55 protein-coding genes and 1 riboswitch (2 of these 56 cut by a window edge) are annotated in these 56,224 nt (G+C 71.3%); of the genes, 34 read left to right on the top strand and 21 right to left on the bottom strand.

The genetic code is table 11. From position 1 onward, the window contains the following. On the bottom strand, window positions 1–94 hold the 5' end (the start) of the coding sequence (locus ABEA82_RS31585; protein ID WP_345665130.1) for a bifunctional DNA primase/polymerase. 572 nt of this gene lie to the left of the window's left edge; only the first 94 of its 666 coding nucleotides appear in the window; the start codon lies at window positions 92–94; its stop codon lies off the left edge, out of view. A 445-nt stretch (window positions 95–539) separates the two neighbouring features. Between ABEA82_RS31585 and nsdA the strand changes: the two genes are divergently transcribed. The 5 genes from nsdA (at window position 540) to ffh (ending at window position 8,170) form a co-directional block, all read left to right on the top strand. Next, entirely contained in the window at window positions 540–2,039 is a 1,500-nt protein-coding gene (nsdA, locus tag ABEA82_RS31590; RefSeq protein WP_345665131.1) for a transcriptional repressor NsdA, read from the top strand. A 347-nt stretch (window positions 2,040–2,386) separates the two neighbouring features. Next, window positions 2,387–3,730 (top strand): ammonium transporter, encoded by a 1,344-nt coding sequence (locus tag ABEA82_RS31595; RefSeq protein WP_345665133.1) that lies wholly within the window; start codon window positions 2,387–2,389, stop codon window positions 3,728–3,730. Beyond that, window positions 3,727–4,065 carry a P-II family nitrogen regulator gene (locus ABEA82_RS31600; protein WP_121406203.1) on the top strand — a complete coding sequence of 113 codons (339 nt, stop codon included), beginning with the start codon at window positions 3,727–3,729 and terminating at the stop codon, window positions 4,063–4,065. Before ABEA82_RS31595 ends, ABEA82_RS31600 begins: the two co-directional genes overlap by 4 nt. Before the next feature lie 23 nt (window positions 4,066–4,088). Continuing rightward, complete coding sequence (locus ABEA82_RS31605) at window positions 4,089–6,536, top strand: [protein-PII] uridylyltransferase (RefSeq protein ID WP_345665134.1); 2,448 nt, start codon at window positions 4,089–4,091, stop codon at window positions 6,534–6,536. Window positions 6,537–6,619: 83 nt separating this feature from the next. Beyond that, the gene (gene ffh, locus ABEA82_RS31610; protein ID WP_345665135.1) at window positions 6,620–8,170 is read left to right on the top strand and encodes a signal recognition particle protein; all 1,551 of its coding nucleotides are present in this window, start codon (window positions 6,620–6,622) and stop codon (window positions 8,168–8,170) included. 95 nt (window positions 8,171–8,265) lie between these two features. On the opposite strand, the gene ABEA82_RS31615 is transcribed toward ffh, so the two are convergent. Then, window positions 8,266–9,117: a class I SAM-dependent methyltransferase gene (locus tag ABEA82_RS31615; protein WP_345665136.1), complete on the bottom strand. Its 852-nt coding sequence runs from the start codon at window positions 9,115–9,117 to the stop codon at window positions 8,266–8,268. A gap of 199 nt (window positions 9,118–9,316) precedes the next feature. Here ABEA82_RS31615 and proS point away from each other — a divergent pair, with 199 nt between their 5' ends. From proS to ABEA82_RS31705, 18 genes are all read left to right on the top strand, one after another. Then, entirely contained in the window at window positions 9,317–10,732 is a 1,416-nt protein-coding gene (gene proS / locus ABEA82_RS31620; RefSeq protein ID WP_345665137.1) for a proline--tRNA ligase, read from the top strand. Window positions 10,733–10,982: 250 nt separating this feature from the next. Then, window positions 10,983–11,591 carry a hypothetical protein gene (locus tag ABEA82_RS31625; RefSeq protein WP_003993258.1) on the top strand — a complete coding sequence of 203 codons (609 nt, stop codon included), beginning with the start codon at window positions 10,983–10,985 and terminating at the stop codon, window positions 11,589–11,591. 280 nt (window positions 11,592–11,871) lie between these two features. Continuing rightward, window positions 11,872–12,291, top strand: coding sequence for a 30S ribosomal protein S16 (gene rpsP / locus ABEA82_RS31630; RefSeq protein WP_345665138.1), 420 nt, complete (start codon window positions 11,872–11,874; stop codon window positions 12,289–12,291). Window positions 12,292–12,293: 2 nt separating this feature from the next. Beyond that, window positions 12,294–12,533 (top strand): RNA-binding protein, encoded by a 240-nt coding sequence (locus tag ABEA82_RS31635; protein WP_003973401.1) that lies wholly within the window; start codon window positions 12,294–12,296, stop codon window positions 12,531–12,533. A gap of 81 nt (window positions 12,534–12,614) precedes the next feature. Further along, on the top strand, window positions 12,615–13,157 hold the full coding sequence (gene rimM, locus ABEA82_RS31640; protein WP_345665139.1) for a ribosome maturation factor RimM: 543 nt from the start codon (window positions 12,615–12,617) through the stop codon (window positions 13,155–13,157). After that, window positions 13,157–13,990 carry a tRNA (guanosine(37)-N1)-methyltransferase TrmD gene (trmD, locus tag ABEA82_RS31645; RefSeq protein ID WP_345665141.1) on the top strand — a complete coding sequence of 278 codons (834 nt, stop codon included), beginning with the start codon at window positions 13,157–13,159 and terminating at the stop codon, window positions 13,988–13,990. Before rimM ends, trmD begins: the two co-directional genes overlap by 1 nt. A 135-nt stretch (window positions 13,991–14,125) precedes the next feature. Then, the gene (gene rplS / locus ABEA82_RS31650; protein WP_030852073.1) at window positions 14,126–14,476 is read left to right on the top strand and encodes a 50S ribosomal protein L19; all 351 of its coding nucleotides are present in this window, start codon (window positions 14,126–14,128) and stop codon (window positions 14,474–14,476) included. 45 nt (window positions 14,477–14,521) lie between these two features. Further along, the gene (lepB, locus tag ABEA82_RS31655; RefSeq protein WP_345665142.1) at window positions 14,522–15,250 is read left to right on the top strand and encodes a signal peptidase I; all 729 of its coding nucleotides are present in this window, start codon (window positions 14,522–14,524) and stop codon (window positions 15,248–15,250) included. Continuing rightward, a complete protein-coding gene (lepB, locus tag ABEA82_RS31660) occupies window positions 15,243–16,334 on the top strand; it encodes a signal peptidase I (protein WP_345665143.1) in 1,092 nt (363 codons plus the stop codon). Before lepB (ABEA82_RS31655) ends, lepB (ABEA82_RS31660) begins: the two co-directional genes overlap by 8 nt. After that, window positions 16,222–17,184 carry a signal peptidase I gene (gene lepB, locus ABEA82_RS31665; RefSeq protein WP_345665144.1) on the top strand — a complete coding sequence of 321 codons (963 nt, stop codon included), beginning with the start codon at window positions 16,222–16,224 and terminating at the stop codon, window positions 17,182–17,184. The genes lepB (ABEA82_RS31660) and lepB (ABEA82_RS31665) overlap by 113 nt, the downstream gene beginning before the upstream one ends. A gap of 51 nt (window positions 17,185–17,235) precedes the next feature. Further along, window positions 17,236–18,015 (top strand): signal peptidase I, encoded by a 780-nt coding sequence (gene lepB / locus ABEA82_RS31670; protein WP_345665145.1) that lies wholly within the window; start codon window positions 17,236–17,238, stop codon window positions 18,013–18,015. Beyond that, a complete protein-coding gene (locus ABEA82_RS31675) occupies window positions 18,005–18,529 on the top strand; it encodes an NUDIX hydrolase (protein WP_345665146.1) in 525 nt (174 codons plus the stop codon). Before lepB (ABEA82_RS31670) ends, ABEA82_RS31675 begins: the two co-directional genes overlap by 11 nt. Before the next feature lie 56 nt (window positions 18,530–18,585). Beyond that, window positions 18,586–18,894, top strand: coding sequence for a DUF2469 domain-containing protein (locus ABEA82_RS31680; protein WP_003993268.1), 309 nt, complete (start codon window positions 18,586–18,588; stop codon window positions 18,892–18,894). A 113-nt stretch (window positions 18,895–19,007) separates the two neighbouring features. Next, a complete protein-coding gene (locus tag ABEA82_RS31685; protein ID WP_345665147.1) occupies window positions 19,008–19,409 on the top strand; it encodes a YraN family protein in 402 nt (133 codons plus the stop codon). Next, window positions 19,409–21,034 (top strand): YifB family Mg chelatase-like AAA ATPase, encoded by a 1,626-nt coding sequence (locus tag ABEA82_RS31690; protein ID WP_345665148.1) that lies wholly within the window; start codon window positions 19,409–19,411, stop codon window positions 21,032–21,034. The genes ABEA82_RS31685 and ABEA82_RS31690 overlap by 1 nt, the downstream gene beginning before the upstream one ends. Further along, window positions 21,031–22,191 carry a DNA-processing protein DprA gene (gene dprA / locus ABEA82_RS31695; RefSeq protein ID WP_345665149.1) on the top strand — a complete coding sequence of 387 codons (1,161 nt, stop codon included), beginning with the start codon at window positions 21,031–21,033 and terminating at the stop codon, window positions 22,189–22,191. Before ABEA82_RS31690 ends, dprA begins: the two co-directional genes overlap by 4 nt. 272 nt (window positions 22,192–22,463) lie before the next feature. After that, a complete protein-coding gene (gene whiG / locus ABEA82_RS31700) occupies window positions 22,464–23,306 on the top strand; it encodes an RNA polymerase sigma factor WhiG (RefSeq protein WP_345665150.1) in 843 nt (280 codons plus the stop codon). Between the two features lie 94 nt (window positions 23,307–23,400). Continuing rightward, a complete protein-coding gene (locus tag ABEA82_RS31705) occupies window positions 23,401–23,958 on the top strand; it encodes a TetR/AcrR family transcriptional regulator (RefSeq protein WP_345665252.1) in 558 nt (185 codons plus the stop codon). A 175-nt stretch (window positions 23,959–24,133) separates the two neighbouring features. On the opposite strand, the gene ABEA82_RS31710 is transcribed toward ABEA82_RS31705, so the two are convergent. Further along, on the bottom strand, window positions 24,134–24,712 hold the full coding sequence (locus ABEA82_RS31710; RefSeq protein ID WP_345665151.1) for a murein hydrolase activator EnvC family protein: 579 nt from the start codon (window positions 24,710–24,712) through the stop codon (window positions 24,134–24,136). A gap of 273 nt (window positions 24,713–24,985) precedes the next feature. Between ABEA82_RS31710 and rpsB the strand changes: the two genes are divergently transcribed. The 6 genes from rpsB (at window position 24,986) to ABEA82_RS31740 (ending at window position 30,280) form a co-directional block, all read left to right on the top strand. Then, on the top strand, window positions 24,986–25,918 hold the full coding sequence (gene rpsB, locus ABEA82_RS31715) for a 30S ribosomal protein S2 (RefSeq protein WP_345665152.1): 933 nt from the start codon (window positions 24,986–24,988) through the stop codon (window positions 25,916–25,918). 152 nt (window positions 25,919–26,070) lie between these two features. Then, window positions 26,071–26,907: a translation elongation factor Ts gene (gene tsf / locus ABEA82_RS31720; protein ID WP_345665153.1), complete on the top strand. Its 837-nt coding sequence runs from the start codon at window positions 26,071–26,073 to the stop codon at window positions 26,905–26,907. A 184-nt stretch (window positions 26,908–27,091) separates the two neighbouring features. Then, entirely contained in the window at window positions 27,092–27,850 is a 759-nt protein-coding gene (gene pyrH / locus ABEA82_RS31725; RefSeq protein WP_010044452.1) for a UMP kinase, read from the top strand. A gap of 165 nt (window positions 27,851–28,015) precedes the next feature. After that, window positions 28,016–28,573, top strand: a complete 558-nt coding sequence (frr, locus tag ABEA82_RS31730; protein WP_003993278.1) for a ribosome recycling factor — start codon at window positions 28,016–28,018, stop codon at window positions 28,571–28,573. Next, window positions 28,573–29,700 (top strand): phosphatidate cytidylyltransferase, encoded by a 1,128-nt coding sequence (locus ABEA82_RS31735; RefSeq protein ID WP_345665155.1) that lies wholly within the window; start codon window positions 28,573–28,575, stop codon window positions 29,698–29,700. Before frr ends, ABEA82_RS31735 begins: the two co-directional genes overlap by 1 nt. A 130-nt stretch (window positions 29,701–29,830) precedes the next feature. Continuing rightward, window positions 29,831–30,280 carry an SRPBCC family protein gene (locus tag ABEA82_RS31740; RefSeq protein WP_345665156.1) on the top strand — a complete coding sequence of 150 codons (450 nt, stop codon included), beginning with the start codon at window positions 29,831–29,833 and terminating at the stop codon, window positions 30,278–30,280. Between the two features lie 19 nt (window positions 30,281–30,299). Here ABEA82_RS31740 and ABEA82_RS31745 read toward each other — a convergent pair whose 3' ends face one another. Beyond that, window positions 30,300–30,653, bottom strand: a complete 354-nt coding sequence (locus ABEA82_RS31745; protein WP_345665157.1) for a DUF6233 domain-containing protein — start codon at window positions 30,651–30,653, stop codon at window positions 30,300–30,302. Between the two features lie 82 nt (window positions 30,654–30,735). Here ABEA82_RS31745 and rlmN point away from each other — a divergent pair, with 82 nt between their 5' ends. The 4 genes from rlmN (at window position 30,736) to ABEA82_RS31765 (ending at window position 35,810) form a co-directional block, all read left to right on the top strand. Then, entirely contained in the window at window positions 30,736–31,842 is a 1,107-nt protein-coding gene (gene rlmN, locus ABEA82_RS31750; protein ID WP_345665158.1) for a dual-specificity RNA methyltransferase RlmN, read from the top strand. Between the two features lie 39 nt (window positions 31,843–31,881). Further along, window positions 31,882–31,988: riboswitch (TPP riboswitch) on the top strand. A gap of 124 nt (window positions 31,989–32,112) precedes the next feature. Beyond that, entirely contained in the window at window positions 32,113–33,150 is a 1,038-nt protein-coding gene (locus ABEA82_RS31755) for a thiamine ABC transporter substrate-binding protein (protein WP_345665253.1), read from the top strand. Then, entirely contained in the window at window positions 33,126–34,790 is a 1,665-nt protein-coding gene (locus ABEA82_RS31760) for an ABC transporter permease (RefSeq protein ID WP_345665159.1), read from the top strand. Before ABEA82_RS31755 ends, ABEA82_RS31760 begins: the two co-directional genes overlap by 25 nt. Beyond that, entirely contained in the window at window positions 34,791–35,810 is a 1,020-nt protein-coding gene (locus tag ABEA82_RS31765; protein WP_345665160.1) for an ABC transporter ATP-binding protein, read from the top strand. A gap of 91 nt (window positions 35,811–35,901) precedes the next feature. Here ABEA82_RS31765 and ABEA82_RS31770 read toward each other — a convergent pair whose 3' ends face one another. From ABEA82_RS31770 to ABEA82_RS31800, 7 genes are all read right to left on the bottom strand, one after another. Further along, window positions 35,902–36,606 carry an LAETG motif-containing sortase-dependent surface protein gene (locus ABEA82_RS31770; protein WP_345665161.1) on the bottom strand — a complete coding sequence of 235 codons (705 nt, stop codon included), beginning with the start codon at window positions 36,604–36,606 and terminating at the stop codon, window positions 35,902–35,904. Window positions 36,607–36,749: 143 nt separating this feature from the next. Continuing rightward, on the bottom strand, window positions 36,750–37,874 hold the full coding sequence (locus ABEA82_RS31775; protein WP_345665162.1) for an LOG family protein: 1,125 nt from the start codon (window positions 37,872–37,874) through the stop codon (window positions 36,750–36,752). 23 nt (window positions 37,875–37,897) lie between these two features. Beyond that, complete coding sequence (locus ABEA82_RS31780; protein ID WP_345665163.1) at window positions 37,898–38,305, bottom strand: VOC family protein; 408 nt, start codon at window positions 38,303–38,305, stop codon at window positions 37,898–37,900. Window positions 38,306–38,403: 98 nt separating this feature from the next. Then, window positions 38,404–39,876: a hypothetical protein gene (locus ABEA82_RS31785; RefSeq protein ID WP_345665164.1), complete on the bottom strand. Its 1,473-nt coding sequence runs from the start codon at window positions 39,874–39,876 to the stop codon at window positions 38,404–38,406. Next, a complete protein-coding gene (locus ABEA82_RS31790) occupies window positions 39,858–40,607 on the bottom strand; it encodes an ABC transporter ATP-binding protein (protein WP_345665165.1) in 750 nt (249 codons plus the stop codon). The genes ABEA82_RS31785 and ABEA82_RS31790 overlap by 19 nt, the downstream gene beginning before the upstream one ends. A gap of 206 nt (window positions 40,608–40,813) precedes the next feature. Then, window positions 40,814–42,181 carry an aspartate aminotransferase family protein gene (locus ABEA82_RS31795; RefSeq protein WP_345665254.1) on the bottom strand — a complete coding sequence of 456 codons (1,368 nt, stop codon included), beginning with the start codon at window positions 42,179–42,181 and terminating at the stop codon, window positions 40,814–40,816. A gap of 13 nt (window positions 42,182–42,194) precedes the next feature. Continuing rightward, a complete protein-coding gene (locus tag ABEA82_RS31800; RefSeq protein WP_345665166.1) occupies window positions 42,195–42,710 on the bottom strand; it encodes an Lrp/AsnC family transcriptional regulator in 516 nt (171 codons plus the stop codon). Between the two features lie 164 nt (window positions 42,711–42,874). Here ABEA82_RS31800 and ABEA82_RS31805 point away from each other — a divergent pair, with 164 nt between their 5' ends. Beyond that, window positions 42,875–44,314, top strand: coding sequence for a gamma-aminobutyraldehyde dehydrogenase (locus ABEA82_RS31805; RefSeq protein WP_345665167.1), 1,440 nt, complete (start codon window positions 42,875–42,877; stop codon window positions 44,312–44,314). A gap of 112 nt (window positions 44,315–44,426) precedes the next feature. Here ABEA82_RS31805 and ABEA82_RS31810 read toward each other — a convergent pair whose 3' ends face one another. The 10 genes from ABEA82_RS31810 to ABEA82_RS31855 all read right to left on the bottom strand — a co-directional run. Next, window positions 44,427–45,875, bottom strand: coding sequence for an NADase-type glycan-binding domain-containing protein (locus ABEA82_RS31810; RefSeq protein ID WP_345665168.1), 1,449 nt, complete (start codon window positions 45,873–45,875; stop codon window positions 44,427–44,429). Further along, the gene (locus ABEA82_RS31815; RefSeq protein ID WP_345665169.1) at window positions 45,872–46,432 is read right to left on the bottom strand and encodes a phage tail protein; all 561 of its coding nucleotides are present in this window, start codon (window positions 46,430–46,432) and stop codon (window positions 45,872–45,874) included. Before ABEA82_RS31815 ends, ABEA82_RS31810 begins: the two co-directional genes overlap by 4 nt. Continuing rightward, window positions 46,429–48,393 (bottom strand): putative baseplate assembly protein, encoded by a 1,965-nt coding sequence (locus ABEA82_RS31820; protein WP_345665170.1) that lies wholly within the window; start codon window positions 48,391–48,393, stop codon window positions 46,429–46,431. The genes ABEA82_RS31815 and ABEA82_RS31820 overlap by 4 nt, the downstream gene beginning before the upstream one ends. Beyond that, the gene (locus ABEA82_RS31825) at window positions 48,393–48,833 is read right to left on the bottom strand and encodes a GPW/gp25 family protein (protein WP_345665171.1); all 441 of its coding nucleotides are present in this window, start codon (window positions 48,831–48,833) and stop codon (window positions 48,393–48,395) included. Before ABEA82_RS31825 ends, ABEA82_RS31820 begins: the two co-directional genes overlap by 1 nt. A gap of 55 nt (window positions 48,834–48,888) precedes the next feature. Continuing rightward, window positions 48,889–50,790: a VgrG-related protein gene (locus tag ABEA82_RS31830; RefSeq protein ID WP_345665172.1), complete on the bottom strand. Its 1,902-nt coding sequence runs from the start codon at window positions 50,788–50,790 to the stop codon at window positions 48,889–48,891. Next, entirely contained in the window at window positions 50,790–51,515 is a 726-nt protein-coding gene (locus tag ABEA82_RS31835; protein WP_345665173.1) for a CIS tube protein, read from the bottom strand. The genes ABEA82_RS31830 and ABEA82_RS31835 overlap by 1 nt, the downstream gene beginning before the upstream one ends. A gap of 51 nt (window positions 51,516–51,566) precedes the next feature. Next, complete coding sequence (locus ABEA82_RS31840; RefSeq protein WP_345665174.1) at window positions 51,567–51,989, bottom strand: phage tail protein; 423 nt, start codon at window positions 51,987–51,989, stop codon at window positions 51,567–51,569. Between the two features lie 19 nt (window positions 51,990–52,008). Further along, on the bottom strand, window positions 52,009–53,064 hold the full coding sequence (locus tag ABEA82_RS31845) for a hypothetical protein (protein WP_345665175.1): 1,056 nt from the start codon (window positions 53,062–53,064) through the stop codon (window positions 52,009–52,011). Between the two features lie 2,577 nt (window positions 53,065–55,641). Further along, window positions 55,642–55,800: a DUF6760 family protein gene (locus ABEA82_RS31850; RefSeq protein ID WP_345665176.1), complete on the bottom strand. Its 159-nt coding sequence runs from the start codon at window positions 55,798–55,800 to the stop codon at window positions 55,642–55,644. Next, window positions 55,797–56,224 carry the 3' portion of a hypothetical protein gene (locus ABEA82_RS31855; protein WP_345665177.1) on the bottom strand. The gene runs 97 nt beyond the window's last position, so 428 of the gene's 525 nt are visible here — the last part of the coding sequence; its start codon lies off the right edge, out of view; it ends in the stop codon at window positions 55,797–55,799. The genes ABEA82_RS31850 and ABEA82_RS31855 overlap by 4 nt, the downstream gene beginning before the upstream one ends.

A 56,224-nucleotide genomic window follows, 5' to 3' on the forward strand; every position in this document is an offset into this window, starting at 1 on the left:
CGGCCACGGCGGTGCCGTCCGACGTGCGGCCGCGACGGCGCGAGCCGGTCCGGATGTCGCGCATGCCCCGGCTGATGCCGATCGTGAAGCCCATGCCCCCTCCAACGGGTCCCACGCACCAGCGGTTACGCAGCGGACGCGATGCGTGACTCTCTGTTTCCGCCTTCCCAGCGGTGGTCGGTTCACTCAGCGCCCGGAAGTTCCCAGGGTGGTGCGCCCGGCGACACGCGCCCCGGAGTGCGTCGCTGCACCCGCTCCTGGTTGTCCTGTGTCAAGTGAATCGTGCGGAGGCGTACATGAGTTCATCCGAAGGGGTGGCGAATGGTGGCGTTTCCGTGTGAGCCGTGGCTGGACGGGTGATCGTAGGATTACTTTGTGTGCACGAGTCCTGGGGGCACATGCGCTCGTGGGTATGCCGGAGGCAAGTCGGTATTCCGTTCGAAGGGTGACAAGGGCCGGACGAGCGGCAGTGCGAACCGGCATGCTGATAGGGCTTGGCGCACTCGGCGACAAGTGGTCTCAGGGATGGGGGCGTTCCAGTGAGCGGCAACGGCGGAAGCGGAACGAACGCTGCACACGCGACGCACGCTGACAAGCGCCCCAACGAGCTGCTCACCTCCTGGTTCGTTCGCAGTGGCTGGTCCAAGGGCGAGCTCGCCCGCCAGGTGAACCGCCGGGCCCGCCAGCTGGGCGCCAACCACATCTCCACGGACACCTCGCGCGTGCGCCGCTGGCTCGACGGCGAGAACCCCCGTGAGCCGATCCCCAAGATCCTTTCCGAGCTGTTCTCGGAGCGCTTCGGCGTCGTCGTCTCCGTCGAGGACCTGGGGCTGCGCACCGCACGCCAGTCACCCTCCGCGACCGGCGTCGACCTGCCGTGGACGGGCCCGCAGACCGTGGCCCACCTCAGCGAGTTCTCGCGCAGCGACCTGATGCTGGCGCGGCGCGGCTTCCTCGGGAGCTCGCTCGCCCTGTCTGCGGGCCCGGCCCTCATCGAGCCCATGCAGCGCTGGCTCGTGCCCTCCCCGTCGGCCCCGCGGCCGGAGCCCGAGCCCGTGGCCGGCTCCTCCGGGCGCGCCCGCGGCCGGCTCTCCAAGCCGGAGCTGGACCTCCTGGAGTCCACGACGGTGATGTTCCGGCAGTGGGACGCCCAGTGCGGCGGCGGCCTGCGCCGCAAGGCGGTCGTCGGCCAGCTGCACGAGGTGACGGACCTGCTCCAGGAGCCCCAGCCCGAGGCCACCACCCGGCGGCTGTTCAAGGTCGCCGCCGAACTCGCCGAGCTGGCCGGCTGGATGTCGTACGACGTCGGGCTCCAGCCGACGGCCCAGAAGTACTTCGTCCTCGCGCTGCACGCCGCCAAGGAGGCCGGTGACCGGCCCCTCGGCTCCTACGTGCTCTCCAGCATGAGCCGCCAGATGATCCACCTCTGCCGGCCCGACGACGCGCTGGAGCTGATCCACCTCGCGCAGTACGGCAGCCGGGACTGCGCCAGCCCGCGCACCCAGTCGATGCTGTATGCGATGGAGGCCCGCGCCTACGCGAACATGGGCCAGCCCGGCAAGTGCAAGCGGGCGGTCCGGATGGCCGAGGACACCTTCGCCGACGCCGACGAGTGGGACGAGCCGGACCCCGACTGGATCCGCTTCTTCTCCGAGGCCGAGCTCTACGGCGAGAACTCGCACTCGTACCGCGACCTGGCCTACGTCGCCGGCCGCAGCCCCACCTACGCCTCCCTGGCCGAGCCCCTGATGAAGCGTGCCGTGAAGCTCTTCGCCGAGGACGACGAGCACCAGCGGTCCTACGCGCTGAACCTGATCGGCATGGCCACCGTGCACCTCCTCCAGCGCGAGCCCGAGCAGAGCGCGGGTTTCGCCACCGAGGCCATGCAGGTCGCCAAGAAGGTCCGTTCCGAGCGGGTCAACACTCGTATCCGAAAGACCGTCGACACCGCCGCACGCGACTTCGGCGACCTCGGCGAGGTCGTCGACCTCACCGAGCGGCTCGCCGCCGAGCTGCCCGAGACCGCAGAGGCGGTCTGACCCACTGCCCGAGACCCGCCCGCACCCCTGAACCCCGGCCGCGGCCGGCCCTCCCGAACTGCCCGACTCGGCTCCCCCATGCCAGGTCAACGGAAGGCCGACCGCGGCCGGCCTGTGCGTGCCGAAGGCCGGCGGGAGCGAAGGTTGCGCCACGATAACGATCGGCGCACCCGCAATCCGGCAGTTCATCGACGCGTAACACAGCGGGCGCCTTCGTCACGGCGGCGAAACAACGAGGGGCTTCGACCGAAACGGCGCTGCGCCAATCTCGTGGCGCATAAGGCCCACCCCTCAATCCGCTCGAGGCTTCGCCCGCACGGGGCCGTACCAACGACGAGGAGACGCCGATGGCACCAGCCATCACCCTTGCCGCAGAAGCACCCAAGCTGTCTGCCGCCAACACAGGGTTCATGCTCATCTGTTCCGCCCTGGTGATGCTCATGACCCCGGGCCTGGCCTTCTTCTACGGAGGCATGGTCCGCGTCAAGAGCACCCTGAACATGCTGATGATGAGCTTCATCAGCCTCGGGATCGTCACCATCCTGTGGGTGATGTTCGGCTTCTCCATGGCGTTCGGCACCGACTCCGGCAGCCTCATCGGCTGGAACTCGGACTGGGTCGGCCTCACCGGGGTCGACAAGGGCGAGCTGTGGGGTACGTACAACATCCCGCTCCTGGCCTTCATGGTCTTCCAGCTGATGTTCGCGATCATCACACCCGCCCTGATCAGCGGTGCCCTCGCTGACCGCGTGAAGTTCTCCGCCTGGGCGCTGTTCATCACGCTGTGGGCCACGATCGTCTACTTCCCCGTCGCCCACTGGGTCTGGGGTGAGGGCGGCTGGGCCTTCGACCTGGGCGTGATCGACTTCGCCGGTGGTACGGCGGTCCACATCAACGCGGGTGCCGCTGCGCTCGGCGTGATCCTCGTCATCGGCAAGCGGGTCGGCTTCAAGCGGGACCCGATGCGTCCGCACAGCCTCCCGCTGGTCATGCTCGGCGCCGGTCTGCTGTGGTTCGGCTGGTTCGGCTTCAACGCCGGATCGTGGCTCGGCAACGACGACGGCGTCGGCACCCTGATGTTCGTCAACACGCAGGTCGCCACCGCCGCCGCCATGCTGGCCTGGCTCGCCTACGAGAAGATCCGCCACGGCGCGTTCACCACGCTGGGCGCCGCCTCCGGCGCGGTCGCCGGTCTGGTCGCCATCACCCCGGCCGGTGGTTCGGTCACCCCGATGGGCGCGGTCGCCGTCGGCGCCATCGCCGGTGTCCTGTGCGCCATGGCCGTCGGCCTGAAGTACAAGTTCGGCTACGACGACTCGCTCGACGTCGTCGGCGTCCACCTCGTCGGCGGCATCGCCGGCTCCCTCCTCATCGGCTTCTTCGCCAGCGGCAAGGGCCAGTCCGAGGCCACGGGCGTGTTCTACGGAAACCACAGCTTCGACCAGCTGTGGAAGCAGCTCGCCGGTGTCGGCGGTGTGCTCGCCTACTCGCTGATCGTCTCCGCGATCCTCGCCTTCGCCCTCGACAAGACCATCGGCATGCGGGTCCCCGAGGACGACGAGGTCGCCGGCATCGACCAGGCCGAGCACGCCGAGACCGCATACGACTTCAGCGGCGCCGGTGGCGGTGCCGCCAAGACCGCCGCCACGGCCCCGGTCGCCGCCGTCGCGAGCAAGAAGGTGGACGCATGAAGCTCATCACCGCCGTCGTGAAGCCGCACCGCCTCGACGAGATCAAGGAGGCCCTCCAGGCCTTCGGCGTACACGGCCTGACGGTCACGGAGGCCAGCGGCTACGGTCGTCAGAGGGGCCACACCGAGGTCTACCGCGGTGCCGAGTACACCGTCGACCTGGTCCCCAAGATCCGCATCGAGGTCCTGGTCGAGGACGACGACGCCGAGCAGTTGATCGACGTCGTGGTCAAGGCCGCCCGCACCGGCAAGATCGGTGACGGCAAGGTCTGGTCCCTCCCGGTCGACACGGCCGTACGGGTCCGGACCGGCGAGCGCGGCCCCGACGCGCTCTGAACCGACAGAACAGGAGTCGCCGGGTGACGGGTACGGATGTGCAAGAGGCAGCAGAAGACTCGGGACCCAGCGGCTACGCGGCGGCCCGGCTGCGTCTCCTCACCGAGGAGACGCGGTCCGGGCCGCCGCGCCGTGCGGCCCTGGCGGAACTCACGGACGACTGGCTCACGGGCCTGTTCGCCTCGGGTGCGGAAGGACTGCGCGGCGCTTCCCTGGTCGCGGTCGGCGGCTACGGACGCGGTGAACTCTCCCCGCGCAGCGACCTCGACCTGCTCCTGCTCCACGACGACAGCGACCCCAAGGCCGTCGCCGCCCTCGCCGACCGGCTCTGGTACCCGGTCTGGGACCTGGGCCTGGCCCTCGACCACTCCGTCCGCACCCCCGCCGAGGCCCGCAAGACCGCCGGCGAGGACCTGAAGGTGCAGCTCGGTCTGCTGGACGCCCGGCACATCGCCGGCGACCTCGGCCTCACCGCCGGACTGCGCACGGCCGTCCTGGCCGACTGGCGCAACCAGGCTCCCAAACGCCTCCCCGAACTCCAGGAGCTGTGCGCCGAACGCGCCGAGCGCCAGGGCGAGTTGCAGTACCTGCTGGAACCGGACCTGAAGGAGGCCCGCGGCGGACTGCGCGACGCCACCGCACTGCGCGCCGTCGCCGCCTCCTGGCTCGCCGACGCCCCGCGCGAGGGCCTCGCCGACGCCCGGCGCCGGCTCCTCGACGTCCGGGACGCACTGCACCTGACCACCGGGCGTGCGACGGACCGGCTCGCCCTCCAGGAGCAGGACCAGGTGGCCGCCGAGCTCGGCCTGCTCGACGCGGACACGCTGCTGAGGCAGGTGTACGAGGCGGCGCGGCTGATCTCGTACGCCAGTGACGTCACCTGGCGTGAAGTGGGGCGCGTGCTGCGGTCGCGCGCCGTGCGGCCCCGGCTGCGCGCCATGCTCGGCGGCGGCAAGCCGACCGCCGAGCGCTCTCCGCTGGCCGAGGGCGTGGTGGAGCAGGACGGCGAGGTGGTGCTCGCCCGTGCCGCGCGCCCCGAGCGCGACCCCGTGTTGCCGCTGCGTGCGGCGGCCGCCGCCGCGCAGGCCGGACTCCCGCTCTCCCTGCACGCCGTACGGCGCCTGGCGGCCACCGTGCGCCCGCTGCCCACGCCCTGGCCCGCCGAGGCCCGCGAACAGCTCGTCACCCTGCTGGGCTCCGGCCGCCCGACCGTCGAGGTCTGGGAGGCGCTGGAGGCCGAGGGGCTGATCACCCGGCTGCTGCCCGACTGGGAGCGGGTGCGCTGCCGCCCGCAGCGCAACGCCGTACACCTGTGGACCGTCGACCGGCACCTCATCGAGACCGCCGTACGCGCCTCCGAGTTCACCCGCCGGGTCAGCCGCCCCGACCTGCTGCTGGTCGCCGCGCTGCTGCACGACATCGGCAAGGGCTGGCCCGGCGACCACTCCGTGGCGGGCGAGATCATCGCCAAGGACGTGGCCGGCCGCATCGGCTTCGACCGCCAGGACGTGGCGGTCGTCGCCACCCTCGTACGCCACCACCTGCTGCTCGTCGACACCGCCACCCGGCGTGACCTGGAGGACCCGGCCACCGTGCGCTCGGTCGCCGAGGCCGTCGGCTCCCAGAGCACCCTGGAACTGCTGCACGCCCTCACCGAGGCCGACGCCCTGGCCACCGGCCCGGCCGCCTGGTCGTCCTGGCGCGGCTCGCTCGTCGCCGACCTGGTCCAGCGGGTCTCGGCGGTGCTCGCCGGGGACGCCCCCGACGACCCCGAGGAGGCCGCGCCCACCGCCGAGCAGGAGCGGCTCGCCCTCGAAGCCGCCGCGACGGGCAGCCCGGTGCTCGCCCTGCGGGCCCAGACCGAGCAGCCCGCCGGGCAGGAGCCCTCCGGCGACCCCGAGCCGCTCGGCGTGGAGCTGCTCATCGCCGTTCCCGACCAGCCGGGTGTACTGCCCGCGGTGGCCGGCGTCCTCGCCATGCACCGGCTGACCGTACGGACGGCCGAGCTGCGGTCCCTCCACCTCCCGGACGGCGTCGACGGCTCCGTCCTGCTGCTGGACTGGCGGGTCGCCGCCGAGTACGGCTCCCTGCCGCAGGCCGCCCGACTGCGCGCGGACCTCGTGCGGGCCCTGGACGGCTCCCTGGACATCGCCGGCCGCCTCGCCGAGCGGGACGCGGCCTATCCGCGCCGCCGGGGCGTCATCGCCCCGCCACCCAGAGTGTCGGTACACCCCGCCGCCTCCCGGCTGGCCACCGTCATCGAGGTCCGCTCCCAGGACGCCCCGGGGCTGCTCTTCCGCATCGGCCGCGCGCTGGAGGACGCGAGCGTACGGGTGCGCAGCGCGCACGTCTCGACCCTCGGCGCCAACGCCGTGGACGCCTTCTACGTGACCGGCCCGGAGGGCGCGCCGCTGCCCGGGGACGAGGCCGAGTCGGTGGCGCGGAAGCTGGAGGAGACACTGCGAGGGTGAGGCCGACCCGGCGACTTGTCACGCCGGGATACCCTGGAGGGCGATTCCCCAGTCTGTCTCCGACCCCGAGGACCGCGAGCGCCGTGTTCGATACTCTTTCCGATCGCCTCTCAGCGACCTTCAAGAACCTGCGCGGCAAGGGACGGCTCTCCGAGGCGGACATCGACGCCACGGCGCGCGAGATCCGGATCGCGCTTCTCGAGGCCGACGTGGCGCTTCCGGTCGTTCGCACGTTCATCAAGAACGTCAAGGAACGTGCCCTCGGAGCCGAGGTCAGCAGGGCGCTGAACCCGGCCCAGCAGGTCCTGAAGATCGTCAACGAGGAACTGGTCACCATCCTCGGCGGCGAGACCCGGCGCCTGCGCTTCGCCAAGCAGCCGCCCACCGTGATCATGCTGGCGGGTCTGCAGGGTGCCGGTAAGACCACCCTCGCGGGCAAGCTCGGCCGCTGGCTGAAGGAGCAGGGCCACTCGCCACTGCTCGTCGCCTGTGACCTCCAGCGCCCCAACGCCGTGAACCAGCTCAGCGTCGTCGCCGAGCGCGCGGGCGTCGGCGTCTACGCGCCGGAGCCGGGCAACGGCGTCGGTGACCCGGTCAAGGTCGCGAAGGACTCCATCGAGCACGCGAGGACCAAGGTCCACGACATCGTGATCGTGGACACCGCGGGCCGCCTCGGTATCGACCAGGAGATGATGCAGCAGGCCGCGGACATCCGCGACGCCGTCTCCCCGGACGAGATCCTGTTCGTCGTCGACGCGATGATCGGTCAGGACGCCGTCAACACCGCCGAGGCCTTCCGTGACGGCGTCGGCTTCGACGGCGTGGTGCTCTCCAAGCTCGACGGTGACGCCCGCGGTGGTGCGGCCCTGTCGATCCGGCAGATCACCGGCAAGCCGATCATGTTCGCGTCGAACGGCGAGAAGCTCGACGACTTCGACGCCTTCCACCCGGACCGGATGGCCTCCCGCATCCTCGACATGGGTGACCTGCTCACCCTGATCGAGCAGGCGGAGAAGACCTTCGACCAGGCCGAAGCCCAGAAGATGGCGGAGAAGCTGGCCTCCAAGAAGGGCCAGGACTTCACCCTCGACGACTTCCTCGCCCAGATGGAGCAGGTCCGGAAGATGGGCTCCATCTCCAAGCTGCTCGGCATGCTCCCGGGCATGGGCCAGATGAAGGACCAGATCAACAACATCGACGAGCGGGACGTCGACCGCACGGCCGCCATCATCAAGTCGATGACCCCGGCCGAGCGCCAGGAGCCGACGATCATCAACGGCTCGCGCCGCGCCCGTATCGCCAAGGGCTCCGGCGTCGACGTCAGCGCGGTGAAGAACCTGGTCGAGCGGTTCTTCGAGGCCCGCAAGATGATGTCCCGCATGGCCCAGGGCGGCGGCATGCCCGGGATGCCGGGGATGCCGGGCATGGGCGGCGGCCCCGGCCGGACCAAGAAGAAGCAGAAGCAGGCCAAGGGCAAGCAGCGCTCCGGCAACCCGATGAAGCGCAAGCAGCAGGAGCAGGAGGAGGCCGCCCGCCGCGCGGCCGCCGCCGAGGGCGGAGGCGCCTTCGGGCTGCCGCAGCAGGGCGGCAAGGACTTCGAACTCCCCGACGAGTTCAAGAAGTTCATGGGCTGAGAGCCCGTCTCCGTACGACACCGAGGGCGCCCCTTCCGCGAAGGGGCGCTCTTTCGGTCGTTCTGTCAGGCGGTCGTTCTGTCAGGCGCCGGGTGTCACGGGGTCCGGGCGATCAGGTAGCGGAAGACGTTCGGCATCCACACGGTGCCGTCCTGGCGCTGGTGCGGGTGCAGGGCCTCGGCCAGCTCCTTGTCCACCTGCACCTGGTCCGTCGCCGCGATCGCCGCGTCGAACAGACCCGTCGACCTGAGCCCGCGCACCGCGCTGTCCGCGTCGGCGTACCCGAACGGGCACGCCACCCGGCCCGACCCGTCCGGCCTCAGCCCGGCCCGCTGGGCGACGTCCTCCAGGTCGTCGCGCAGGGCCGGCCGCCAGCTGCCCGAGTTGCGCAGCGGCTCCGCCAGCTTGGTGGCGACCCGCAGCACCGACGCCGTGGCGCACCGCTCCGGCGGGCCCCAGCCGACCAGCACCACGGCCGCTCCGCGCGCGGCCAGCGGCGTGGCCTCCGTGAGCAGCTCGCCCAGCCCCTCCGAGTCGCCCGCGAGGCACCCGATCGGCTCGAAGGCGGTGACCAGGGTGTACGCCGGGGTGCCCGGCTCCGCGCTGTCCCGGGGCGAGCCGTCCACCAGCCGGGTGTCCCCGCGCGGGCGCGTGCCCGCCTCGGGCAGCAGCCGCTCCCGTGCGAGCGTCATTCTTTCGGGGGAAGCGTCGACACCGGTGACCGCCGCTCCCCGGGCGGCGGCCATCAGCAGGGCGAGTCCGGAACCGCAGTCGAGGCCGAGGAGCCGCGTGGCGGAACCCACGTCCAGTCGCTCGTAGACGGCCTCGTAGAGCGGTACGAGCATCCGCTCCTGGATCTCGGACCAGTCACGCGCGCGTGCACGCAGGTCCACGCGGGGTGCGGCCGCCGCGCGGGGCAGGTGCTGCCGCACGAGCGTAGGTGTCATAAGTAAGCGCCCCAATCCGCCGAGAGTTGCCTCTTGCCCGATTACATGGCCCCCGTGACAGTGCGCTCGCACTACCCCCGTATGCCAGGAAACTCCCCCCTCGACCTGTCGTCCAGTGGAATGCGGCAGGGCTTGTGAGTTGTCATGTGCCTATGGCGAGATTTCACATTCCGGTAACGCGGACCCGTACCATCTCGCCATGGCCAAGGCACCCGTGCTCACCCCTCAGGCGGACGATTTCCCGCGCTGGTACCAGGACTTGATCACCAAGGCGGAGCTCGCCGACAACGGGCCGGTGCGCGGCACCATGGTCATCCGACCGTACGGCTACGGGCTGTGGGAGCGGATGCAGGCGGAGATGGACGCCCGCATCAAGGAGACGGGCACCCAGAACGCGTACTTCCCGCTGCTGATCCCCGAGTCCTACCTGACCAGGGAGGCGGACCACGTCGAGGGCTTCGCGCCCGAGCTCGCCGTGGTCACGCACGGCGGCGGCAAGGAACTCGAAGAGCCCGCCGTGGTCCGGCCCACCTCCGAAATGATCATCAACGCCTCTTTCGCGAAGTGGGTGCAGAGCTACCGCGACCTGCCGCTGCTCATCAACCAGTGGGCGAACGTCGTGCGCTGGGAACTGCGGCCGCGGCTCTTCCTGCGCACGTCCGAGTTCCTCTGGCAGGAGGGCCACACCGCGCACGCCACGTACGAGGAGGCGCGCGACTTCGCCTCGCACATTCACCGGCAGGTCTACGAGGACTTCATGCGGAACGTCCTCGCGATGGACGTCGTCCCCGGCCGCAAGACCGTCAGGGAGCGGTTCGCCGGGGCGATCAACACCCTCACCCTCGAAGGCATGATGGGCGACGGCAAGGCCCTCCAGATGGCCACCAGCCACGAACTGGGCCAGAACTTCGCCAAGGCCTTCAACACCCGGTACCTCTCGAAGGACGGCCGGCAGGAACTGGTCTGGCAGACCTCCTGGGGCTCCACCACCCGCATGATCGGCGCCCTGGTGATGATGCACGGCGACGACAGCGGTCTGCGGGTCCCGCCGCGACTGGCGCAGATCCAGGCCGTGGTCCTCGCGATCAAGGGTGACGAGGCGGTTCTGGCCAAGGTCCGCGAGCTCGGCGACCGGCTGAAGGCGGCCGGAGTCCGCGTCCACGTCGACGACCGCACCGACATCCCCTTCGGCCGTCGTGCCGTCGACTGGGAGCTCAAGGGCGTCCCCGTGCGCATCGAGGTCGGACCGCGCGACCTGGAGAACGGCACCGCGATGCTGGCGCGCCGCATCCCCGGGGGCAAGGAGCCGGTGTCCCTGGACGCCCTGGTCTCGCTGCTGCCCGAGGTCCTCGAAGAGGACCAGGCCCTGCTGCTGAGGCAGTCCCGCGAGCGCCGCACGTCACGGACGGCCGAGGTGTCGACGTTCGATGAGGCCGTCGAGGCCGCCACCTCCGGCGGCTGGGCGCGCGTCCCGTGGGCCGCGCTCGGCGAGGAGGGCGAGGCCAAACTGGCCGATCACGCGGTGACCGTACGGTGTCTGGTCGCCGAGGACGGGTCGGTGCCGGAGGCCGACGACGCACCCGGTAACGTCGCGGTCGTCGCACGCGCTTACTGAGTGGGGCGCGGGGCGGCCGAAACGCCTCTTGCGCACCCGCGGACCACTGGTACCCCGGCGCGCGTGGTTTGCATACGCGCCGGAGCGTACGCGGGGCTACGCACCGTCTTGTGGCGAGGTGCGAGGCTTCTCCACAGATCAGCGCACGCGCCCTCGTCGGGACGCATCAGAGGCAACTGACGGGTACGTGCAAATTATTTGGGATGGCCCGGAATCGGAACACTGGGGCACCCAGGCTCGTTGTCATTACGTGAGCACGACACAGACACCACCTGTTCTCGCCGCAGAGCTGGCACAGGCGTGGGCCGACATTCAGCGGTACCACCCCGAGCTGCCCGACCTTGCCGCGCCAGAGTCCCTGATCGGGGAGTCGTCGTCCGCGTGCGGTCACGAGCTCTCCTTCGAGCGACTGCTCCATGAGGCAGTCCATGGCGTCGCCGCCGCGCGCGGTGTCCGCGACACCTCCCGCGCCGGCCGCTACCACAACCGCAGATTCCTCGCGATCGCCGAGGAGATGGGCCTGGACCACCCCGAGGAACCGCACCCCAGCAGCGGTTTCTCCCTGGTCACGCTCACCCCCGAGGCGAAGCGCCGCTACCGCCCGACGATGGAACGCCTCCAGCGAGCCCTGAAGGCCCACACGGCGGCGACCTCCTCCGACACCTCCCGTACCTTCCGGGGCCCGGCGGCCCGCCACGGCTCCTCCGGCGGCGGTGTGCGCGTCAAGGCGGTCTGCGACTGCGGCCGCAACGTCCGCGTCGTACCGTCGGTCCTCGCCCAGGCCCCCATTGTCTGCGGGGGCTGCGGCAAGCCGTTCCGCATCCCGGACGTGGTGGGAGCGGGAGCGGTGGCGAGCTGACGTCCGTACCGGCATCTCGTGGCTGCCGGTCTGGACGGGAGTCCGCGCACCCGGCGTACCTCACCTCCACGTCGGGTGCCGCTCCGGCATGCCCGCAGGGCAGCTCGCACCCCGGCCAGGAGCGGCCCGCAGGGTATGGCACAATGGCTAGCTGTACTCGACAGCCGCACAGGACCCCTCTCTCCTCCGGCTGACGCGTCCATCGGGCACTCGGGTACCGCAACCCCACGCGGCATTCTCGCCGTGCCCAACCACGTCAAATCCAGGAGAACCCACTCCCGTGGCAGTCAAGATCAAGCTGAAGCGTCTGGGCAAGATCCGTTCGCCTCACTACCGCATCGTCGTCGCCGACTCCCGTACCCGCCGTGACGGCCGGGCCATCGAGGAGATCGGCAAGTACCACCCGACGTACAACCCGTCGGTGATCGAGGTCGACGCCGATCGCGTGGCGTACTGGCTCGGTGTCGGCGCCCAGCCGACCGAGCCCGTGCTCGCCATCCTCAAGAAGACCGGCGACTGGCAGAAGTTCAAGGGCGAGCCCGCCCCGGCTCCGCTGCTGACGCAGGCCGAGAAGGCCGCGCGCCCGTCGTTCGAGGCCCTGGCCGGCGAGGACGAGGGCAAGGGTGAGGCCATCACCCAGAAGAAGAAGGCTGAGAAGAAGGACGAGGCGGCCGCCGAGTCCGCGTCGACCGAGGCCTGAGCATGCTCGAGGAGGCTCTCGAGCACCTCGTGAAGGGCATCGTCGACAACCCTGACGATGTGCAGGTCGCCTCGCGCAACCTGCGCCGCGGTCGCGTGCTCGAGGTCCGGGTCCACCCGGACGACCTCGGCAAGGTGATCGGCCGCAACGGCCGCACCGCACGCGCCCTGCGGACCGTCGTGGGCGCCATCGGCGGGCGCGGCGTCCGTGTCGACCTCGTCGACGTGGACCACGTCCGCTGACGCTTCAATGCAACCGGCTCGGGCCGGGGAGGGCCACAGGGCCGTCCCCGGCCCGCAGTCGTATGACAGGAGATTGGACACGTGCAGCTGGTAGTCGCACGGATCGGCCGTGCCCATGGCATCAAGGGTGAGGTCACCGTCGAGGTACGCACCGACGAGCCGGAACTCAGGCTCGCGCCCGGCGCCGTACTCGCCACGGATCCCGCCGCCGCGGGACCACTCACCATCGAGACGGGCCGCGTGCACAGCGGCCGTCTCCTTCTGCGCTTCGAGGGCGTCAGCGACCGCACCGGCGCCGAGGCCCTGCGCAACACCCTCTTGATCGCCGAGATCGACCCGGACGAGCTGCCCGAGGGCGAGGACGAGTACTACGACCACCAGCTCATCGACCTCGACGTGGTCACCGCGGACGGCACCGAGGTCGGGCGCATCACGGAGATCTCGCACCTGCCCACCCAGGACCTGTTCATCGTGGAGCGCCCCGACGGCAGCGAGGTGCTGATCCCCTTCGTGGAGGAGATCGTCGCCGAGATCGACCTCGAGGAGCAGAAGGCCGTGATCACCCCGCCGCCGGGCCTGATCGACGACCGGGCCGAGATCGCGTCCAGCCGGGAAGAGTCGTAATGCGCCTCGACGTCGTCACGATCTTCCCCGAGTACCTGGAGCCGCTGAACGTCTCCCTGGTCGGCAAGGCACGCGCGCGGGGACGGCTGAACGTCCATGTGCACGACCTGCGTTCCTGGACCTACGACCGTCACAACACCGTCGACGACACGCCCTACGGCGGCGGTCCCGGCATGGTCATGAAGACCGGGCCCTGGGGAGACGCGCTCGACTCCGTCCTCGCCGACGGCTACGAGACGGGCTCCGGATCCCCCGCCCTGATCGTGCCCACGCCCAGCGGGCGCCCCTTCACCCAGGAACTCGCCGTCCACCTCTCCGAGCGCCCCTGGCTGATCTTCACGCCGGCCCGCTACGAGGGCATCGACCGGCGGGTCGTCGACGAGTACGCGACACGGATGCCGGTCTACGAGGTGTCCATCGGCGACTACGTCCTCGCCGGCGGCGAGGCGGCCGTCCTGGTCGTCACGGAGGCCGTGGCACGGCTGCTGCCGGGCGTCCTCGGCAACGCCGAGTCCCACCGGGACGACTCCTTCGCGCCCGGCGCCATGGCGAGCCTCCTGGAAGGCCCCGTCTACACCAAGCCGCCCGAGTGGCGCGACCGGGACATCCCCGAGGTGCTGCTCAGCGGCCACCACGGCAAGATCGCCCGCTGGCGCCGTGACGAGGCCCTGAAGCGCACGACGGCACACCGGCCCGACCTGATCGAGCGGTGCGACCCGAAGACCTTCGACAAGAAGGACCGCGAGATGCTCTCCATCCTGGGCTGGGCGCCGGACCCCGAGGGCGAGCGGTGCGGCCGATTTTGGCGCAGGACCGAGGGCCTGGCAGAATAGGTCGCTGTTGTGCGTCCGTCCGGCGCGCGCCCCTGCCACAGGGGGAGACGACGCCCGTCCCGACGCGCACAGCTCTGATCCGAGAAACCTAGTTTCCGTTGATGACCTGTGGCATCAGCGAAGAAAGCAGACGAAATGTCTCACCTGCTCGACACCGTCGACTCCGCGTCGCTGCGCAGCGACGTCCCCGCCTTCCGCCCGGGCGACACGGTCAACGTGCACGTCCGCGTCATCGAGGGCAACCGCTCCCGTGTGCAGCAGTTCAAGGGCGTCGTGATCCGTCGCCAGGGTTCGGGCGTGCGCGAGACCTTCACGGTCCGCAAGGTCTCCTTCTCCGTCGGCGTCGAGCGCACCTTCCCGGTGCACACCCCGATCGTGGAGAAGATCGAGCTCGTCACCAAGGGTGACGTCCGCCGCGCCAAGCTGTACTACCTCCGTGAGCTCCGCGGCAAGGCCGCGAAGATCAAGGAGAAGCGCGAGAACTGAGCGCTCTCCGGGGTTCGCGTCGGGGCCGGATAGCATCTGGCTCCGATGGACACCGAAGCACAGTCGACGGAGCGCGACCGCTCCTCCCGCCCTTCCGACTCCGAGGAGACCTCGGACCCAGGAGGGCCGGAGGAACGGTCGCGTTTCGCGTTGGTGGCACGTGCCGCCGAGTGGCTGCCCGGCGGCCGGATCACCCTGACCCTGCTGGCCTGCCTGCTGTTCCTGCTGTTGCTCAGTACGTTCGTGCTGCGGCCGTTCCAGATTCCCAGCGGATCCATGGAAAAGGCATTGAGGATCGGAGACCGGGTTCTCGTAAATAAGTTGGCATACCGTTTCGGTGCCGCGCCGCAGCGGGGAGACATCGTCGTGTTCGACGGGACCGGGTACTTCGGGCACGCGGACTACGTCAAGCGCGTTGTAGGCGTGGGGGGAGACCACGTGGTCTGCTGTGACAAGGACGGGAGGATCCAGGTGAACGGCCGGCCGGTCGACGAGTCGCGTTTCCTGTACCCCGGCGACAGCCCGTCCACGGTGCCCTTCGACGTCGTCGTGCCGAGCGGCACCCTCTTCGTCCTCGGCGACCATCGCAGCCGGTCCAGCGACTCCCGTGACCACCTCGGCTCCCCGGGCGGCGGCATGGTGCCGGTCGCCGGCGTGATCGGCCGGGCCGACTGGATCGTCTGGCCCGCCGGCCACGCCGTCCGCCTGCACCGCCCCGACGCCTACGCGCGCGTGCCCGCCTCCGCCGCCGGAAGGGCGGGCGCCCATGGGTAACCGAGGCAAACCGCGCGGCGTCGTCAGCAACGCCGCGGAGAACCTGCTGCCCACCGGCGCCCGGCGCGCCTCCGCCCCGTCCGGCGGCGGCCGTACGCGCGCCGAGCGGCGCAAGCTCCAGCGCAAGGTCAAGCGGCGCCGAAGGCGCGGCGCCGTCAAGGAGATACCTCTCCTCGTCGGCGTCGCCGTCCTCATAGCTCTCGTGCTGAAGACGTTCCTCGTCCAGGCCTTCGTCATCCCGTCCGGCTCCATGGAGCAGACGATCCAGATCGGCGACCGCGTACTGGTCGACAAGCTCACCCCGTGGTTCGGCTCCGAGCCACAGCGCGGGGACGTCGTCGTCTTCAAGGACCCCGGTGGCTGGCTCCAGGACGAGCAGACGACGACTCCGAAGGACGACCCCGTCGTCATCAAGCAGGTCAAGGAAGGGCTCACCTTCATCGGTCTGCTGCCGTCCGACAACGAGAAGGACCTCATCAAGCGGGTCGTCGGGGTCGGCGGTGACCGCGTCAAGTGCTGCGACGGACAAGGGCGCGTGACCGTCAACGGCATCCCGCTGAACGAGGACTACCTGTACCCCGGCAACGCCCCGTCCGACACGCCGTTCGAGATCACCGTCCCCCAGGGCCGGCTGTGGGTGATGGGCGACCACCGGAACAACTCCGCCGACTCCCGCGCCCACCAGGACCGCGACTACGGCGGCACGGTCTCCGAGGACGAGGTGGTGGGCCGCGCCATGGTCATCGCCTGGCCCTTCGGGCACTGGAACATGCTCGACGAACCACAGACCTACGCCTCCGTGTCGGACTGGACCGGGTCGACCGCTGCGCCCCCGCTGTCGCATAGGGTTGCTTCCGACGATTCGAACGGAACGATCCAGCTCCCGACCCCTGCGGAACTCCCGCTCGTTATGGGAGTGGTGGGCCTGCGCCGCGTATGGGGCAGGCGGCGGCACAGAGTGAGGAGTTGGCGTGGGGGATGTGGCGGTTGGCGCACGGTCCGGACACGACGGCGAGGAGCACAGCGGGAGCCCCGCGGAATCCGCCGTCCCGGCCGCGGACAGCGCCGTGACCTCCGGGAATGACTCCGGGGCAGCTGAGGGCGACAGGGTGACGGGCGAGCACACGACAGCCGAGGGACAGGGGCCGGGCGGCACGGCCCGCACAGCGAGGAAGCCGCGCTCCTTCTGGAAGGAGCTGCCCATCCTGATCGGCATCGCGCTGGTGCTCGCGCTGCTGATCAAGACCTTCCTGGTGCAGGCGTTCTCCATCCCCTCCGACTCGATGCAGAACACGCTCCAGCAGGGCGACCGCGTACTGGTCGACAAGCTCACCCCCTGGTTCGGCTCCGAGCCGGAGCGGGGAGAGGTCGTCGTCTTCCACGACCCCGACAACTGGCTGGCGGGCGAGCCGACGACGGAGCCGAACGCGCTCCAGACGTTCCTCAGCTGGATCGGCCTCATGCCGTCCGCGGAGGAGAAGGACCTCATCAAGCGCGTCATCGGCGTCGGTGGCGACACGATCGAGTGCAAGAACACCGGCCCGCTGACGGTCAACGGCAAGGCGCTGGACGAGAAGTCGTACGTCTACGCCGGCAACACGCCGTGCAGCGTCGACGACCAGGGCGGCCAATTCAAGGTAAAGGTTCCCGAGGGCTACATCTGGGTCATGGGAGACCACCGGCAGAACTCCCGGGACTCCCGCTACAACCAGTCGGACGCGCACCACGGCATGGTGCCGGTGAAGGACGTCGTCGGCCGTGCCGTCGTCATCGCCTGGCCGGTCAACCGCTGGGACAACCTGCCGGTGCCGGACACCTTCGACCAGAGCGGCCTGAACGCGCAGCCGGCCGCGGCCGGTCTGCCGACGGCGCCGCAGGGGCTCGCGCTCGCCGGTGTGGTGCCGGTGGTGTGGTGGCGCCGCAGGAAGCAGTGATTCCGACGGCGGGCTGACCCCGATCGGTACCCCCGGGTAGGGTGCGGACCCATGGGTGGCGAGAGCATGACGCACACGGCCCCGCGCAGCGGTGGCTCAGACACGGGCCCGGAGGGCAGCCGGACCGGACAGCGCTTGTCCGGACTGGCCGTCGCGCTGGGCCTCGTGCTGTTCCTCGGGGGATTCGCCTGGGGAGCCGTGGTCTACCGGCCCTACACCGTGCCCACCGGTTCGATGACGCCGACGATCGCCGCGGGCGACCGGATCCTCGCACAGCGCGTCGACGGCGCCGAGGTGCGCCGCGGGGACGTCGTCGTCTTCAAGGACGCCACCTGGGCCAACGCGCCGATGGTCAAGCGCGTGGTCGCCGTCGGCGGCGACACGGTCTCCTGCTGCCAGGACGGCAAGCTGAAGGTCAACGGCAAGGAGATCGACGAGCCCTACCTGACCAAGGGCGAGCCGGCCGAGATCACCGGTTTCCCGACCGTGACCGTTCCCGAGGGCCGGCTGTTCCTGCTCGGTGACGAGCGCGGCAGCTCCCTGGACTCCACCGCCCACCTGACCGACGCCGCGGGCGGCACGGTGGCGCGCTCCGCCGTCGACGCGCGTGTGGACGCCGTCGTCTACCCCATGAACGGCATGCTGCCGCGCCCCACCGGCTTCGAGGCGCTCGGCGCCCTGTCCTCGCCCGGACCGCTGCGGACGATCATCGCCCTGGTGATCGGCGGCGCCGTGCTCGTCCTCGGCGGGGGCGCCTACGGGCCCATCGCCAAGCGCACGGGCGCCGCCCGGGCCCGGCGGGAGAGCCCGGAGCCCGCAGGTGTCCGCTGAGGCCGTGGGGCCGGGCGAGGACACCCACGAGGGCGGGCTGCGCAAGGTCGCCCGGGTGGTGCTGCTCGACCCGCAGGACCGCATCCTGCTGCTGCACGGGCACGAGCCCGACGACCCGGCCGACGACTGGTGGTTCACCCCCGGTGGCGGCGTCGAGGGCGACGAGACCCGTGAAGAAGCCGCACTGAGGGAACTCGCCGAGGAGACGGGCATCACCGAGGTCGAGCTCGGCCCGGTGCTGTGGCGGCGGATGTGCTCGTTCCCGTTCGCGGGCCGCCGCTGGGACCAGGACGAGTGGTACTACCTGGCTCGAACGGACCGCACGGAGATCCAGGCCGTGGGGCTGACCGAGCTGGAACGGCGCAGTGTCGCCGGAGCACGCTGGTGGACGTGTCCGGAACTGACCCGGGCACATGAGACGGTGTATCCGACCAGACTCGCCGGGCTGCTGCGCACGCTGCTCGACGAAGGTCCCCCGGCCAGGCCCGTGATCCTTGACCCGGAAATCGTCTGAGGGCTCACGGTACTGGCGCACAATGGTGGGATCGCACGGCTGAAGGGGAACATGCCATGAGCGCCGAGGACCTCGAGAAGTACGAGACCGAGATGGAGCTGAAGCTCTACCGGGAGTACCGCGATGTCGTCGGTCTGTTCAAATACGTGATCGAGACCGAGCGGCGCTTCTACCTGACCAACGACTACGAGATGCAGGTGCACTCGGTCCAGGGTGAGGTGTTCTTTGAGGTGTCCATGGCGGATGCCTGGGTGTGGGACATGTACCGGCCGGCACGGTTCGTCAAGCAGGTCCGGGTCCTCACGTTCAAGGATGTGAACATCGAGGAGCTGAACAAGAGCGACCTCGAGCTGCCGAGCGGGTGACGGGGGCACGGGGTGACGGACGGGTGGGTGACCGGGTGACCCACCGGGTGGGTGACGGGGTTATCCACAATCGCTGAGCCGTCCACCAAGATCCACTTCGTGGCGGCGGGTGCGTGATCGTTGGCGCCGGAGGTGGTGCCGACATGAACGCACAGCGGGCGCGCAGCGCCATGGGCAAGTACGGCGAGAGCCTGGCCGCACGGCGGCTGGCAGAGGCCGGTCTTACGGTGCTGGAGCGCAACTGGCGCTCCGGCCGGGCCGGCGAGATCGACATCGTGGCCAGGGACGGGGACGTCCTGGTCGTCTGCGAGGTGAAGACCCGCAGGGCAGGCCCCTTCGAGCATCCCATGGCGGCCGTGACCCCGCGGAAGGCGGAGCGCCTGCGGGACCTCGCCGAGCGGTGGATCCAGACCCACGGGGGCGCACCGCCCGGCGGGGTCCGCATCGACGTCGTCGGGGTCCTGCTGCCGGCCCGCGGCGCGGCCGTGGTCGAGCACGTGCGGGGGGTGGCCTGATGGGATTCGCCCGTACGTGTTCGGTGGCGCTGGTGGGTGTCGAGGGCGTGGTCGTCGAGGTACAGGCCGACCTCGAACCGGGCGTCGCGGCGTTCACGCTGGTGGGACTGCCCGACAAGAGTCTCACGGAGAGCCGGGACCGGGTGCGCGCCGCGGTCGTCAACTCGGGCGCGGCCTGGCCCCAGAAGAAACTCACGGTCGGCCTGAGCCCGGCCTCGGTCCCGAAATCGGGCAGCGGCTTCGACCTGGCCGTCGCGGCGGCGGTCCTCGGCGCGGCGGAGCGCATCGACCCACGGGTCCTCGCCGACATCGTGATGATCGGCGAACTGGGGCTGGACGGACGGGTGCGGCCGGTGCGGGGCGTGCTGCCGGCGGTGCTGGCGGCGGCTGACGCCGGGTACGAGCAGGTGGTGGTGCCGGAGTGCGCCGCCGCCGAAGCGTCCCTCGTGCCCGGGGTCTCCGTGCTGGGCGTGCGCAGCCTGCGGCAGCTGATCGCCGTCCTGGCCGACGAACCCGTGCCCGACGAGGAACCGGACGGACCGGGCCGCCCGGATCCGCTCCTCGCCGGCCTGCGCGTCCCGGGCACGGGCGCGGCCACGGGCATGCACAGCGGGGGCGCGGCCCAGCACGACCAGGGCCACGACCTGGAGGACGTCGTCGGTCAGATCTCCGCGCGCACGGCGGTGGAGGTGGCCGCGGCCGGCGGACACCACCTGTTCCTGGAAGGGCCTCCCGGCGCCGGCAAGACGATGCTCGCGGAGCGACTGCCCGCCATCCTGCCCCGACTGGGCCGGCAGGAGTCCCTGGAGGTCACCGCGGTCCACTCCGTGGCGGGACTGCTGCCCCCGGGCAAGCCCCTGATCGACGTCGCCCCCTACTGCGCCCCGCACCACTCGGCCACGATGCAGGCGCTCGTCGGCGGCGGCCCGGGCGTCGCACGGCCCGGCGCGGTGTCGCTGTCCCATCGGGGCGTTCTGTTCCTGGACGAGACGCCCGAGTTCAGCGGCCGGGCCCTGGACGCCCTGCGCCAGCCGCTGGAGGCAGGGCACGTCGTGATCGCGCGCAGCGCGGGAGTCGTGCGCTTCCCGGCGAAGTTCCTCATGGTGCTCGCGGCCAACCCCTGCCCCTGCGGCCGCTTCTCCCAGCGGGACGATCTGTGCGAGTGCCCGCCCTCGGCGATCCGCCGCTACCAGGCCAGGCTCTCCGGCCCGCTGCTGGACCGGGTCGACCTGCGCGTCGAGGTGGACCGCGTCACCCGCACCGAGCTGACCACCCGCGGGGCACGGGGCGAGTCCACCGCGACGGTCGCCGACCGGGTGCGGGCGGCCCGGGAGCGGGCCGCGGAGCGCCTCGCCGGCACCCCGTGGCACACCAACAGCGAGGTACCCGGCCGTGAGCTGCGCAGCCGCTGGTACGCCGCGCCGGGCGCGATGGACGAGGCCGAGCGGAACCTGGAGCGGGGCGTCCTGACCGCCCGCGGCCTCGATCGCGTCCTGCGCGTGGCCTGGACCGTCGCCGATCTCGTCGGCCACGACCGGCCCGACGCGACGGACGTCGCGCTCGCGCTCCAGCTGCGCACCGGCGTGCCCAGGGGCGTCCCCATGGCCATCGGAGCGCTGACGTGAGCGTCACCGGCCCACCGGACGACGAACTGCTCGCCCGGGTCTTCCTCACCCGTGTCATCGAGCCAGGCGACGAGGTCGGTGGGCGGTGGGTGCGTGAGTTCGGGGTGCGGGAAGTGGCCCGGCGGCTGGTGGAGCGCGGGCTGCCTCTGCCCGGGGTGAGCGGCAAGCGGTGGGCCGGGCTGCTGGCCAGGGCCGGGGCGGCGCGGCCGCGTCAGGATCTCGCCGTCGCACAGGACGCCGGGGTGCGGTTCGTCTGCCCCGGCGGCGTGGAGTGGCCGGGACAGCTCGACGATCTCGGGGATGCCAGGCCGCTGGGCCTGTGGGTGCGGGGGCGGGCCGGCCTGCGGATGTGGGCGCTGCGGTCCGTCGCCGTCGTGGGGGCCCGGGCCTGTACCGAGTACGGGGCCCACATGGCGGCCACCCTCGCCACCGGCCTCGCCGAACAGGGCTGGGTCGTGGTGTCCGGCGGGGCCTACGGGGTCGACGGCGCCGCGCACCGCGGTGCCCTCGGCGCGGGCGGCGCCACCGTCGCGGTCCTCGCCTGCGGCGTCGACCGCCCCTACCCGCGCGGACACACCCAGCTGATCACCAGGATCGCCGACCAAGGACTTGTCGTGGGGGAGTTGCCCCCCGGCGACCACCCGACGCCGAGCAGGTTCATCCTGCGGAACCGGGTGATCGCCGCGCTCACCCGCGGCACCGTGGTCGTCGAGGCCGCCCACCGCAGCGGCTCCCTGGTCACGGCCCGGGCGGCCCAGCGCCTCGGCCGGCTCACGATGGGTGTGCCTGGCCCCGTCACCAGCGGCCTGTCCGCCGGCGTGCACGAACTGCTGCGCGGCGAGGCGACCCTGGTCACCGACGCCGCGGACGTCGTCGAACTGGTCGGAGACATCGGACAGCTGGCTCCCGACCGGCGTGGCCCCGTCCTGCCCCGCGACCTGCTGGAACAGGCCACCCGGCAGGTGCTCGCCGCGCTGCCGGCCCGGCGGGCGGCCCGGCCGGACGAGATCGCCCGCGGCGCTCAGACCACGCAGGACGACGCGGTCGCGAGGCTGTACGAACTACGGGCACTCGGTTACGTCGAACGACACGACGACGGCTGGAAGTTGACACGCCAGGCGATGATGTCGGTCCGCGGCGCCGCCGCACCATCGTGACCCGACCGGTTCGGCCGTCCGGGGGAACCCCGACACCCCTTGGAAATTCGCCCAGTTGGGGTTCTCCGGTGATCACACCGAACGGCCGCGGCAACCTGGCGGAAGGCCTTCCGGAACGTATCTGCGCGCACCTCGACCTCCGCTCTTCGCACACCGCGACACCACAGTCACGCTACGCTCACAAGGATCCCGACACGGACAGGCAACTCGACATCAGACAGACAGCCCACCCCAGCAGCACCACTCCGCAGCAGAACGGCACAAGGCGACGAATGCCCCAGCACACCTCCGGGTCCGACCGGGCGGCGATCCCCCCAGCCGCCCGTGACGGTGGCAGCGTGCGGCCGCCCGCTCCCTCGACGCTCGACGAGCTGTGGCGGTCGTACAAGGCGACGGGGGACGAGCGACTGCGGGAACAGCTGATCCTGCACTACTCGCCGCTCGTGAAGTACGTCGCCGGACGGGTCAGCGTGGGCCTGCCGTCCAACGTCGAGCAGGCAGACTTCGTCTCGTCCGGGGTGTTCGGGCTGATCGACGCGATCGAGAAGTTCGACATCGACCGGGAGATCAAGTTCGAGACGTACGCGATCACGCGGATCCGCGGCGCGATGATCGACGAGCTCAGGGCGCTGGACTGGATCCCGCGGTCCGTGCGGCAGAAGGCGCGGAACGTGGAGAGGGCGTACGCGACCCTGGAGGCGCGGCTGCGGCGGACACCGACGGAGGGCGAGGTCGCCGCCGAGATGGGCATCGCGGTGGAGGAGCTCCACGCGGTGTTCAGCCAGCTGTCGCTGGCCAACGTGGTGGCCCTCGAGGAGCTGCTGCACGCCGGGGGCGAGGGTGGCGACGGCCTGAGCTTCATGGACACGCTGGAGGACACCGCCGCCGACAACCCCGTGGAGGTCGCCGAGGACCGGGAGCTGCGAAGACTCCTGGCGCGGGCGATCAACACGCTGCCCGAGCGGGAGAAGACCGTGGTCACGCTGTACTACTACGAGGGCCTCACCCTCGCCGAGATCGGCAACGTGCTGGGCGTGACGGAGAGCCGGGTCAGTCAGATCCACACCAAGTCGGTGCTCCAGCTGAGAGCGAAACTGGCGAGCTTCGGTCGCTGACCTGGCCGGATGACCGCAGGTCGGCAGAAGCCACTCCCCTCGGGCGGGGCGCGTCCGTAAAGTGGTTGACGTGCCAAGGATTCGAGCGGCCTCCGTGGCCGAGCACCGGTCGATGCAGCGAGCCGCCCTGCTGGACGCGGCTCGTTCCTTGTTGTCCGAGGGTGGTACGGAGGCGCTGACCTTCCCGGCCCTCGCCGAGCGGACGGGCCTCGCGCGGTCCTCCGTCTACGAGTACTTCCGGTCCCGGGCGGCCGTGGTCGAGGAGCTGTGCGAGGTCGACTTTCCCGTCTGGGCGGCGGAGGTGTCGGCGGCGATGGAGCGGGCCGGGACGCCCGAGGCCAAGGTCGAGGCGTATGTGCGGCAGCAGCTGGAGCTGGTCGGGGACCGGCGGCACCGGGCCGTGGTCGCGATCTCCGCGAGTGAGCTGGACGCGGGGGCGCGGGAGAAGATCCGGGCGGCGCACGGGGGGCTTGTCGCGATGATCGTCGAGGCGCTGGGGGAGATGGGGCATGAGCAGCCCCGGCTCGCGGCGATGCTGGTGCAGGGGGTCGTGGACGCGGCCGTGCGGAGGGTCGAGCTGGGGGCGGCGGAGGAGCCGGCCGTTATCGCGGAGGCGGCGGTGGGGATGGTGCTGCGGGGTGTGCGGGGCTGAGACCTGTCTGTGCCCGGGGCCGGTGAGTGTGCAACCCGGCGTTGCTGGGTGCCTCCCCCGAGCTCTCGACTTCGCTCGAGCGGGGAGGCGCCCCCACCGCCCACCCTCCCCCAAGCCCTCGGCTTCGCTCGAGCAGGGGGGACCCCCATCGCCCCAGCGACACGACTGCCCGCAGCTAAGTGGTTCCGTGGACCGGCAGGAGTCGAGACGGGCCTCGGCTCAGGAGCCACGGGGGCAGGAGCGACAAGGGGTTCAGGTAGGTCTCGCCGCGGCGCAGTCCCCAGTGGACGCACGTAGCCGTGCAGTGCGAGCCCGTCGGGTCCACCGTGCCGATCACCTCGCCCGGGTCCACCTCGTCGCCCTGTTCCACCGACGCCGTCACCGGTTCGTAGGTCGTGCGCAGGGGCGGGTCTCCGGTCCCGGCCAGTTCCACCGAGACCACTCCCTTGCCGGCCACCCGGCCCGCGAAGGCGACCCTGCCAGCCGCCACGGCCCGGACCGGTGTTCCGGGCGCCGCCGCCAGGTCCACGCCCCGGTGGCCCCGGCCGTAGACCGTCGCCGGGGGTTCCCAGCCGCGCAGGACCGGGGGGCGTGAGCCGACGGGCCACGCGCGGCCGACCGCCGGCACGGCGACATCCCCGACGGGGGCGCCCGCCGCGAGCAGCCGCGGTGGTGGGGCCAGCAAGGCCCACGCCGTGAGGAGCAGCAGCAGGATCAGTCGTGTACATACGCGGACACATCGGTTCAGTCGCATGGGGAAAGCGTCCCGGAGCGGCGCCTGTCGGAGCCCCTGGCTGTGGACCATCCGCCGGTTGTGGACAACGGCGTCACCGGGTGCCCCGCGGGTCCCGTACAATTCTGGTGGCGATCCGGGTCACCGGGTCGACTTCGCACGCCCCGATACGTATCCCGGCAATGGGCCGTATCAGCGCCCCTCGGTCCCTCGTGGCACGGCGCGCAGTGGGCGTCAGGCGCGGAAGCCGTCCGGCATCCGCGGCACAACCGAGAAAATCAAGGAGATACGGCCATGGCCGTCGTCACGATGCGGGAGCTGCTGGAGAGCGGCGTCCACTTCGGTCACCAGACCCGTCGTTGGAACCCGAAGATGAAGCGCTTCATCTTCACGGAGCGCAACGGCATCTACATCATCGACCTGCTCCAGTCGCTGTCGTACATCGACCGCGCCTTCGAGTTCGTCAAGGAGACCGTCGCCCACGGCGGCACGGTCATGTTCGTCGGCACGAAGAAGCAGGCGCAGGAGGCCATCGCCGAGCAGGCCACCCGCGTCGGCATGCCCTACGTCAACCAGCGCTGGCTGGGCGGCATGCTCACCAACTTCTCGACCGTCTACAAGCGTCTGCAGCGCCTCAAGGAGCTCGAGCAGATCGACTTCGAGGACGTCGCCGCGTCCGGTCTCACCAAGAAGGAGCTTCTCGTGCTCTCGCGCGAGAAGGCCAAGCTGGAGAAGACCCTCGGTGGTATCCGCGAGATGCAGAAGGTGCCCAGCGCCGTCTGGATCGTGGACACCAAGAAGGAGCACATCGCCGTTGGTGAGGCCCGGAAGCTGAACATTCCGGTCGTCGCGATCCTCGACACCAACTGCGACCCCGACGAGGTCGACTACAAGATTCCGGGCAACGACGACGCGATCCGCTCCGTCACCCTGCTCACCCGTGTCATCGCCGACGCCGTCGCCGAGGGCCTCATCGCCCGCAGCGGTGTCGCCACCGAGGGCAAGGGCGAGAAGGCCGCGGGCGAGCCGCTGGCCGAGTGGGAGCGCGACCTGCTCGAGGGCGAGAAGAAGGCCGACGAGGCTGCCCCCGCCGCCGAGGCTGCCCCCGCCGCCGAGGCCGCTCCGGCCGCCGAGGCCGCCCCCGCCGTCGAGGCCGAGGCCGAGAAGCCGGCCGAGGACGAGAAGCCGGCCGAGGGCGAGAAGGCCGCCGAGGCCGAGCAGGCCTGACCCGTCAGTCCGAGGTGACGGCGGGAGCGCGCGACATGAAGTCCGCTCCCGCCGTTCACCCGTAGGTCAGCGGATGGACAGCGCCCCCCGGCTCCACGGGGCGCGTCCGCAGATCTTCGATCTTCCAGACTTCGAGAGAGATTCACAGACTCATGGCGAACTACACCGCCGCCGACGTCAAGAAGCTCCGTGAGCTCACGGGCGCCGGCATGATGGACTGCAAGAAGGCGCTGGACGAGGCCGAGGGCAACGTCGAGAAGGCCGTCGAGGCGCTCCGCATCAAGGGCCAGAAGGGCGTCGCCAAGCGCGAGGGCCGCTCCGCCGAGAACGGTGCTGTCGTCTCGGTCATCGCCGACGACAACTCCTCCGGTGTCATCGTCGAGCTGAAGTGCGAGACGGACTTCGTCGCCAAGGGTGACAAGTTCCAGGCCGTGGCCAACACCATCGCCGAGCACGTCGCCAAGACCGCCCCCGCCGACATCGAGGCCCTGCTCGCCTCCGAGATCGAGCCCGGCAAGACCGTCCAGGCCTTCGTCGACGAGGCCAACGCCAACCTCGGCGAGAAGATCGTCCTGGACCGCTTCGCGCAGTTCGCCGACGGCTACGTGACGGCGTACATGCACCGCACGATGCCCGACCTGCCCCCGCAGATCGGTGTCCTCGTCGAGCTGGACAAGCCGAACGCGGAGATCGCCAAGGGCGTCGCCCAGCACATCGCCGCCTTCGCGCCGAAGTACCTCTCCAAGGAGGACGTCCCGGCCGAGGTCGTCGAGTCCGAGCGCCGCGTCGCCGAGGAGACCACCCGCGCCGAGGGCAAGCCCGAGGCCGCCCTGCCGAAGATCGTCGAGGGTCGCCTCAACGGCTTCTTCAAGGACGCCACGCTGCTCGGCCAGCCCTACGCGCTCGACAACAAGAAGTCCGTCCAGAAGGTCCTGGACGAGGCCGGTGTCACCCTGAAGCGCTTCGCGCGCATCAAGGTCGGCATCTGAGTCCGTACCGCGATCGACGCCCGACCCCGATAGGGTCGGCAGCAGTCGTCCGTGTACGCCGTCACATGGGTGGCGGACGACAGCAGATCTGACGAGGAGGCCATTGCCGTATGGGATGCGAACCACGCCCCACCGGCAATGGCCTTCTTCGTATGTGCAACACGTGAAAGAGGCGGGATCCCCCATGACCACCAAGGCCCAGAAGAGCGACGACGGCAAAGTGCGCGGCCGGTTTCTGCTGAAGCTGTCCGGAGAGGCCTTCTCCGGCGGTGGGGGCCTGGGCGTCGACCCCGACGTGGTGCACAAGATCGCCCGTGAGATCGCGGCCGTCGTGCGCGACGGCGCGCAGATCGCGGTCGTCATCGGCGGCGGCAACTTCTTCCGCGGTGCCGAACTCCAGCAGCGTGGCATGGACCGGGCCCGCTCCGACTACATGGGCATGCTCGGCACCGTCATGAACTGCCTCGCCCTCCAGGACTTCCTGGAGAAGGTCGGCGTGGACTGCCGGGTGCAGACCGCCATCACCATGGGCCAGGTCGCCGAGCCGTACATCCCGCTGCGCGCCGTGCGGCACCTGGAGAAGGGCCGTGTGGTGATCTTCGGCGCCGGGATGGGCATGCCGTACTTCTCCACCGACACCACCGCCGCGCAGCGCGCCCTGGAGATCGACGCCGAGGCGCTGCTGATGGGCAAGAACGGCGTGGACGGGGTCTACGACTCCGACCCGAAGACCAACCCGGACGCGGTGAAGTTCGACCACCTCGGCTACGGCGAGGTCATCACCCGCGACCTGAAGGTCGCCGACGCCACCGCCGTGACCCTGTGCCGCGACAACAAGCTCCCGATCGTGGTCTTCGAGCTGCTGGCGGAGGGCAACATCGGGCGCGCCGTCAAGGGTGAGAAGATCGGCACGCTGGTGGGGGACCCCGGCAGCCGGGACTGAGACCCGAGAACAACCCCGTCCGGGGGACGGACGGGGACGGAGCCGGGCCGGGGGATGGACAATGTCCCGCCGGTCGGGAACCGTTCAGAAGAAGACGCGACGCAGCCGGCCGCCGCCCCACATGGAACCGCAGCCGGGCCTACTCAAGACACGCAGGAGCAAGTGGTGATCGAAGAGACCCTCCTCGAGGCCGAGGAGAAGATGGAGAAGGCCGTCGTGGTCGCCAAGGAGGACTTCGCCGCGATCCGCACCGGCCGTGCGCACCCGGCGATGTTCAACAAGATCGTGGCCGACTACTACGGCGCGCCGACCCCGATCAACCAGCTGGCCTCGTTCTCGGTGCCCGAGCCGCGCATGGCCGTGGTGACCCCGTTCGACAAGAGCGCGCTGCGCAACATCGAGCAGGCGATCCGCGACTCCGACCTGGGCGTCAACCCGAGCAACGACGGCAACATCATCCGAGTGGTGTTCCCCGAACTGACCGAGGAGCGCCGCCGCGAGTACATCAAGGTCGCCAAGGGCAAGGGCGAGGACGCGAAGATCTCGATCCGCTCCGTGCGCCGCAAGGCCAAGGAAGCCATCGACAAGCTGATCAAGGACGGCGAGGTCGGCGAGGACGAGGGCCGCCGTGCGGAGAAGGAGCTCGACGACACCACCGCGAAGTACGTCACGCAGGTGGACGAGCTCCTGAAGCACAAGGAAGCGGAGCTGCTCGAGGTCTGATGAACGACTCTTCCTGGGGGGCGCCGCCACAGGCCGGGTACTGGGGGCCCACCGACCAAGGGCATGGCCACGGGCATGTCCCCAGCCCTGGCCAGGCGTACGTCCGGGGAGCCGCTCAGGCGGGTCCCGCATACGATGCGCATGAAGCGCCTCAGACTCGCCCCATGCCCATCGTGCCCGACGTAGCCGAGTTCGGCGGTCACCAGGAGGACGACCGGGGCGTGGGTCGGCTGAGCGGCGCCCCGGTCCGACACGAGACGAATCCGGAGCCCATGCCCGACGCCGCACAGCCGGCCCCCAAGCCGCAGAAGAAGAGCGCGGGGCGCGACCTCAGCGCCGCGATAGGGGTCGGCGTCGGGCTCGGCGCGGTGATCGTCGCGTCGCTGTTCATCGTCAAGGCCGTGTTCGTCGGCGTCGTCGCGGTCGCCGTCGTGGTGGGTCTGTGGGAGCTGACCAAGCGGCTGGACGAGCGCAAGGGCATCCGGGCACCCCTCGTGCCGCTCGCGCTCGGTGGTGCCGCGATGGTCGTCGCGGGGTACGTCCGGGGGGCCGAGGGCGCCTGGGTCGCCATGGCGCTCACGGCCCTGGCCGTGCTCGTGTGGCGGATGACGGAACCGCCCGAGAACTACCTCAGAGACGTCACGGCGGGTGTCTTCGCGGCGTTCTACGTGCCGTTCCTGGCGACGTTCGTCGCGATGATGCTGACGGCGGAAGACGGGCCCGAGCGGGTGCTCACCTTCCTGCTGCTGACGGTCGTCAGCGACACCGGCGCCTACGCCGTCGGCTGGCGTTTCGGCAGGACGAAGCTCGCCCCGCGCATCAGCCCCGGCAAGACCCGCGAGGGCCTGATCGGCGCGGTCACCTTCGCCATGGTCGCGGGCGCGCTGTGCATGGAGTTCCTGATCGACGACGGCGCCTGGTGGCAGGGCCTGCTGCTCGGCCTCGCGGTCGCGGTCAGCGCCACGCTCGGCGACCTCGGCGAGTCCATGATCAAGAGGGACCTCGGCATCAAGGACATGGGCACCCTGCTGCCGGGGCACGGCGGCATCATGGACCGGCTGGACTCGTTGCTGCCGACGGCTCCGGTGGTGTGGCTGCTCCTCGTGCTCTTCGTCGGGTCGGGCTGAACCGGCCTGCTTCGTCAGCGAGCTCCCGTCCGGCAGGGCGGGAGCTCGTTGCCGTCTCGGCAAGACGGCCGGGGTACTCAAGTGGGACGATTCAGATGTAATTCAGATGTACCTCGCAAAGGGGGTCATCATGTCCATCATCCGAGAGACCATCGATGTCGACCGCCGTCCCGAGGACGTCTACGACTACGTCATGGACGCCCAGCACATGCCGGAGTGGCAGCTGAGCGCCGTCTCCGTCGAGCGCCTCGACGAAGGCCCCGTAGGCCTCGGGAACCGGGTCCGCGTGACCCGGCACGTAGGCCGCCGCGTCATGCCGATGACCATGGAGGTCACCGAGTACGATCCGCCGCGCAGCTGGGCCATGCGCGGTGTCGACGGCCCGGTCCGGGCCCGGGTGCACGGCGAGGTCGAGCCGTTCGACGAGGGCCGGCGCTCGCACGTGACGATCGACATCGACTTCGAGGGCCACGGCGTCGGCAAGGTGCTGGTGCCGCTCGTCGTACGCCCCCAGGTCCGCAAGGAACTGCCGCGCAACGAGCAGCTCCTCAAGGACCGGCTGGAGCACACGGGAGAGTAGGCGGCGGGCCCTCGGCGGCCTACTCCAGGAAGCCGAGCGCCGTGTCGGGGCGGCAGTGCGTGCACGCCGGCACCTGCCGGCGAAGGGCGTCGAGAGCCTGTGCCCGGGAGGCGTCCACGCACCTGCCGCTCTTCGTCACCTTCCAGCAGTCCCCGGTGTGCACCGCGACCAGGTTCCTCTTGTCCAGGCCCCGCTCGATCAGCCACTCGGGCGGGGCCGGCCGCATCTCCTCGCCCCTTAGGCGCTCCGCCTCCCGGCGCTGCTCATCGGTGATCCACCGGTCCAGCTGGGCCAGCGCGGCCCTCGCCTGCTGCACCACGACACGGCGCGCGAAGAGCAGCAGATCCAGACGGGACGGCGAGGAATCGTTCACGCATTCGATTTTAGTTTCGACGGAAGGGGCGAGCGCCACCGGCCCCGGTGCACCCGTATGGATCTGCGACACTGGGTGGGCCATGCCTAAGCCCGGAGAACTCACATTCGTCGCCCCCCGCGGAGCCAAGAAGCCGCCGCGGCATCTCGCCGATCTCACTCCTGCCGAGCGCAAGGAGGCCGTTGCCGCGGTCGGGGAGAAGCCGTTTCGTGCCAAGCAGCTCTCGCAGCACTACTTCGCGCGGTACGCGCACGATCCGGAGCAGTGGACCGACATCCCGGCCGGTGCCCGCGGAAAGTTGCGGGAGGCGCTGCTGCCCGAGCTGATGACGGTCGTGCGGCATCTGTCGACCGACCAGGGCACCACCCGCAAGACGCTGTGGCGGCTGTTCGACGGGACGCTCGTCGAGTCGGTGCTGATGCGGTACCCGGACCGGGTGACCATGTGCATCAGCTCGCAGGCCGGGTGCGGGATGAACTGCCCGTTCTGCGCGACCGGGCAGGCGGGGCTGGACCGGAATCTGTCCACCGCCGAGATCGTCCACCAGATCGTGGACGGCATGCGGGCGTTGCGGGACGGGGAGGTCCCCGGCGGGCCGGCGCGGCTCAGCAACATCGTGTTCATGGGCATGGGCGAGCCGCTCGCCAACTACAACCGGGTCATCGGGTCCATCCGGCGGCTCACCGACCCCGAGCCCGACGGAGTGGGGCTCTCGCAGCGCGGGATCACCGTCTCGACGGTGGGGCTCGTCCCGGCCATCCACCGGTTCGCCGACGAGGGCTTCAAGTGCCGCCTCGCCATCTCGCTGCACGCGCCCGACGACGAACTGCGCGACACCCTCGTCCCCGTGAACACGCGGTGGAAGGTGCGCGAGGTGCTGGACGCCGGTTTCGAGTACAGCGCCAAGTCCGGGCGGCGGCTGTCCATCGAGTACGCCTTGATCCGGGACATCAACGACCAGGCCTGGCGCGGTGACCGGCTCGGGCGGCTGCTCAAGGGCAAGCCCGTGCACGTGAACCTGATTCCGCTGAACCCGACGCCCGGGTCCAAGTGGACCGCCTCGCGGCCCGAGGACGAGAAGGCGTTCGTGGAGGCCATCGCCGCGCACGGTGTGCCGGTGACGATCCGGGACACCCGGGGTCAGGAGATCGACGGGGCGTGTGGTCAGCTCGCGGCCACCGAACGGTAGTCTGACCGGCGTAAGAACATCTGCATATTCGACATCTGCATATTCCGACAGGGGAGCGCCACAGCGCTGAGAGTGCGGCACACGGCCGCAGACCCTCCGAACCTGGCCCAGGTCATTCTGGGTAGGGAGATCGGTCACCACTCGAGCTGTTGCGCCCTGCCCGGGACCCCTTGAAGTCCCGGGCAGGGCCGCGTCTTCTCCTGGTCCTCCAGGAGGAATCAAGTGAGCAACAAGACAAAGCGGCTGACGGCGGTGGTCGTCGGACTCGGCATGGCCGGCACACTCGCCGCCTGCGGGTCCTCCGGCGGCGCCCAGGGATCCGGCGACTCCAAGACCGTGACCCTCGTCAGCCACGACTCGTGGGCCGTGTCCAAGGACGTCATCGCGGCCTTCGAGAAGCAGTCCGGCTACAAGGTGAACGTCCTGAAGGACGGCGACGCCGGGCAGGCGGTGAACAAGGCGATCCTGACCAAGGACAACCAGCAGGGCGACGTCTTCTTCGGCGTCGACAACACCCTGCTGTCCCGCGCCCTCGACAACGGGCTCTTCCAGCCGTACGAGGCGAAGGGCTCCGACCAGGTCAAGCCCGAGTACCGCGTCGACCAGGACCAGCACCGGGTCACGCCCGTCGACACCGGCGACATCTGCGTCAACTACGACAAGAAGTACTTCGCCGACCACAAGCTCGAGCCGCCGAAGAGCTTCGACGACCTGGTCAAGCCCCGGTACAAGAACCTGCTCGTGACCGAGAACGCCTCCGCCTCCTCGCCCGGCCTCGGCTTCATGCTCGGCACCGCCGCGAAGTACGGCGACGAGGGCTGGCAGGACTACTGGAAGAAGCTCAAGGCCAACGGCGTCAAGGTCGTCGACGGCTGGGAGCAGGCCTACAACGAGGAGTTCTCCGGCTCGGCCGGCGGGAAGAAGGCCAAGGGCGACCGGCCGCTCGTCGTGTCCTACGCCTCCTCGCCGCCCGCCGAGGTGCTCTTCGCGGACCCGAAGCCGAGCACCGCGCCGACCGGGGTCGCCGAGGGCACCTGCTTCCGGCAGGTCGAGTACGCCGGGCTGCTCAGCAATGCCGGGAACACCAAGGGCGGCAAGGCGTTCCTCGACTTCCTGCTCACCAAGAGGTTCCAGGAGGACATGCCGCTCAACATGTTCGTCCACCCGGTGCGCGAGGGCGCCCAGGTGCCGCCGGAGTTCGTGAAGTACGGGCCGCAGGCCAAGGATCCCGAGACCATGGACCCGGCGAAGATCGCCGACAACCGTGACCAGTGGGTCAAGTCATGGACCTCGCTCGTACTGAAGTAGCGCGCAGGACGCGCGGGAACGCGGCGCGGCTCGGGCTCCTCGCCGTGCCCGTCGCGTTCTTCGCGGTCTTCTTCGCCTACCCCGTCGCCGCGATCGTCGCGCGCGGTCTGAAGGTTGACGGGGCCTGGCAGCTCGGGCGGATCGGCGAGGTGCTCGCGCAGCCCGATGTCCGGCACGTCCTGTGGTTCACCACCTGGCAGGCGCTCGTCTCCACCGCGCTCACCCTGCTCGTGGCGCTTCCCGGCGCCTACGTCTTCGCGCGCCTGGACTTCCCGGGCAAGCAGGTCCTGCGGGCGGTCGTGACCGTGCCGTTCGTGCTGCCGACGGTCGTCGTCGGCACGGCGTTCCTGGCGCTGGTCGGGCGGGGCGGGCTGCTCGACGAGCTGTGGGGCGTGCGGCTGGACACCACCGTGTGGGCGATCCTGCTCGCGCACGTCTTCTTCAACTACGCGGTCGTCGTACGGACCGTCGGCGGGCTCTGGGCGCAGCTCGACCCGCGGCAGGAGGAGGCCGCACGGATGCTCGGCACGTCGCCGCTGACGGCCTGGCGACGGGTCACGCTCCCGGCGCTGGCTCCCGCCGTGGCCGCCGCCGCGCTCATGGTCTTCCTGTTCACCTTCACCTCCTTCGGTGTCGTGCAGATCCTCGGCGGGCCCACCTTCTCCACCCTGGAGGTGGAGATCTACCGGCAGACGTCGGAGATCTTCGACCTGTCCACGGCGGCCGTCCTGACGCTGATCCAGTTCGTCGCGGTGGGCGCGATCCTCGCCCTGCACGCCTGGACCGTACGGCGGCGGGAGACCGCGCTGCGGCTGGTGGACGCCTCCGTGACCGCGCGCCGGCCGCGCGGCGCCGGGCAGTGGGCGCTGCTGGGCGGGGTGCTGGTCACCGTCCTCGTGCTGCTTCTGCTGCCGCTCGCCGTGCTGGTGCAGCGGTCCCTGGGCGCGGCCGGGTTCGGCTACTACCGGGCGTTGATGAGGAACGACGGGGGAGTGTTCCTGGTCCCGCCCATCGAGGCGATCGGCAACTCCCTGTCCTACGCCGTCGCCGCCACCCTCATCGCCGTGGTGATCGGCGCTCTCGCCGCTGCCGCGCTCACGCGCCGGGACGCCGGGCGGTTCGTGCGCGGGTTCGACGCGCTGCTGATGCTGCCGCTAGGGGTGTCCGCGGTGACCGTCGGCTTCGGCTTCCTGATCGCGCTCGACGAGCCGCCGCTGGACCTGAGGTCGTCGTGGATCCTGGTGCCGCTCGCGCAGGCGCTGGTCGGGGTGCCGTTCGTCGTGCGGACCATGCTGCCCGTGCTGCGGGCGGTGGACGTGCGGTTGCGGGAGGCGGCCGCGGTGCTGGGGGCCTCGCCCTGGCGGGTGTGGCGGGAGGTGGACCTGCCGATGGTGCGGCGGGCGCTGCTGATCGCGGCCGGGTTCGCCTTCGCGGTCTCGCTCGGCGAGTTCGGGGCGACGGTGTTCATCGCGCGGCCGGACCGGCCGACGCTGCCGGTGGCCGTGGCGCGGCTGCTGGGCCGGCCCGGTGATCTGAACTACGGCCAGGCGATGGCCCTCTCGACGATTCTGATGGTGGTGTGCGCCGTGGCGCTGCTGGTGCTGGAGAAGCTGCGGACGGACCGGACCGGGGAGTTCTAGATGCTGCTGAGCCTTGAGGGCGCGACGGTCCGTTTCGGCGGGCGGGCCGTGCTGGACGCCGTCGACCTGGAGGTCGCCGAACACGAGATCGTGTGCGTGCTCGGGCCCAGCGGCAGCGGCAAGTCGACCCTGCTGCGGGCGGTGGCCGGGCTACAGCCGCTGGACTTCGGGCGCGTGGTGCTCGACGGACACGACCAGGCGGGCATCCCCGCGCACCGGCGTGGCGTCGGGCTGATGTTCCAGGACCATCAGCTGTTCCCGCAGCGGGACGTCGGCGGCAACGTCGCCTTCGGACTGCGGATGCACGGGGCGCAGAAGCGGCAACAGGCCGAGCGCGTGCAGGAGTTGCTGGAGCTGGTCGGGCTGCCGGGCGCGGACCGCCGGGCCGTCGCGGCGCTGTCCGGCGGGGAGCAGCAGCGGGTGGCGCTGGCCCGGGCCCTCGCGCCGAGCCCGAGACTGCTGATGCTGGACGAGCCGCTGGGCCAGCTCGACCGCTCGCTCAGGGAGCGGCTGGTCGTCGAACTGAAGGAGCTGTTCGGCCGGTTGGGCACGACCGTGCTCGCCGTCACGCACGACCAGGGGGAGGCCTTCGCGCTGGCCGACCGGGTCGTGGTGATGCGGGACGGGCGGATCGCCCAGTCCGGTACGCCCCTTGAGGTGTGGCAGCGGCCCGCCGACGCGTTCGTGGCCCGGTTCCTCGGCTTCGAGAACGTCGTCGAGGCGACGGTCGGGGCGGAGGCCGCGGACACGCCGTGGGGCAAGGTGCCGGTGCCGGAGGGTGCCCCGCAGGGCAGCCGGACCGTCCTCGTACGCCCCGCCGGCGTACGCCTGGTGCCCGCCGACGCGGGCCTGCGCTGCACGGTGACCGCCCGCACCTTCAAGGGCACCCACGTCTCCGTCCACCTCCAGCCGAAGGACGCGCCACGCCTGGAGGCGGCGTGCGCACTGCGGGCGGCCCCGGAGGTCGGGGACGAGGTCGGGGTGGAGTTCGACGCGGCCGAGACCGCGGTGCTGGGCTGAGCGTCCCGCGCGCCCGGGGACGTGCGGACAGACGGAACGTGGCCCGCCCCCTGCGACAGGGGACGGGCCACATCACGGTGTGCCGCGGGTGTCAGCTGTCGTTGTTCGCTCCGCGACGGCGCATGCCGAAGAACACCGCGCCGCCACCGACGACGACCAGGGCCGCCGCGACACCGGCGATGATGCCGGTGTTGGAGTTGGCGCCGGTCTCGGCGAGGTTGGAGTCCCCGGCCGGGCCGGGCGCGTTGCCCGCCGGCGTGGTGCTCTCGCTCTGCGACGGCTCCGGAGCCGGGGTGTCCGTCTCCTCGGCGGGCTTCGAGGGGGAGGCCGAGGGGGTCGGCGTCGCCGGGGGAGTCGAGGCCGGGGGAGTCGAAGCCGGGGGCTCCTCCTCCTTCTTGCAGGCCGTGGCCGGGGTGACGAGGTTCTCCTTGATGTCCTCGTCGACGTACGGAGCGGCCTTCACGTGGATGCGGTACTCCGCGCTCGGCTTCCAGTTCTCGGTGAAGGTGATGCTGGTGCCCTCGCTGGAGCCCTTGACCACCTGCTCGCCGACCTTCTTCACGTCGGCGCCGTTGTTCTCCAGGTACACGGTGACCGTCGCCGGGACACCGGCGGGGTCCACGTCGGTGACGGTGATGACGCCCTTGTCGCCATCGCACTTCGCCTCGGCCGAGAACTCGCTGATGTTGCAGGCGAGCGCGGTACCGGAGGCACCGAGCGCGAGCGCGGCCGAGGCGGAGACGACACCGAGGATGCGCACGGCACGTGCGCGGTGGGATACGGACAGAACTGCCACGTTTGTCCTTTACAGGATGTGAAAAGAGGGGGGTTGAAGCAGTGTTGACTGAGCATCAGCACTACCGGGAGGCTCACAGGTCTATAAGCGCCGCATAAGTAGTGTCAACGCATATGCAGCTTGCAAGCACTTGCTTTGCCTTCTTATTGCCCGCCGAGACGTTTCAACGCCTCCGGCGCCTCCTCGATCCGCTCCACCAGCGCGATCCGCGCCTCCATCGAGCGCTCCCTGGCCAGCGACCGGAGCAGCGGCCAGGCCGGCAGCCTCTCCGTCCAGTGCGTCCGGTCGACCAGCACCATCGGGGTCGGCTCACCGCGCGACTCGTAGTAGTTCGGCGTCGCGTTGTCGAAGATCTCCTGCACGGTTCCGGCGGCGCCCGGCAGGAACACCACGCCCGCGGTGGACCGGGCCAGCAGGCCGTCCTCGCGGGTGGCGTTGGCGAAGTACTTGGCGAGGTGCGAGGCGAAGGCGTTCGGCGGCTCGTGGCCGTAGAACCAGGTCGGGATGCCGACGGAGCGGCCGCCCTGCGGCCAGCGGGCGCGGATCTCGAAGGCGGCGGACGCCCACTGGGTGATCGACGGCGTGAAGTGCGGTGCTTTGGCGAGCAGTTCGAGGGACTCGGTGAGCATCTCGTCGCCGAACGGGGCGGCGTACGCGCCGAGGTTCGCCGCCTCCATCGCGCCCGGGCCGCCACCGGTCGCGACGGTGAAACCGGCGCGGGCCAGCTCCCTGCCGAGCCGTGCGGCCCCCGCGTACTCCTCGGTGCCGCGGGCCATGGCATGGCCGCCCATCACCCCCACGACCCGGGCGCCGGAGAGGAGTTCGTCGAGCGCGTCCGAGACGGAGTCGTCGTGCACCGCGCGCAGCATGGACGCGTAGATGTCCCCGTCCGCCTTGGTCCGCTGGAACCAGGCGTACGCGCGGGCGTCGGGCGTGGCCTCGTAGCCGTCGGCCAGAGACGTGAAGAGTTCGTCCGGCGAGTAGACCAGGCCGCGGTACGGGTCGAAGGGCAGGTCCGGGACCGGCGGGAAGACCAGGGCGCCGTCCGCGCGGATCTTCGCCGCGGCCTCCTCGCGCATCGCGCAGCCGAGGAAGACCGCGCCCGTCGTGTCCGTGCCGAGCAGTTCGCGCGTACGGTCCGTCAGATCGACGGCCTGCACGCGGTAGCCCGCGAGCGTCCCGCGCGCCGAGACGGTCGCGTCGAACTCCTCGAGCGTTTCTATCTCACGGTCGTCATGGTGGGCCGCATGGGCGGGCATCGTCTGCACCCGCCCATGCTAGGCACACGGGTTCAGCCCTGGACGGCGGCCGGGTCCATCCACACGACCTCGAAGGTGTGGCCGTCCGGGTCGTCGAAGGCACGGCCGTACATGAAACCGTGGTCCTGGGTCTCGCCGGTGACGGAGCCGCCCGCCGCGACCGCCTTCTCGACCAGCTCGTCGACCTTCTCCCGGCTCTCGGCGCTCAGCGCGATCAGCACCTCGCTGGTCCTCTTCGAGTCCGCGATCTCCTTCTTCGTGAACTGGGAGTACTTCTCGCCGGTGTGCACCATCACCACGATGGTCTCGCTGATCACGACGGAGGCGGTGGTGGCGTCGCTGAACTGCTCGTTGATCGTGTAGCCGAGCTCGGTGAAGAACTTCTTCGAGGCGTCGAGGTCGGTGACGCACAGGTTCACGAAGATCATCTGCTGGTACATGTGAGGTCTCTCCCAACGGGTCCGTGTCGTTACGCGGGTACAGACCGGGGCCCGGCGCGGAACTCATCGCCGTCCGGGGATTTTTCTCGAACGAGTTCTCAGTGCGCCAGGGGCAGCGCCGCCAGTTCGGCGACCGTCAGGGTGAGCGGACCGAACAGGGCGAGCAGCGCACCCGCGCGGAGGAGGGCGGCGCCGCGCAGCATCCTCGCGGGGGCGCCGAGCCGCACCAGCGCGGCGGTGGTCTCGGAGCGCGTCTGCCGGGCCTCGACGGCGGCCGTGAGGAGCGTCGCCACGGTGCACCCGGTCACGAGGACCACGCCGAGGGTGGTGAGCGGACCGAGCGACAGTCCGTCCGGGCCGTGCAGCAGCACCATGGCGTACGCGGCCGACAGCACCGCGCAGACCACGCCCAGGGGGCGGCCGACACGGGAGGCCTCCGCCATCAGGACCCGGCCGGCCAGCAGCCGGAGGGCGCCGGGGCGGGCCGACTGGAGCAGCCGCCCGCACAGATGGGTCAGGCCCGGACCGGCCAGGGCCAGGCCCACGGCGGCCAGCGCCCAGCCCATCAGGACGCCGGGGGCCGCACCGGAGAAGGTGAGGTCGGGGGGCGTGGGCGCGGTGCGGCTCGTGTAGGTCTCCACGGCGAGACCCGCGGTCAGGACGGCGATACCCCAGGGGAGACCGGAAGGCGCGGCGGTGGGGGCGTCGAGCAGGACCGCGTCCGACACGGCGGGGGCGGTGTCCGGTGCCACGGCGTCCAGGGCCTCCGGGTGCGGGCCGGACGGCTGAGCGGGCTCGTCGACCACGCTCACCGCGGTCCCGGCGCTGCGCACGGCCGCGGCCGTCGCCGGGACGGTCTCACCCGTCCGGGCCGGCGCAGGCGCGCCGTGCTGCCCGTCGGACCCGGCCGGCTCGCCGGGCTCGCCGGCGCCGCTGTCCGTCGGCCGGACGATCTGCCGTCCGAAGCGGCCGTACGTCCCGAACGTCTCGGGCGCGCTCGTGCGCCGGTACGCGCCGAAGCGGCCGTACGTCGGGCCCGTCGGCGCCGGGGCCGGCCCCGCCTCCGTCGGCCGCAGGGTCAGGGCGACCGCGATCGACGCGCCCAGGGGCACGACCGCGAGCAGGGTCAGGGTCCCGGGCAGCGGCAGCGGCCGGCCCGCGGCGAGGAAGTCGGCGGCGGCACCGTCGAAGGGCATGCCCGTCAGGTCGCCGCGCAGATGCAGGAAGAACAGCAGGGCCAGCATCGAGCCCAGCGTGCCGGACAGGGCCGTCGTCGTCGCCGAGACGGCCATCAGACGCACCGGTCCCAGGCCGATCGCGGACAGGCCGGGGCGGGGCTTGGTGCCGGGGTCGGTGCGGGCCACCGCGACCGCGAAGTACACCGTGGCGGCCAGCGGAGGGGCGCACCAGGCCAGGCGCAGCAGGCCGGTGCCCGGGGAGCCGGGGTGGCCCATGGCGTAGCCCAGGGCGCAGAGCAGCAGGAAGGCCGTGCCCGCCGAGGCGGCGGCGACCAGGAGGCGGCGCAGCTGGACGGCGGGGTGGGCGTCGCGGGTCAGACGGAGAGCGAGCACGCCGCCCGGCCTTTCGGCTCGGCGGTCTCGGGGACCGGAGGCAGGTGCACCGTCTGGACGCACCGCCCGTCGATCAGGGACAGCGTGCGGTCGGCGAGCGCCGCGGTCTCCGGGTCGTGGGTGGCCAGGACGACCGTGATGCCGTGGGAGCGGGCCGCCGTGGTGAGGGTGCGCAGCGCGTGGGCGCGATCGGCGCGGTGCAGGGGCGCCGTGGGCTCGTCGGCGAACAGCACCGACGGGGCGGGGGCGAGGGCGCGGGCGATGCAGACCCGCTGCCGCTCGGCCTGGACCAGCTGGTGCGGGCGCTTGCGGGCGCTCTCGCCGATGTCCAGCCGCTCCAGCCACTCCAGGGCCGCCTTCTTGGCGCGGCGCCGGCTGGTGCCGCGCAGCATCAGCGGCAGGGCGGTGTTCTCCCAGGCGTTGAGCTCCGGGACCAGCGTGGGGGCCGGGTCGATCCAGCCGAAGCGGTCGCGGCGCAGGCGCTCCCGGGTGAGGGGGCCCATGGTGTGCACGGGCACGCTGTTGAACCAGACCTCGCCGCGCCGGACGGGCAGCAGTCCGGACAGGCACCGCAGCAGGGTCGTCTTGCCGCTGCCGCGCGCGCCGCTGACGGCGAGGATCTCGGCCTCCCGGACGCCGAGCGAGACACCGCTGAGCGCGGGGGAGCCGTCCTCGTGCTGGAAGTGCAGCGCGCGTGCCCAGAGCACGTCGTTGTCCGGCGGGGCCTCCATGTGCGTACACCTCGGTTCAGATCCGTAGTTCCCGTGTCATCCCCCGTGCGGGGGAACGAAGGCAGGACCGATCAGTCACTTGGCACGCTAGGCAGAAGGCGGCGGGACGCCGGACAGCACGCGGCCCCGGGCCGCCGTTTCTCACTCGAACGGGCGGCACCGGGGCTGGTGTTGATCATCCAGGCAGACGATCGGAGCGGCGGCGGTCAGAGCTTGGTCCACGCCTCCGAGAGCGTGGCGCGCAGGATCTGCTCGATCTCGTCGAACGTCGACTGGTCGGAGATCAGCGGCGGGGCGAGCTGGACGACCGGGTCGCCGCGGTCGTCGGCACGGCAGTACAGACCGTTCTCGTACAGCTTCTTGGAGAGGAAGCCGTACAGGATCCGCTCGGTCTCGTCCGCGTCGAAGGACTCCTTGGTCGCCTTGTCCTTGACCAGCTCGATGCCGTAGAAGAAGCCGTTGCCGCGGACGTCGCCGACGATCGGCAGGTCGTGCAGCTTCTCCAGGGTGGAGCGGAACGCGCCCTCGTTGTCCAGGACGTGCTGGGTGAGGTTCTCGCGCTCGAACAGGTCGAGGTTGGCGAGGCCCACGGCCGCGGAGACCGGGTGGCCGCCGAAGGTGTAGCCGTGCAGGAAGGTGTTGTCGCCCTTGTAGAACGGCTCGGCGAGGCGGTCGGAGACGATGCACGCGCCGATCGGGGAGTAGCCCGAGGTCATGCCCTTGGCGCAGGTGATCATGTCCGGGACGTAGTCGAACTTGTCGCAGGCGAAGATCGTGCCGAGGCGGCCGAAGGCGCAGATGACCTCGTCGGAGACGAGCAGCACGTCGTGCCGGTCGCAGATCTCGCGGACCCGCTGGAAGTAGCCGGGCGGGGGCGGGAAGCAGCCGCCGGCGTTCTGCACCGGCTCCAGGAAGACCGCGGCGACGGTGTCCGGGCCCTCGAAGAGGATCTGCTGCTCGATCTGGTCGGCGGCCCAGCGGCCGAAGGCCTCGGGGTCGTCGCCGAAGAGCGGGGCGCGGTAGATGTTGGTGTTCGGGACCTTGTGCGCGCCCGGGACCAGGGGCTCGAAGGGGGCCTTCAGGCCCGGCAGGCCGGTGATCGACAGGGCGCCCTGCGGGGTGCCGTGGTAGGCGACCGCGCGGGAGATGACCTTGTGCTTGGTGGGCTTGCCGACCAGCTTGAAGTACTGCTTGGCGAGCTTCCAGGCGGTCTCGACGGCCTCGCCGCCGCCGGTGGTGAAGAAGACCTTGTTCAGATCGCCCGGGGCGTGGTGGGCGAGGCGCTCGGCCAGCTCGACGGCCTTGGGGTGGGCGTAGGACCACACCGGGAAGAACGCGAGCTCCTGCGCCTGCTTGAAGGCGGTCTCGGCGAGCTCCACCCGGCCGTGTCCGGCCTGCACCACGAAGAGGCCGGCGAGGCCGTCGAGGTAGCGCTTGCCCTGGTCGTCGTAGATGTACGTGCCCTCGCCCCGGACGATGGTGGGGACGGGGGCCTTCTCGTACGACGACATGCGCGTGAAGTGCATCCACAGGTGGTCGTACGCGGTCTGGGAGAGGTCCTTGCTCACGGCTATCGGGTCCTCACGGTTATCGGGTTCCCCACATGTAGGTCTGCTTCTTGAGCTTGAGGTAGACGAAGCTCTCGGTGGAGCGCACTCCGGGGACGGCCCGTATGCGTTTGTTGATGACGTCCAGGAGGTGGTCGTCGTCCTCGCAGACGATCTCCACCATCAGGTCGAAGGAGCCCGCGGTCATCACCACGTACTCGCACTCGGACATGGCCGACAGCGCGTCCGCGACCGCCTCCACGTCGCCCTCGACGTTGACGCCGACCATCGCCTGTCTGCGGAAGCCCACGGTGAGCGGGTCCGTGACGGCGACGATCTGCATCACGCCCTGGTCGAGCAGCTTCTGGACGCGCTGGCGCACGGCCGCCTCCGACAGGCCGACGGCCTTTCCGATGGCGGCGTACGGCCGGCGGCCGTCCTCCTGGAGCTGTTCGATGATGGCGAGGGAGACGGCGTCCAACTGGGGACCGCCGTTCCTGGACTCGCGGGAGTCCCTCTGGTCTGCGCTTCGACTGGCCACGGGGTCACTGTGCACGAGGTCTCGACACTTCCGCAAGGTGTGATCGATGAAATCCGTTGTTTGCATCCCTCGCAACTGCGGATTCCGCACGTACGAAGGGTGAGGGGGTGTTGAAAACGTGGTCCGGCCGACTAGGGTGGGTGTCTCAAGTACTGGACATCCGAACTGGAGGGCCGGCAGTGAGCACCGAGCTTCGTCGTCTGCGCAACTACATCGGCGGTGAGTTCCGGGACGCCGCCGACGGACGGACCACCGAGGTGGTCAATCCCGCGACGGGTGAGGCGTACGCGACCGCTCCGCTGTCCGGGCAGGCGGACGTGGACGCCGCGATGGCGGCGGCCGCCGAGGCCTTTCCCGGCTGGCGCGACACCACGCCCGCCGAGCGTCAGAAGGCCCTGCTGAAGATCGCGGACGCCTTCGAGGAGCGCGCCGAGGAGCTGATCGCGGCCGAGGTGGAGAACACGGGCAAGCCCATCGGGCTGACCCGCTCCGAGGAGATCCCGCCGATGGTCGACCAGATCCGCTTCTTCGCGGGTGCGGCGCGGATGCTGGAGGGCCGCTCGGCCGGTGAGTACATGGAGGGCCTGACCTCCATCGTCCGCCGTGAGCCGGTCGGCGTCTGCGCGCAGGTCGCGCCGTGGAACTACCCGATGATGATGGCCGTGTGGAAGTTCGCCCCGGCGCTCGCGGCGGGCAACACGGTCGTGCTGAAGCCGTCCGACACCACCCCGGCCTCGACGGTCCTCATCGCCGAGATCATCGGCTCGGTCGTCCCCAAGGGTGTCTTCAACGTCATCTGCGGCGACCGTGAGACCGGCCGCATGATGGTCGAGCACCCGGTCCCGGCGATGGCCTCCATCACGGGCTCCGTGCGGGCCGGCATCCAGGTCGCCGAGTCCGCCTCCAAGGACGTCAAGCGCGTCCACCTGGAGCTCGGTGGCAAGGCGCCGGTCGTGGTCTTCGAGGACACCGACATCGCCAAGGCCGTCGAGGACATCTCTGTCGCGGGCTACTTCAACGCCGGGCAGGACTGTACGGCCGCCACGCGCGTGCTCGTCCACGAGTCCATCCACGACGAGTTCGTCTCCGCGCTGGCCAAGGCCGCGTCCGAGACGAAGACGGGGCAGCCGGACGACGAGGACGTGCTGTTCGGGCCGCTCAACAACCCCAACCAGCTCGCGCAGGTCGAGGGCTTCATCGACAGCCTGCCCGCGCACGCGCGCGTGGAGACCGGCGGCAAGCGGGTCGGCGACAAGGGCTACTTCTACGCGCCGACCGTCGTCTCGGGTCTGAAGCAGGACGACGAGATCATCCAGAAGGAGGTCTTCGGCCCGGTCATCACCGTGCAGTCCTTCCGCGACGAGGACCAGGCGGTGGAGTGGGCCAACGGCGTCGAGTACGCCCTCGCGTCCTCCGTGTGGACCAAGGACCACGGCCGGGCCATGCGGATGTCCAAGAAGCTCGACTTCGGCTGTGTGTGGATCAACACGCACATCCCGCTGGTCGCGGAGATGCCGCACGGCGGCTTCAAGAAGTCCGGCTACGGCAAGGACCTCTCGGCGTACGGCTTCGACGACTACACGCGGATCAAGCACGTGATGACGTCGCTGGACGCGTAAGCGCGCGGACAGACTGCTCGCGGCCCCGGACGATCGGTTTCCGTCCGGGGCCGCGGTGTCGTTGCGGGGCTGTGGCGTTGTCCGGGGCTGCGGTGTCGTTCCGGGGGTGCGCTCAGCCGCTGTTCGCGCTCGACGGGCCGAAGAACTCGATCTCGGCGATGGACACCTGCTTCTTCGCGGAGGTGCCGTAGGCCGAGTCGATGGTGAAGCGGACGGCGGACACCTCGCCCACGCGGAAGGCACGACGCTGCGGGCCGGCGCCCTGGTCGAGGGTGAGCTTGCGCGTGGTCGTCTTGCCGTCGGCGCCCGTGATGGTGGCCGTGACACGGTGCGGGAGCGCCGACTTGCGCAGGTCCTCGGCGCGGATGGAGACGCCCGGCGTGATGATCAGGTCCAGCAGGCGGGCCGGCTGGTCGAAGCGGGCCTCTATCCACTGGCCCTGGCCCGACTCGGACACGCCCGGGCCCCACCAGGTGTCGTTGAGCTTGTCGAACGCCAGGTCCGGCTTGTGGCCGGGGTAGTGGCGGGAGGACGTGTAGCGGTCCGGGGAGACAGGGGCGCGCTTGGCGAAGTGGTCGCGGGTGGCCTGGACGCCCTCGGGGATGTTGAACGCCAGGACGATCAGCAGGGTCAGGACGATCGCGGCGGCCAGCCAGGACAGGACACGGTCGAAGGCGCGGCGCAGCGCCGGGCGGTCGCCCGCCCAGGGGGCCTCCTTGCTGCCGAAGGGCCCGAACCGCCGCCACCAGGGCAGCCGGCCCGGGGTGGGTGCGTCACCGGCCATCGGCATCGCACACCGGGCGCAGAAGTGCCGCTCGGGGCGGTTGCGGGTGGCGCACCAGGGGCAGGGGGCGCCGCCGTCGACGCCGTGTTCCTCGCCGGGGGCCCGGACGGTCTGCGGGCGCTGGGGGGTGGGGCGGCCGGGGAGGACGGGGGAGACGGCGGGGGGCGGGGCGGAGTCGGGTTCGGGCTCGCTGACCGGGACGATGAGGCGGCGGGCGCGGGTGTTGATGCCTTGGGTGGTGGACGGGTCCGGGTCCGGGCTCGGGTCCGGGTTCCGGTCCGGGTCCGGGTTCGGGGTGGCCGGCGGGACGGGTTCGGTGGGGGCGGTGTCGTCCGGGGCCGGGTGCGGGGAGGCGTGCGGGTGGCTCGTGTTGTCGGCGGGCCGGGTGGAGGCGGTGCCGGGTTCCGGCCGGTGGGCGGCCGGGGCTGGGGTGGCTTGCGTCGCACTGCCCGTGCTCAGTCGGTCCCGCGAGGTGTGAGGGAGGCCCGCGCCGCCGTCCGGGCGGGAGAACGCGTCCCGGCCGGGGGTGGCGGCCTGTTGGGCGGAGGCGGCCTCGCGCGGCGAGCCGTCGGGGGCTGCTGGGGCTCCGGTGGCTCCGGTGACCTCGGGGGCGCCGGATTCCCCGGAGGAACGGGACGTGGAACCGGCAGCACCGGAACTTCCGGCCGCGGCGGCGGACCTGTCCGTCCAGCCGAGTACCGCGCCGCACGCGTCGCAGAACGACTGGCCCGGTTGCGCGCGGGTGCCGCAGTCGGCGCAGTTCTGGGGGGTCGTCATGGTTGCGGGGTCCTTTCGGCGGTCGCGGTCACCTGGACCGTGTACGGCATGTGGGCGGGGCGGGCGGCGGACACCAGGGTGTCCAGGCGGTGGTGGTCCGCCGTGGTGGGCGCGGGAAGGCGCAGGTGGACGTGGAGGCGGGGGCGCGGATCCCCGGGGAACGGGCCCAGCGGGCGGGCGCTCCAGTTCGCGGCGCCGCTCTCCGTGATCTCCGGCGCCACCCCGAAGGCGAGCCGCACCGTCTCGGACAGCCCGCGCCGGGTGCCGCGGATGCGGTGCAGATACGCGGCGGCGGCAACGGCGGCCCGCAGCAGCGGCTCCGGTTCGCCGCCCTCGGTCTCCGCGCCGACCCAGTTCCCCAGCCACTGGGTGAAGTCGAGCGGCGCGAGGGAGGGCCGGAAGTAGGTGTCGAGGCAGTCCAGGACGCTCAGGATCGGCGCGACCACGTCGTCGAGCCCGGCGACGAACCGCTGGGCCAGGTCGTCGTCGGCGAACACCGCCGGCAGCATCGCCCCGATCGGCGCGGAGGATCCGAGGCCGTCGATCGAGCCCCTCATGAGGAACCGTCTCCGATCACCCGGACGCGGTGGTCGAAGGAGAAGACCAGCGACGGCGCCGACAGGTCGATGCGGTCCGTCGGTTCGCCGCGTTTGCCGGTGAGGGGGTCGGCGGGGTGCAGCACCACCTCGTCGACCAGTTCGACACCCGGCACGCGCTGGAGGACCGCGAACACCTCCCCGGCCTGGACGGGCCGCCCGAACGGCCAGCCCTTCCCGTTCGCGCCGCCGGTCAGCGGGTCGAGATGCCGGTACAGCGCGTCGTGGGCCTGCCTCCGCACCCGGTCGGTGTCCACACCCCGGAAGGCGTGCACCGTGGCCACCACCGTGATGCCCTGGTAGTACGGCGGCCCCACGGCCAACCGGGTCCCGATCAGGCGCCGTTCGTCCAGATGCCGGGTGATGCGCTCCAACAGGGCGTCACCGGGCACCAGTTGCTCGAAACGGAGGCGGCCGCCGGGGTCGGGTACGGCCTGCGGCACGACCAGCACCCGTACGGCGTAGGCTCCGTGCTCGCCCTCCTTGCCCTCCAGGCAGGTGATGCGCGCGGTCTCGGGGGCGGCGCGGCGGGCCAGTTCCTCGTAGTCGCGCAGGGTCACCGCCCGCTCCTGGGCGCGCAGGGTGATCGGGGCCCGGACCTTCGCCTCCTCGACCGTCTCCCCGTCCACCCCGCCGCGCGCGGCCTCGCGGTTGACGACCTCGGAGACGTAGGGGATGGAGGTGCGCAGGATCTGCACCGCACCGCGCGCCACGTTGCCCGCACGGCCGCCGCCGGTGCGGTAGCGGCGGGCCCGGACCGGGGCGCCTTTGGGGGCGACCATCCCGTACTGCCGCAGGGAGCCGTCGGGTTCGCGCACGGCCGGGCCGAACGCGATCTCGCCCGTCGTCGCGTCGAGGGTGATGTGCCGGTCGTACGGCCCGGACGAGGCGAAGTTCGGGACGACCCGCCAGTCCGTCCAGCCGTCGTGCTCGGCGGTCTGCAGCAGCACCGGCGGGTCGTCGCCGACCACGGGCGCGTGCGCCAGCCGCAGCCGCTGACCCGGCAGCCCGGTGGACTCGCCGAGCGCCTCGTCGTACACCGTCTCGGCGTGCACGGTGGCCGTGGTGCCGCCGATCGTGAACGCCTCCACGGACCGCACGGTGGGCGAGGTGGTGTAGAACGGCTGGTCGGGCAGGGGGTCGGTGACCCGGCAGCGCAGCCATCCGGCCTCCTGGCCGGCGTTGCGGGACAGCACGTGACCGCCGGGGACGTGCAGCACGACCTCGCCGGGGCGGTTGAGGCCGCCGGTGGCGTCCCGGTCGACCTCGCAGGGCTGCCAGCCGTCCGCGGTCCACGCCTCCCACACCAGCGGCGGCTGCCGCGGGTCCACACCGACACCGTCGACCCGGCTGTCCAGGTCCAGGGCGAGCGCGCAGTGCGGCACCGCCGCGGTCAGACCGAGCAGCATGCAGTCACCCGGGCCCGGCGACTCGGCGAAGCACAGCACGTCCTTGTCCCCGGCGGCGAGGTCGTGCGTCCGGTCGACGGCCGGCTCGCCCCGGTGCTGCACCAGCAGATGGCGCAACGCGCTGGGCACCACCGTGAGTTCGCCCTCCGTCGCGAAGACGACGGCCTCCTCGCTCTCCGTGCGCAGCGTGGCGACCTCCGTGCCGACCGGAACCCGCACCGGCTCCTCCTGCGGTGCCGACAGCCAGAACGTCACGTCCGTGCGGGCCGCGGACGGCGGGAACAGGGTGATCCCGACGAGGTCCAGGAACGCCAGGTGGTTCTTCTCCGGCACCCGGTTGAGCCGGTAGACGATCTGGTCGGCCATGTGGGCGACCGTCTCGACGAGGGTGACGCCCGGGTCGGAGACGTTGTGGTCGGTCCACTCCGGGGCGCGCTGCTGGATGTAGCGCTTGGCGTCGTCGACGAACTGCTGGAAGCGGCGGTCGTCGAGGTTGGGTGAGGGCAGGGCCATCAGCGGTCGCTTTCGGGGGCGGCGCCCGCGCCGGGGGCGTCGGGCTCCTCGTGGGACGGAATGACGTAGAAGGGGAAGACCAGGCTGCGGGGGTTGTTGGTGCCGCGGATCGAGTAGCGGACGTCGATGTAGAGCACGCTCTGGTCGGTGCCGGCGCTGACCTCGACCTCGTCGACCTCGATGCGCGGCTCCCAGCGGTCGAGGCTGACGTACACCTCGTGCTGGATCCGGCCCGCGGTCTGCTCGTTGACCGGCGCGAACACCAGATCGTGGATCGCGCAGCCGAATTCCGGCCGCATCGGCCGCTCGCCCGGCGCGGTCGACAGGACCAGCCGGATCGCCTCCTCGATCTCCCGCTCCCCGCTGACCAGCGCGATCCCGCCGGTCGGCCCGATACGCAGCGGGAACGACCAGCCGGAGCCGACGAACTGCTCGGCCATCAGTGGGCCACCTGCCTTCTCCTCATCCTGACGATCTTGAACAGCTCGACGGTCGTCACGGCAGCGGATAGGGCTTGCTGTTGACCAGCACCGCGCCCTGCAGCGCGATGGTGATCGCCCGGATGCCGACATTCGCGACGGTGTTGACCTGGACCGTGCCGCCCGCGGTGAACGTCGCGGCGCCGAGCGCCTTGAGATTGAGCGCGCCCATCGCGTCCACGGTGACCGCTCCGCCGAGCGACTTGAGGTTGACCAGCCCACGGCCCTGGATGTTGACCAACCCGCCGCTCTTGATGTTCACGGACCGCCTCGCGCTCAGCGTGAGATCGGTACCGGCCTCGACCGACACCGACCGGCTGCCCTTGATCTTCACCGACCCCTTGCTGTCCACCACGATCTCGGTATTGGTCCGGTCCAGGTTGATGGTCAGCTGCTTGTCACCGGAGGCCAGCCGGACACCCTGCTTGCGCAGGCCGGTCTTCTGGCTGAGCAGGTCCATCCGGTTGCCGTCCCGGTCGGAGACGGTGTGCCGGCTCGCCTTCTTGCGGACGGTGTCGTGCAGCGGCACGTCACCGACCGTGGTCGGCTTGTCCCGCCCGTTGTAGAGACCGCCGATCACGAACGGATGGTCCAGGGCGCCCCGGTCGAACGCCACCAGCACCTCGTCGTTGACGTCCATCGGGAACACCCCGCCGCCGCCGAGACCGCCCATCTGCACGGTCCGCGTCCAGTCGCTGACGTACTTGTCGTCCAGCCAGGGGAACTGCAACCGCACCCGCCCCTGCTTGAGCGGGTCGTTCACGTCGGTGACCAGCGCGTTCGCCACGCTCGGCATGCGGGGTGCGCTCTGCGACCCGCCCGAGGCCAGCCCGTACAGCGAACGCCACTGCCGGCCGCTGACCGTCACCCACGCCTCGTAGTGCTTGCCGTCGCCGAAGTCGTGCCGCACCGAGGTGACCGTGTACTTGCCCTCGAAGGGCACTCCGACGTCGGCCAGCGCCACCGGAACTCCCGGCCGCAGCTTGGGGTTTCCCCGTGCGACGACCTCCAGCTCGGCGAACGAGCCGGTGACGTCGTCGGCGAGCGCGTCGGCGGCGAACCGCACCTCGTTCTGCTTGTCGTAGGGCGTGCCCGTCTCCACGAGCGTCGCGGCCTGGAACTTCCCGGCCGCCGCGCCCGGCGAGGTGCCGATGCTGATGCCCGGGTTGCCGGTCGCCGCCGCGGTGGCGGTCAGCTTCTTCTTCGTCGTCACGTCCCAGCCGCGCGACTCCACCATGGCCACCTGGTCGGCTGCGGTGACGGCGGCCCGCAGGCGCAGGATGTCGTGCCCGCCTTGCAGGACGAACGGGCTCTTGTCGCCGTCGGTCTCCGGGGAGGGCGCCCCGGAGGCCGACTTGGGCTTCACGAACTGGAACTTGCCGTCCGCGTCCACCGACATGACCATCTCGTTCTCGTCGGCGAGCCGGGCGAGGAAGTCCCAGTCGGTGACGTTGGACTGGCTGATGAACTCGTACACCGTCTTCGTCGAATCGATCCGCCCGATCGGCACTCCGTCCTTGCCGGCGAGCTTGCGGGCGATGTCGGAGGCGCTCTGGTTGCGGTAGGCCGCCACCCGGCGCTGGCGCAGCAGCCGGTGCCCGACGTCGTAACCGCGGACGACGGTGTAACTGCCGGTGCCGTCGTAGTCGGCCTCCAGGCCGGTGACCTCGCCGGTCAGCAGCGGGTTCCCGGCGCCCTCGCCGTCCGCCACCGGCGCGAACACCACCTTCGTGCCGAAGGTGATGTTCAGCTTGCCCAGCAGCAGCCGGTACGGGTCGCGGAAGGTGAGCCGGAACGCGGCCGGGACACCGACCCCCTGGTCGACGTAGCTCTCCACCAGGTCCGGGGCGAACTCGGGCGGCAGCGGGGCGCCGCCGATCTTCACGTCGACGACGCTGGAGAACGCGGACTGCACCATCAGTAACGCACCTCCTCGGCGGCCGGCAGCACCAGTTCGACGCCGTTCGGCAGCCGCGCCGGGTCGTCGATGCCGTTGGCCTCGGCGATGGCACGCCAGGCGGCCGCGTTGCCGTACTCCCGCCAGGCCAGCGACTGCAGGGAGTCGCCCGCCACGACCCGGTGCACCCGCCGCGCGGTGAGCGCGCCGGAGGTCGGGTTCTGCCTCTTCGTCTTGCTGGCGATCTCGTGCAGTTGCAGCCGGCAGGTGGCGCGGATCGGCACGCCCGTCGTCGAGAACAGCGTGTAGTCCGCCTCCACGGAGCTGACGTACGCCGTGAACCGGGCCGTCGAGAACGAACCCCACTGGAAGACGACCCAGGGCGGCGACGGCTGCTTGGCGGCGAGGCTCTTCGCCGTCACCTCGCAGCAGGCGAGCAGCGAGTCGACCTTCTTCAGGACGGTGTTGCTGTTCGGCTCGTCGGAGGAGTCGAGGAAGATCTCGACACTCATCTCCCGGGGCTCGGCGCCCATGAACTCCGGGAGCGGGCCGACGCGTTCCATCTGCGCGGGAGTCGCCTTCCACTGGGCCCGGCGGCTCAGCGACAGCTGCGCCGGGTTGAAGTCGAAGTCGAACGTCTTGATGATGCCGCCGGGCGTTCTGCTCTTGCCCTTCGGCGGTTCGTGGATGGCGAGTGCGGCGCGAATGAGGCTCTTGCCGGCGCCCCGCCTGCTGCCCTTGGCCATGATGTCCCGGTTCCTCCGTCAGTCCGTCAGTCCGTCGTTCTGCCAGACCGTTCAGTCCGTGAACCCGTGGTGGGTGATCTCCAGCACCTCGGTCGCCACGGCCGGGTTCGCCGGGTCGAGGGTGGGGCCGGTCCAGCTGACGGGCAGCACCTCGATGAGCCCCCACCGCGCGACTTCCGACCCGTCCGCGCGCAGCGCCGTGATCTGGGCGGTGGGCCGCTTGATCCCGGTCTGCAAGGACGAGATCCACTTGGCGACCTTCGTGGTGTCCGGGGTGAGCGGGCGGGTCAGCCGGATCGTCGAGAACGACACGCGGGTCGGCAGCTGCCAGACGAAGCCGTTGTTGCCGCCCTCCTGGCGCTGCTCGATCTCCACCTGCGAGGACAGCCCTTCGCATCCGTTGAAGTAGCCGAGGCTCTCGCCGTCGATGCTGAGGGTGAACCAGATGGTGGATCCCGGATCCTGGCGGGACATCGGGGGCCTTTCTTCGGGGTCAGTGGCGGGGGTCGCGGAGTCTGCCGATGCGTTCGCGGTCCTGGCGCAGTTCGGTGCGGATGAGGCGGGTGATGCGGCCTATGAGGCGGTGGACGAGTTCGTCGAGCTGGAAGTCGGTGAGTTCGCGGGGGTCGAACGCGCCGGTGGGGACTGCCTGGTAGGCGGGTGGGGGTGGGTCGGTCGGGTGCGTGGGTGGCGAGTACGCCGGTGGCGGGGGCGGGGGTGAGGAAGCCGTGAGGGAGTAGGGAGGTGGCGGCGGTGGGGCGGTGGGTGCGGGTGGCTGTGTGGGGGGCGCGGTGTGGCGGGTGAGGGTGGAGGCGACCGTTGCGGCGGCGGCCGCGGCGAGGGCGCCGGTGGCCGAGGTGGCCGGCTTCGCCGGGGCCTTGGTCGAGGTCTTCGACTTGCGGCCGAAGCGTTGGACGCTGGGCGTCGAGGAGGGTGAGGTCGGCTCGTGGGGCCGGGGTGGAGTGAGGGGTGCGACCGGGAGGGGAGCCTCGGGGACTGCGGCGGCTGCGGCCCCGATCGGCTTGGTGAGCGGGGCGCCGACGGGGGAGCGGCGGGTGGTGGTCGGGGCGGGCGGAGTGGTGCGGGGTGTGCCAGGGCTGGTTTGCCTGGGCGCGGTGGGGAGCGGGGCGCCGAGGCCCGAGCGGGGCGGGCGGGGCGGGCGGGGGGTGGTGCCGGGTGCCGGTGCGGAGGCGGTGGGTGTCGTGGTGGCGACGGTGGCCGCGGGGTGCTGAGGGCGTGCGGCGTCGGACGGATGCCGTTGGACGGTGGGGCTCGGCGCGTCTGGGGACGCGGTTGCCCGTCGTGGGGTGCCGGGGGTGCCGGGCGTGGTCGGCGGGTGGCTCGTCCGGCTGCCGTTGCCGGGGGGTGCGGGTGTGGGCTCGCCGGAGGGCGGCTGTGGGGTGCCGGGCAGGCTGGTCTGCTCAGGGGCAGGGGCAGGGGCAGGGGCAGGGGCAGGGGCAGGGGCAGGGGCGTGGGCGGCCGGGCTTGCGGCAGTGGACGGTACCGCGCGACGGCCCGGTGGGCGCTGGTGGGTGGACGGCCGCTGCACGGGACGGGCGCCGGACTCCGTGTTGGTGCTCCGGGGTTCAGGCGTGGGCCTGCGACTGGGAATGGGACCAGGCCGGGAGGCCGTGGTGGCGGTGGCGGTGCGCCCGTGGTGGGTCTGCGGCGCAGTGGCGTTGTGGGCAGGAGGGAGAGGTGCCCGTTGTACCTGGGTGCCCTCGTTGTTCCGCTGTGGCTTTTGGGGCTTGGGGGTGCCGACCGGGGGTGTACCGGGCTCGGCTGCCGTGGGTTCGGGGGCTTCGGCCGTAGGAACTTGCGCCGGGGTGCCGCTCGTCGTCGTGGGTGATCCGCCCGCTGTGTCGGCGGTGGTCTGCGCGGGGCGTATCGGTATGGTCGGGGCCTGCCTGGGCAGGGCGTGCCGCTGTACGGCCCGAGCTCCCGTCCCGGTCCGTGCCTTCGTCAGGGAGCCCGGCTCGGAGGGAACGGCGGCCGGTCGGGCTGGCCGACCCGGAGTATCTCCAGGGGCGGTTGAGCGCGCGGGCGTTCGGGCAGGGGCTGTGGGCGCGGCCGGGGGCGGCGGCGCGCTCGCGAAGGAGGCCGGTCGCGTCGGTTCACCCTGAGAAACCGGAGGGACAACGGAGCGCACGGATTGACTCACCGGAGCCGCGGGGGCAGCTGAGCGCAGCGGCTCACCGGCCGGGGCGGCTGGGGCTGCGGGGCGTGCGGTGTTCTCCACGGGAGTTGCTGGGGCTGCGGGGCGCGGGGTGTTCACCGCGTGAGTTGCTGGGGCTGTGGGGCGGAGGGGTTTCTCCGCGGGAGTTGCTGGGCCTGCGGGGTGCGGGGGCTTGTGCACGGGAAGTGCTGGGACTGCCGGGTGCACGGACTCGTTCGCGGGAACAGCTGGGACAGCCGAGCGCCCTGCCCCACCCGCCGGGGCCGCCTGGCTGGAGCCGCTCGCACCGCCCGTGCCCGTTTGCCGGCCCGGACGCGCGGGCGCGGATGACGGCGTGCCGACGGGAGCCGGCACGGTCCCCGCACCTGCCGCCGAGCCGTTCGTCCGGCTCTCCGAGGTAACGGGGCTCACGCCGACGCCCGCGTCGGGCGACACCCGTGACGACAGGCCGCCCGGCGACGCCGCCCGGCCACCGCTCCTGGGCATGCGCTGCACGACGGGCCCGTTCCCTGTGTCTTGGTGACCGCCGGTCGGTGGATGCCTGGTTGGGGCCTTGGCCGGGCCGGGGTTTCCGGAGGTACCGGTCGCCCCCGGAGGCGTGTTGGGGGTACTGGTCGCCCCCGGTGGCAAGGTGGGGGACGGCGGTGGCGAGGCGGCTGTCTGCCCTTCCTTGGTCAGGGGCTGTACGACGGGTCCGGTTCCCGTGCCTTGGTGACCACCGGTCGTCGGATGCTTGGGCTGTACGACGGGCCCGCTCCCCGCGCCTCGTTGACCAGTGGCCGCCGAATGTTTGGCAGGAGCCTTTGCAGCGCCGGGGTTTCCGGGGGTACCGGTCGTCGCCCCCGGAGGCACGGCGGGCGACACCCGTGACGACGCGCCGCCCGGCGACACCGCCCGGCTCCCGCCGCCACTCGGCACCCGCTGCACGACGGGTCCCTTCCCGGCGGCCTGCTGAGCACCTGCCGGCGAACGCCCGGCCGCAGCCCTTCCGGCACCAGAAGCCCCGGGCGCGCCGGTCACTCGCGACGACCTGCCCGGAGATACCACCGGGCCACCGCTCCTGGGCACCCGCTGCACGACGGCTCCGCTCCCGGTGACCTGCTGACCACCCGCTGCCGAAGGCCCGGCCGCAGCCCTTCCGGCACCAGAAGCCCTGGGAGAGCCGGTCACCCGTGACGACGCGCCGCCCGGCGACACCGCCCGGCTCCCGCCGCCACTCGGCACCCGCTGCACGACGGGTCCCTTCCCGGCGGCCTGCTGAGCACCTGCTGCCGAAGGCCCGGCCGCAGCCCTTCCGGCACCAGAAACCCCGGGCGCGCCGGCCACTCGCGACGGCCCGCCCGGCGACACCGCCCGGCCACCACCGCCACTCGGCACCCGCTGCACGACGGACCCGCTCCCGCCGCCCCGTCGGCCACCTGTCGCAGGACCCCTGCCAGGAGCCCGTCCACCAGCCGGAGTCGGGGGAGCAGCCGGCACCCCCGGTTCCCTCGGCGGAAGCGCCCGCAGCGGCACTGCCGGTGCCCGCTCCGGCACCGGCTCGTGCCCGGCCATGGGCAACGCACCCGCGTGGCGCTCCAGGCCGGACACCGGACGGGCCGTCGTGGGGCGCGGGACGTCGCCGAGTACGGCGCTCGACCGGCCGTCCAGGACCGTGTGGGACGCCGTACCGGTGAACGACGGGTTCTGCCACGTCGGCAGCCGCCCACCGAACCCGGCATCCGCGACCCCGGCGCGCTGCCCCGGAGCCAGGGCGCGCTGAATCGGCGGCAGCTTCAGCCAGGAGGCGGCCACCACCGGGCGAGGCTGCGCCCCGGGGCCGCCGCCCCCTTCAGTGGACGGCACCTCCGGGACCGGACCCCCGCCCCCACCGGCAGACGGGGCCTCCGGAACAGACGCCCCGCCGTCCTTCCGCCCTCGCGCCCGGACCCGCTCGAAGAACCCCACTCCTCAGCCCTCCGCTCCGGCCCGCGTCACGAGGGACGCGATCTGCTCGGTGAAACGGCGGCGGTCGTGGTGCTCAAGGTTCAGGATGTCGTCCATGCTCCAGTGGAAGTGGTAGGCGACGTACGCGATCTCCTCGTGCAGCCGGTCGGTCGCGTACGTCACGATTCCCCCAGGCGGCTCCCGCCGAGTTCCACCTCGAAGGGCTCGGAGCAGTGCGGGCACTCCACCGCCGCCCGGGTGTGGCCCTCGGCATTGATCTGGCGGTAGAAGTCCTGCAGAAACGCCAGGTCCGAGGCGAACATGTTCTCCACGATCCCGTCGTGGACCATGGGCAGCGTGCCCAGCCGGGTGATCACCCGGCCGAGCAGGACCACCGACAGGTACGCCGGGTTCTCCTGGACACGGACGTCCCGCAGGGGGACCAGCTCGTCGCGCGCCGTCGACAGGCGCATCACCCCGTCGCGGTGGACGGTGCCGGACTCGTCGACGTAGCCGCGCGGCAGCTCGAAGGGGAACTCGGTGCGCAGGTGGTCGCGTTGCGGAGGCGGCGCCTGGGCGGCGGAGGCGGGGGAGTCCGCGGCCGGGA

Source organism: Streptomyces venetus (assembly GCF_039540295.1).
Classification (GTDB): Bacteria; Actinomycetota; Actinomycetes; order Streptomycetales; family Streptomycetaceae; genus Streptomyces; species Streptomyces venetus.

What these genes read in the sequence shown, in the direction of transcription:
- ABEA82_RS31595 (WP_345665133.1), top strand. Translation starts at nt 2,387, where the DNA reads ATGGCACCAGCCATCACCCTTGCCGCAGAAGCACCCAAGCTGTCTGCC.
- ABEA82_RS31600 (WP_121406203.1), top strand. Translation starts at nt 3,727, where the DNA reads ATGAAGCTCATCACCGCCGTCGTGAAGCCGCACCGCCTCGACGAGATC.
- ABEA82_RS31615 (WP_345665136.1), bottom strand. Translation starts at nt 9,117, where the DNA reads ATGACACCTACGCTCGTGCGGCAGCACCTGCCCCGCGCGGCGGCCGCA.
- proS (WP_345665137.1), top strand. Translation starts at nt 9,317, where the DNA reads ATGGCCAAGGCACCCGTGCTCACCCCTCAGGCGGACGATTTCCCGCGC.
- ABEA82_RS31635 (WP_003973401.1), top strand. Translation starts at nt 12,294, where the DNA reads ATGCTCGAGGAGGCTCTCGAGCACCTCGTGAAGGGCATCGTCGACAAC.
- trmD (WP_345665141.1), top strand. Translation starts at nt 13,157, where the DNA reads ATGCGCCTCGACGTCGTCACGATCTTCCCCGAGTACCTGGAGCCGCTG.
- rplS (WP_030852073.1), top strand. Translation starts at nt 14,126, where the DNA reads ATGTCTCACCTGCTCGACACCGTCGACTCCGCGTCGCTGCGCAGCGAC.
- lepB (WP_345665142.1), top strand. Translation starts at nt 14,522, where the DNA reads ATGGACACCGAAGCACAGTCGACGGAGCGCGACCGCTCCTCCCGCCCT.
- lepB (WP_345665143.1), top strand. Translation starts at nt 15,243, where the DNA reads ATGGGTAACCGAGGCAAACCGCGCGGCGTCGTCAGCAACGCCGCGGAG.
- lepB (WP_345665145.1), top strand. Translation starts at nt 17,236, where the DNA reads ATGGGTGGCGAGAGCATGACGCACACGGCCCCGCGCAGCGGTGGCTCA.
- ABEA82_RS31680 (WP_003993268.1), top strand. Translation starts at nt 18,586, where the DNA reads ATGAGCGCCGAGGACCTCGAGAAGTACGAGACCGAGATGGAGCTGAAG.
- ABEA82_RS31690 (WP_345665148.1), top strand. Translation starts at nt 19,409, where the DNA reads ATGGGATTCGCCCGTACGTGTTCGGTGGCGCTGGTGGGTGTCGAGGGC.
- whiG (WP_345665150.1), top strand. Translation starts at nt 22,464, where the DNA reads ATGCCCCAGCACACCTCCGGGTCCGACCGGGCGGCGATCCCCCCAGCC.
- ABEA82_RS31710 (WP_345665151.1), bottom strand. Translation starts at nt 24,712, where the DNA reads ATGCGACTGAACCGATGTGTCCGCGTATGTACACGACTGATCCTGCTG.
- rpsB (WP_345665152.1), top strand. Translation starts at nt 24,986, where the DNA reads ATGGCCGTCGTCACGATGCGGGAGCTGCTGGAGAGCGGCGTCCACTTC.
- tsf (WP_345665153.1), top strand. Translation starts at nt 26,071, where the DNA reads ATGGCGAACTACACCGCCGCCGACGTCAAGAAGCTCCGTGAGCTCACG.
- pyrH (WP_010044452.1), top strand. Translation starts at nt 27,092, where the DNA reads ATGACCACCAAGGCCCAGAAGAGCGACGACGGCAAAGTGCGCGGCCGG.
- ABEA82_RS31735 (WP_345665155.1), top strand. Translation starts at nt 28,573, where the DNA reads ATGAACGACTCTTCCTGGGGGGCGCCGCCACAGGCCGGGTACTGGGGG.
- ABEA82_RS31740 (WP_345665156.1), top strand. Translation starts at nt 29,831, where the DNA reads ATGTCCATCATCCGAGAGACCATCGATGTCGACCGCCGTCCCGAGGAC.
- rlmN (WP_345665158.1), top strand. Translation starts at nt 30,736, where the DNA reads ATGCCTAAGCCCGGAGAACTCACATTCGTCGCCCCCCGCGGAGCCAAG.
- ABEA82_RS31755 (WP_345665253.1), top strand. Translation starts at nt 32,113, where the DNA reads ATGGCCGGCACACTCGCCGCCTGCGGGTCCTCCGGCGGCGCCCAGGGA.
- ABEA82_RS31760 (WP_345665159.1), top strand. Translation starts at nt 33,126, where the DNA reads ATGGACCTCGCTCGTACTGAAGTAGCGCGCAGGACGCGCGGGAACGCG.
- ABEA82_RS31765 (WP_345665160.1), top strand. Translation starts at nt 34,791, where the DNA reads ATGCTGCTGAGCCTTGAGGGCGCGACGGTCCGTTTCGGCGGGCGGGCC.
- ABEA82_RS31780 (WP_345665163.1), bottom strand. Translation starts at nt 38,305, where the DNA reads ATGTACCAGCAGATGATCTTCGTGAACCTGTGCGTCACCGACCTCGAC.
- ABEA82_RS31790 (WP_345665165.1), bottom strand. Translation starts at nt 40,607, where the DNA reads ATGGAGGCCCCGCCGGACAACGACGTGCTCTGGGCACGCGCGCTGCAC.
- ABEA82_RS31810 (WP_345665168.1), bottom strand. Translation starts at nt 45,875, where the DNA reads ATGACGACCCCCCAGAACTGCGCCGACTGCGGCACCCGCGCGCAACCG.
- ABEA82_RS31815 (WP_345665169.1), bottom strand. Translation starts at nt 46,432, where the DNA reads ATGAGGGGCTCGATCGACGGCCTCGGATCCTCCGCGCCGATCGGGGCG.
- ABEA82_RS31820 (WP_345665170.1), bottom strand. Translation starts at nt 48,393, where the DNA reads ATGGCCCTGCCCTCACCCAACCTCGACGACCGCCGCTTCCAGCAGTTC.
- ABEA82_RS31825 (WP_345665171.1), bottom strand. Translation starts at nt 48,833, where the DNA reads ATGGCCGAGCAGTTCGTCGGCTCCGGCTGGTCGTTCCCGCTGCGTATC.
- ABEA82_RS31830 (WP_345665172.1), bottom strand. Translation starts at nt 50,790, where the DNA reads ATGGTGCAGTCCGCGTTCTCCAGCGTCGTCGACGTGAAGATCGGCGGC.
- ABEA82_RS31835 (WP_345665173.1), bottom strand. Translation starts at nt 51,515, where the DNA reads ATGGCCAAGGGCAGCAGGCGGGGCGCCGGCAAGAGCCTCATTCGCGCC.
- ABEA82_RS31840 (WP_345665174.1), bottom strand. Translation starts at nt 51,989, where the DNA reads ATGTCCCGCCAGGATCCGGGATCCACCATCTGGTTCACCCTCAGCATC.